The sequence below is a fragment of the Psychroserpens luteus genome (genome assembly GCF_015319355.1).
Classification (GTDB): Bacteria; Bacteroidota; Bacteroidia; order Flavobacteriales; family Flavobacteriaceae; genus Psychroserpens; species Psychroserpens luteus.
The window spans coordinates 346028-403698 of the sequence record NZ_JADILU010000006.1; the positions used below are offsets into that span (position 1 = coordinate 346028).

The 57671-nt window shown below is 32.4% G+C and carries 50 protein-coding genes (1 of these 50 cut by a window edge); 41 read left to right on the forward strand and 9 right to left on the reverse strand.

All coding sequences use genetic code 11. The features are described 5' to 3' along the window. Positions 1 to 190: 190 nt before the first annotated feature. From IM744_RS15615 to IM744_RS15660, 10 genes are all read left to right on the forward strand, one after another. Complete coding sequence (locus tag IM744_RS15615; RefSeq protein ID WP_379660211.1) at positions 191 to 463, forward strand: ArsR/SmtB family transcription factor; 273 nt, start codon at positions 191 to 193, stop codon at positions 461 to 463. An 11-nt stretch (positions 464 to 474) separates the two neighbouring features. After that, positions 475 to 1071, forward strand: coding sequence for a mercuric transport protein MerTP (merTP, locus tag IM744_RS15620; RefSeq protein WP_194509084.1), 597 nt, complete (start codon positions 475 to 477; stop codon positions 1069 to 1071). Positions 1072 to 1082: 11 nt separating this feature from the next. Beyond that, a complete protein-coding gene (locus tag IM744_RS15625) occupies positions 1083 to 2060 on the forward strand; it encodes a YncE family protein (protein ID WP_194509085.1) in 978 nt (325 codons plus the stop codon). Between the two features lie 16 nt (positions 2061 to 2076). Continuing rightward, complete coding sequence (locus IM744_RS15630) at positions 2077 to 2436, forward strand: heavy-metal-associated domain-containing protein (protein ID WP_241738350.1); 360 nt, start codon at positions 2077 to 2079, stop codon at positions 2434 to 2436. A 71-nt stretch (positions 2437 to 2507) separates the two neighbouring features. Then, positions 2508 to 4193 carry a mercury(II) reductase gene (gene merA / locus IM744_RS15635; RefSeq protein ID WP_194509086.1) on the forward strand — a complete coding sequence of 562 codons (1686 nt, stop codon included), beginning with the start codon at positions 2508 to 2510 and terminating at the stop codon, positions 4191 to 4193. 201 nt (positions 4194 to 4394) lie between these two features. Next, a complete protein-coding gene (locus IM744_RS15640) occupies positions 4395 to 6035 on the forward strand; it encodes an acetolactate synthase large subunit (RefSeq protein ID WP_194509087.1) in 1641 nt (546 codons plus the stop codon). Between the two features lie 10 nt (positions 6036 to 6045). Beyond that, a complete protein-coding gene (locus IM744_RS15645) occupies positions 6046 to 7245 on the forward strand; it encodes an NAD(P)-dependent malic enzyme (RefSeq protein ID WP_194509088.1) in 1200 nt (399 codons plus the stop codon). Between the two features lie 3 nt (positions 7246 to 7248). After that, positions 7249 to 8562 carry an NAD(P)/FAD-dependent oxidoreductase gene (locus IM744_RS15650; protein ID WP_194509089.1) on the forward strand — a complete coding sequence of 438 codons (1314 nt, stop codon included), beginning with the start codon at positions 7249 to 7251 and terminating at the stop codon, positions 8560 to 8562. A 12-nt stretch (positions 8563 to 8574) separates the two neighbouring features. After that, complete coding sequence (locus tag IM744_RS15655) at positions 8575 to 9960, forward strand: aldehyde dehydrogenase family protein (RefSeq protein ID WP_194509090.1); 1386 nt, start codon at positions 8575 to 8577, stop codon at positions 9958 to 9960. A gap of 147 nt (positions 9961 to 10107) precedes the next feature. Continuing rightward, positions 10108 to 10683 (forward strand): hypothetical protein, encoded by a 576-nt coding sequence (locus IM744_RS15660; RefSeq protein WP_194509091.1) that lies wholly within the window; start codon positions 10108 to 10110, stop codon positions 10681 to 10683. Between the two features lie 397 nt (positions 10684 to 11080). Here IM744_RS15660 and IM744_RS15665 read toward each other — a convergent pair whose 3' ends face one another. Next, positions 11081 to 12355, reverse strand: coding sequence for a glucose-1-phosphate adenylyltransferase (locus IM744_RS15665; protein WP_194509092.1), 1275 nt, complete (start codon positions 12353 to 12355; stop codon positions 11081 to 11083). A gap of 5 nt (positions 12356 to 12360) precedes the next feature. After that, positions 12361 to 13563, reverse strand: coding sequence for a glycogen synthase (gene glgA, locus IM744_RS15670; RefSeq protein ID WP_194509093.1), 1203 nt, complete (start codon positions 13561 to 13563; stop codon positions 12361 to 12363). A 285-nt stretch (positions 13564 to 13848) separates the two neighbouring features. Between glgA and IM744_RS15675 the strand changes: the two genes are divergently transcribed. From IM744_RS15675 to IM744_RS15755, 17 genes are all read left to right on the forward strand, one after another. Then, entirely contained in the window at positions 13849 to 14787 is a 939-nt protein-coding gene (locus IM744_RS15675; RefSeq protein WP_194509094.1) for a polysaccharide lyase family 7 protein, read from the forward strand. 78 nt (positions 14788 to 14865) lie between these two features. Continuing rightward, positions 14866 to 17172, forward strand: coding sequence for a chondroitinase-B domain-containing protein (locus tag IM744_RS15680; RefSeq protein ID WP_194509095.1), 2307 nt, complete (start codon positions 14866 to 14868; stop codon positions 17170 to 17172). 26 nt (positions 17173 to 17198) lie between these two features. Beyond that, the gene (locus IM744_RS15685) at positions 17199 to 18221 is read left to right on the forward strand and encodes a polysaccharide lyase family 7 protein (protein ID WP_194509096.1); all 1023 of its coding nucleotides are present in this window, start codon (positions 17199 to 17201) and stop codon (positions 18219 to 18221) included. Further along, positions 18214 to 20115 carry an NADP-dependent phosphogluconate dehydrogenase gene (gene gndA / locus IM744_RS15690; RefSeq protein ID WP_241738351.1) on the forward strand — a complete coding sequence of 634 codons (1902 nt, stop codon included), beginning with the start codon at positions 18214 to 18216 and terminating at the stop codon, positions 20113 to 20115. Before IM744_RS15685 ends, gndA begins: the two co-directional genes overlap by 8 nt. Positions 20116 to 20151: 36 nt before the next feature. Further along, positions 20152 to 21426 (forward strand): Nramp family divalent metal transporter, encoded by a 1275-nt coding sequence (locus IM744_RS15695; protein ID WP_194509097.1) that lies wholly within the window; start codon positions 20152 to 20154, stop codon positions 21424 to 21426. Between the two features lie 22 nt (positions 21427 to 21448). Beyond that, positions 21449 to 22576, forward strand: a complete 1128-nt coding sequence (locus tag IM744_RS15700) for a polysaccharide lyase family 7 protein (RefSeq protein WP_241738352.1) — start codon at positions 21449 to 21451, stop codon at positions 22574 to 22576. A 12-nt stretch (positions 22577 to 22588) separates the two neighbouring features. Further along, positions 22589 to 23362: an SDR family NAD(P)-dependent oxidoreductase gene (locus IM744_RS15705; RefSeq protein WP_194509098.1), complete on the forward strand. Its 774-nt coding sequence runs from the start codon at positions 22589 to 22591 to the stop codon at positions 23360 to 23362. Between the two features lie 126 nt (positions 23363 to 23488). Beyond that, a complete protein-coding gene (locus IM744_RS15710) occupies positions 23489 to 25672 on the forward strand; it encodes an alginate lyase family protein (protein ID WP_379660210.1) in 2184 nt (727 codons plus the stop codon). A gap of 127 nt (positions 25673 to 25799) precedes the next feature. Continuing rightward, positions 25800 to 26177 carry a cupin domain-containing protein gene (locus IM744_RS15715; RefSeq protein ID WP_194509099.1) on the forward strand — a complete coding sequence of 126 codons (378 nt, stop codon included), beginning with the start codon at positions 25800 to 25802 and terminating at the stop codon, positions 26175 to 26177. A 374-nt stretch (positions 26178 to 26551) separates the two neighbouring features. Continuing rightward, positions 26552 to 29641, forward strand: coding sequence for a SusC/RagA family TonB-linked outer membrane protein (locus IM744_RS15720; protein WP_194509100.1), 3090 nt, complete (start codon positions 26552 to 26554; stop codon positions 29639 to 29641). Positions 29642 to 29661: 20 nt separating this feature from the next. Further along, positions 29662 to 31119, forward strand: coding sequence for a RagB/SusD family nutrient uptake outer membrane protein (locus tag IM744_RS15725; protein WP_194509101.1), 1458 nt, complete (start codon positions 29662 to 29664; stop codon positions 31117 to 31119). A 19-nt stretch (positions 31120 to 31138) separates the two neighbouring features. Continuing rightward, positions 31139 to 32077: a PKD domain-containing protein gene (locus tag IM744_RS15730; protein WP_194509102.1), complete on the forward strand. Its 939-nt coding sequence runs from the start codon at positions 31139 to 31141 to the stop codon at positions 32075 to 32077. Positions 32078 to 32165: 88 nt separating this feature from the next. Further along, a complete protein-coding gene (locus IM744_RS15735; protein ID WP_379660209.1) occupies positions 32166 to 33014 on the forward strand; it encodes a polysaccharide lyase family 7 protein in 849 nt (282 codons plus the stop codon). A 155-nt stretch (positions 33015 to 33169) separates the two neighbouring features. After that, entirely contained in the window at positions 33170 to 33871 is a 702-nt protein-coding gene (locus tag IM744_RS15740; protein WP_194509104.1) for a FadR/GntR family transcriptional regulator, read from the forward strand. 216 nt (positions 33872 to 34087) lie between these two features. Next, the gene (locus IM744_RS15745; RefSeq protein ID WP_194509105.1) at positions 34088 to 35389 is read left to right on the forward strand and encodes an MFS transporter; all 1302 of its coding nucleotides are present in this window, start codon (positions 34088 to 34090) and stop codon (positions 35387 to 35389) included. 57 nt (positions 35390 to 35446) lie between these two features. Then, positions 35447 to 36211, forward strand: coding sequence for an SDR family NAD(P)-dependent oxidoreductase (locus tag IM744_RS15750; protein ID WP_194509106.1), 765 nt, complete (start codon positions 35447 to 35449; stop codon positions 36209 to 36211). An 80-nt stretch (positions 36212 to 36291) separates the two neighbouring features. Beyond that, on the forward strand, positions 36292 to 37296 hold the full coding sequence (locus IM744_RS15755) for a sugar kinase (RefSeq protein WP_194509107.1): 1005 nt from the start codon (positions 36292 to 36294) through the stop codon (positions 37294 to 37296). Here the strand turns inward: IM744_RS15755 and IM744_RS15760 are convergent. Next, on the reverse strand, positions 37276 to 38316 hold the full coding sequence (locus IM744_RS15760) for a LacI family DNA-binding transcriptional regulator (protein ID WP_194509108.1): 1041 nt from the start codon (positions 38314 to 38316) through the stop codon (positions 37276 to 37278). The two genes, IM744_RS15755 and IM744_RS15760, sit on opposite strands and share 21 nt — an antisense overlap. A gap of 139 nt (positions 38317 to 38455) precedes the next feature. Here IM744_RS15760 and IM744_RS15765 point away from each other — a divergent pair, with 139 nt between their 5' ends. The 9 genes from IM744_RS15765 (at position 38456) to era (ending at position 45765) form a co-directional block, all read left to right on the forward strand. Further along, a complete protein-coding gene (locus IM744_RS15765) occupies positions 38456 to 39502 on the forward strand; it encodes a sugar kinase (protein ID WP_194509109.1) in 1047 nt (348 codons plus the stop codon). A gap of 6 nt (positions 39503 to 39508) precedes the next feature. Continuing rightward, positions 39509 to 39964 carry a YhcH/YjgK/YiaL family protein gene (locus IM744_RS15770; RefSeq protein ID WP_194509110.1) on the forward strand — a complete coding sequence of 152 codons (456 nt, stop codon included), beginning with the start codon at positions 39509 to 39511 and terminating at the stop codon, positions 39962 to 39964. A gap of 27 nt (positions 39965 to 39991) precedes the next feature. Continuing rightward, positions 39992 to 41209 carry a 6-phosphofructokinase gene (locus tag IM744_RS15775; RefSeq protein WP_194509111.1) on the forward strand — a complete coding sequence of 406 codons (1218 nt, stop codon included), beginning with the start codon at positions 39992 to 39994 and terminating at the stop codon, positions 41207 to 41209. Positions 41210 to 41226: 17 nt separating this feature from the next. Further along, the gene (locus tag IM744_RS15780; protein ID WP_194509112.1) at positions 41227 to 41895 is read left to right on the forward strand and encodes a bifunctional 4-hydroxy-2-oxoglutarate aldolase/2-dehydro-3-deoxy-phosphogluconate aldolase; all 669 of its coding nucleotides are present in this window, start codon (positions 41227 to 41229) and stop codon (positions 41893 to 41895) included. A 10-nt stretch (positions 41896 to 41905) separates the two neighbouring features. After that, positions 41906 to 42430, forward strand: a complete 525-nt coding sequence (locus tag IM744_RS15785) for a LacI family DNA-binding transcriptional regulator (RefSeq protein ID WP_194509113.1) — start codon at positions 41906 to 41908, stop codon at positions 42428 to 42430. Between the two features lie 17 nt (positions 42431 to 42447). Beyond that, the gene (locus IM744_RS15790) at positions 42448 to 43278 is read left to right on the forward strand and encodes a DMT family transporter (RefSeq protein ID WP_241738353.1); all 831 of its coding nucleotides are present in this window, start codon (positions 42448 to 42450) and stop codon (positions 43276 to 43278) included. A 23-nt stretch (positions 43279 to 43301) separates the two neighbouring features. After that, positions 43302 to 43760, forward strand: coding sequence for an RNA methyltransferase (locus tag IM744_RS15795; protein WP_194509114.1), 459 nt, complete (start codon positions 43302 to 43304; stop codon positions 43758 to 43760). A 145-nt stretch (positions 43761 to 43905) separates the two neighbouring features. Beyond that, on the forward strand, positions 43906 to 44817 hold the full coding sequence (locus tag IM744_RS15800) for a YihY/virulence factor BrkB family protein (protein ID WP_194509115.1): 912 nt from the start codon (positions 43906 to 43908) through the stop codon (positions 44815 to 44817). 66 nt (positions 44818 to 44883) lie between these two features. Further along, positions 44884 to 45765, forward strand: a complete 882-nt coding sequence (era, locus tag IM744_RS15805; protein ID WP_194509116.1) for a GTPase Era — start codon at positions 44884 to 44886, stop codon at positions 45763 to 45765. Between the two features lies 1 nt (position 45766). Here the strand turns inward: era and IM744_RS15810 are convergent, their stop codons facing one another. Beyond that, positions 45767 to 46282 (reverse strand): GTP-binding protein, encoded by a 516-nt coding sequence (locus tag IM744_RS15810; RefSeq protein WP_194509117.1) that lies wholly within the window; start codon positions 46280 to 46282, stop codon positions 45767 to 45769. Positions 46283 to 46443: 161 nt separating this feature from the next. Between IM744_RS15810 and der the strand changes: the two genes are divergently transcribed. The 4 genes from der (at position 46444) to IM744_RS15830 (ending at position 51469) form a co-directional block, all read left to right on the forward strand. Further along, on the forward strand, positions 46444 to 47751 hold the full coding sequence (der, locus tag IM744_RS15815) for a ribosome biogenesis GTPase Der (RefSeq protein WP_194509118.1): 1308 nt from the start codon (positions 46444 to 46446) through the stop codon (positions 47749 to 47751). A gap of 177 nt (positions 47752 to 47928) precedes the next feature. Next, complete coding sequence (locus tag IM744_RS15820) at positions 47929 to 48387, forward strand: hypothetical protein (protein WP_194509119.1); 459 nt, start codon at positions 47929 to 47931, stop codon at positions 48385 to 48387. 1 nt (position 48388) lies between these two features. Next, positions 48389 to 48589 (forward strand): helix-turn-helix transcriptional regulator, encoded by a 201-nt coding sequence (locus IM744_RS15825; RefSeq protein WP_194509120.1) that lies wholly within the window; start codon positions 48389 to 48391, stop codon positions 48587 to 48589. A gap of 99 nt (positions 48590 to 48688) precedes the next feature. Next, a complete protein-coding gene (locus tag IM744_RS15830; RefSeq protein ID WP_194509121.1) occupies positions 48689 to 51469 on the forward strand; it encodes an outer membrane beta-barrel protein in 2781 nt (926 codons plus the stop codon). Positions 51470 to 52571: 1102 nt separating this feature from the next. Here IM744_RS15830 and IM744_RS15835 read toward each other — a convergent pair. The 5 genes from IM744_RS15835 to IM744_RS15855 are packed head-to-tail and all read right to left on the reverse strand — an operon-like array spanning position 52572 to position 55816. Further along, entirely contained in the window at positions 52572 to 53441 is an 870-nt protein-coding gene (locus IM744_RS15835; RefSeq protein ID WP_194509122.1) for a TPM domain-containing protein, read from the reverse strand. A gap of 13 nt (positions 53442 to 53454) precedes the next feature. Next, positions 53455 to 53892: a TPM domain-containing protein gene (locus tag IM744_RS15840; protein ID WP_194509123.1), complete on the reverse strand. Its 438-nt coding sequence runs from the start codon at positions 53890 to 53892 to the stop codon at positions 53455 to 53457. A gap of 3 nt (positions 53893 to 53895) precedes the next feature. After that, a complete protein-coding gene (locus IM744_RS15845) occupies positions 53896 to 54498 on the reverse strand; it encodes a LemA family protein (protein WP_194509124.1) in 603 nt (200 codons plus the stop codon). 12 nt (positions 54499 to 54510) lie between these two features. Beyond that, entirely contained in the window at positions 54511 to 54840 is a 330-nt protein-coding gene (locus IM744_RS15850) for a MerR family transcriptional regulator (protein WP_194509125.1), read from the reverse strand. A gap of 4 nt (positions 54841 to 54844) precedes the next feature. Continuing rightward, on the reverse strand, positions 54845 to 55816 hold the full coding sequence (locus tag IM744_RS15855; RefSeq protein WP_194509126.1) for a M23 family metallopeptidase: 972 nt from the start codon (positions 55814 to 55816) through the stop codon (positions 54845 to 54847). A 192-nt stretch (positions 55817 to 56008) separates the two neighbouring features. Between IM744_RS15855 and alaS the strand changes: the two genes are divergently transcribed. Continuing rightward, positions 56009 to 57671 carry the 5' portion of an alanine--tRNA ligase gene (gene alaS / locus IM744_RS15860; protein ID WP_194509127.1) on the forward strand. 950 nt of this gene lie beyond the right edge of the window, so only the first 1663 of its 2613 coding nucleotides appear in the window; its start codon is at positions 56009 to 56011; its stop codon lies off the right edge, out of view.

The window sequence follows — 57671 nt, forward strand, 5'->3', positions numbered from 1 at the left end:
AGTTAATATATTTAAGCATTTGCTTAAATACGTAATTAATTATATATTTGTATAACAAATCAAATAGTTTAAATAAAAATAATATAGACTTATGAAATTAGAAATAACCTGTACACGAGCGGAAGCTAACCATAAGCAGTTACATAACTGTATGGAGACATTGGATAACATGGAAGAAAGTTTTCAAAAAATGACAAAACTTTTATCCATCGCTGGGAGTGATGTAAGGTTGAAAATTCTTTATTTATTGAATTTAGAAAATGAATTATGTCCTTGTGATTTAGCAGATATTCTAAAAATGAGTGTGCCTGCAATTTCACAACACATACGTAAAATTAAGGATGCAGGAATTATCTCTTCAAGACGCGATGGTCAAACGCTTTACTATTCATTAAATAGAGATGAAACAGAGATATTTAATAGCATTTTTGAGTCCATAGAATTAATTAGAAAAACAGCGTAATTTATAAAGAAATGAAAACAGAAAAAACATCAAAAAATGCAGCATACACAGGTTTGGTTGCTGCTGTAGCAGCATCATCTTGCTGCATACCACCAGTTATTGCGTTAATTGCTGGAGTTGGTGGAAGCGCTTCTGCCCTATCTTGGATGGAACCTTTTAGACCTTATTTAATTGGGTTGGCCATTGTAGCAATTGGCTATGCTTGGTACAACTATTTAAAACCAGTAAAAGCAGAAGATTGTTGCGAAGTAGATGCAAAACCAAAATGGTTTCAAACTAAAGGGTTTTTAATTGGTATTACATTGTTTGCAGCAGTTTCAATTGCATTTCCATATTACTCTTCAATCTTTTATCCAGATAACAAGAAAGAGGTCGTTGTGGTAAGTCAATCAGATATTCAAACAGTGAATTTTAATGTTAAAGGAATGACTTGTGCCTCTTGTGAAGAACACGTTAAGCACGCTGTTAATGAATTAGAAGGCATTGTAGATGTGAAAGCTTCTTATGAAAAGGCTAATGCTGAAGTGGAGTTTGATAATACAAAAACGACAAAAGAAGATATAATTAAAGCAATAGATGCAACGGGTTATAAAGTAATTAATAAATAAAATTCTTAATTGTGAAAAATTATATAATCATTTTACTTTTTACCATTGTAATGGTTTCTTGTAAAGAGAATAAAAAGGAAACAGATTCAAATCCTGTAGAAAATAAGATAATAACCCAGGATGTAGTTAGTCCAATTATAAACGTTGGAAAAGGACCTGACGCCTTATTTCTAACCCCTAATAAATCATTCTTATATGTTGCCAATGTAGAGGACACATTAATTTCAGTTGTTGATACGCAAACGGAAAAGGTTGTTAAAAATATTAATGGTATTAAATACCCTTGGGGTTTTACTCGATTAGCCAAAAGTAATTTAGTTGCGGTTAGTGGATACGATAAGCAGTTGGTAATTATCGATTTTACAAATCATTCAATTGTTAATCAGAAGGTTTTTAAAACTCACTTGGGAGGCATTGCGTCAGATAAAGAAGGTAAGTATGTTTATGTGATAGCGATAGATGAAAATAAAGTATTGCAGTTAAATTCTAAAACACTTAAAATAATAAATACGTTTTCAACCGGAAAAGGACCAGATGGTATTGGTGTTTCAAAGGATAACAGCACATTATTTGTCACGAATACTGAAGACGGAACAATTTCAGTAATCAACACATTAAGCAATACTCAGAAAATAATTGAAACAGGTGGAAAACCAGAGCTAATTCACTATAACAAAGACCACTCCCTATTATTTATAAGTAATTTCTTAAAAAACAAAATTCATATAATAGATACAGAAAAGACTGCAATTGTAAAGGAAATTGAAAACATAAAAACTCCTGAAGAAGCTGTGCTCTCTGAAGATGAAAAATTGCTATATGTTGTAAGTTTTGATTTCGGTGAGCTAAATGTATATGATGCATCCACATTAGAAAAGCAATCCATTACTTATAAGACTGGCAATAAACCGATAGGTGTGATGCCTTTGGGAAATAAATTATACGTTTCCAATTATGGAGATAATTCCATTTCAGTAATCAAAAAATAAACTTAAAATTAATATCATGAGAAATCTATTTTTAATACCATTTGTAGTTTTAATGTTGCTTTCTATTAACGCAAATGCACAATGTTGCCCTGTTTCAAAAATCGATAAAACAGTAGCAGTAAATAACAATTTACAAACAGCAAAAACAGTGAAGTTAAAAATTACGGGTATTACTTGTGCAGGTTGTTCAAACACTATTTATAAAGCGCTTAAAGAGGTTAATGGCGTAATCGAACATTCGGTAGAATATCCTGGTGACATAGCCATTATTGAGTTTGATGACACAAAAACCAGCATTGAGGCCTTAAAAAAAGTAATCGAAAAGAAAGGTTATAAAGTAGAATTAATAAAAGATAAGATTGAAGGAAAAGTTTAATTTTTTAAAGCCTAAAGGCTTCAAAGAAAACGAATTTAATAATCAAAAATATATTTAAAAATAAACAAGCGATGACAGTAAATAAAGAGACAGTAACATTAAAAATAAACGGAATGACCTGTACTGGATGTTCATCTCATATTGAAAAAGATTTAAATGCAACAGAAGGCATTGTAAGCACTTTTGTAAATCACGAAACAGGAGAAGGGAAATTTATTTTTGATACAAATAAGTTAAGCAATCAAGATGTTATTAATGCTGTAAACAAAGTAGGTCATTATTCAGTTGTTGAAGCTATTGAAAAGGAAGATTGCTGTGTTACAAATGCTAAAGATTATGATGGTAAGAATCAATTCGATTTAATTGTTATTGGTGGTGGTTCAGCAGCATTTTCTGCAGCCATAAAAGCGGAAAGCATTGGTTTAACAACATTAATGGTAAATGGTGGATTAGATTTTGGTGGCACCTGTGTCAATGTTGGCTGTGTACCTTCTAAAAATTTGATTAGAGCTGCAGAAACAGCATATCAGGCAACACATTCCAATTTTAAAGGAATTAAGCCAAAAGGTGTGGAGATTGACTTTACCCAAGTTATAAAAGACAAGAAAACCTTAGTAACTACTTTACAGCAACATAAGTATTTGGATGTAGTGAGCGATTTCAAAAACTTAACAATGCTTAAAGGTTGGGCAGAATTTGTAGATAATAAAACCATTCTTGTAAATGGAAAAGATACCTACATCGCAACTAACATCATTATAGCTACAGGTGCGACAACAAACATTCCTAACATTGAAGGGCTGAATAAAGTAGGCTACTTAACGAATGTATCTTTATTCGATTTAGAAGAAAAACCAAAAAGCTTAACCATAATGGGAGCTGGCTATATTGGATTGGAAATTGCAATGGCATATAACCGTTTGGGAGTAAAGGTTCGTATCATAGAATTTACAGATAGACCATTGCGTAGCCAAACCCAAGATATTACGGATGTTTTAGAAGAGCTAATGAAAAGTGAAGGGATTGAAATCCTTCCTAATTTTAGAGCTATTAAATTTGAAAAAGATGGCAACAACACTATTATTTATTGCAAATGTCCTGATGGTTCTACCACACAAATCATCGAAGAAGGCCATATTGTCGTAGCTACAGGAACAAAACCAAATACTTCTAAATTAGGTCTTGAAAATATTGAATTAAACCTGACAGATAAAGGACATATTTTAGTTAACGAAAAAATGGAAACTAATATTTCCAATATTTATGCAGGAGGTGACGTAACAAACACACCGCCTTTTGTATATACAGCAGCAAAAGAAGGAAGTACAGCAGTAAATAACGCCTTTTCTTTAGCAAAAAATAGGGTGGACTATACCTCTCTACCTTGGGTAGTATTTACAGATCCACAAATTGCAGGAGCAGGTATGGATGAAGTAGAAGCCGAAAAATCAGGCATTCCTTTTGAAGTGTCTAAATTAGATTTAATTCACGTTCCAAGAGCTTTAGCAGCTCAAGATACCAGAGGGTTTATAAAGCTAATTCGCAATACCGAAACAGATAAATTAATAGGCGCAAGAGTTATAGCGCCAGAAGGTGGTGAACTCATCCAACAATTAAGTATGGCTATTAAGTTTGGTATTACAGTAAAAGATTTAGCTGAAAGTTTTTATCCATACTTAACACTAGGAGAAGGAATCAAATTAGCAGCAATTACCTTTGGAAAAGATGTTTCTAAATTGAGTTGTTGTGCGTCTTAATCCTATTTAAATAGGATAAATATGAAAAAATCGCGATTTGAGAATTATAATTGGATTTCAATTGTCAGTTTTTAGGTATTCTCCGTCCATATTAAATATAGAATGTAATTGTACTGCCGTTTTTAGCTTTAATTCCTAAATGTAGCTTGAGTTAAGGTTATAACTTCTATTGGTAATAATTAAAATCACATATACTAAACAATGAAAGCATCAGACTTATTTATTAAAGCCTTAGAAAATGAAGGTGTAGAATACATTTTTGGAATACCAGGAGAAGAGAATTTAGATTTTTTAGATTCTATGAGAACTTCAAAAATTAAATTAGTGTTGACAAGACACGAACAAGGTGCTGGTTTTATGGCTGCAACGTATGGACGATTAACAGGAAAACCAGGAGTTTGTCTATCTACACTTGGACCTGGTGCTACAAATTTCACAACTCCAGCTGCTTATGCACAATTAGGAGCTATGCCAATGCTAATGATTACGGGTCAGAAACCAATTAAAAAGTCGAAACAAGGCAGATTTCAAATTGTTGACATTGTAGAATTAATGAAACCAACAACTAAATATACACGTCAAGTAGTTAATGGCAACAATATATCTGCAATGGTGAGAGAATCTTTTCGCTTAGCAATGGAAGAACGACCAGGAGCTGTTCATATAGAATTACCTGAAGATATAGCAGCAGAAGATTGTGAAGATAGAATTTTTGATGTCGTTGATTTTAGAAGACCAGATGCTGATGAAATGTCCATTAGAGATGCTGCTAAAATGATAGAGTCTGCAAAAATGCCCTTATTATTAATTGGTGCTGGCGCAAATAGAAAACGAACAAGTCAAGCCTTGGCTGCTTTTATTGAAAAAACGGGAATTCCTTTTTTTAATACGCAAATGGGAAAAGGTGTTGTAGATGAACGTCACTCTAAATTTATAGGAACTGCAGCTTTATCAGCTAATGACTTTTTACATTGTGCAATTGGAAGAGCTGATTTAATTATTAATGTAGGACATGATGTGATTGAAAAACCACCATTTTTTATGGAAGAAGGTGGCACAAAAGTGATTCATATTAATTTTTTTCCTGCACAGGTAGATGCCGTTTATTTTCCTCAATTAAATGTGATTGGTGATATTGCTTCTTCGGTAATTCATATAGCAAAACATATAAATACAAAAGCCAATTGGGATTTTTCTTATTATGGCAGAATTAAAAACGAAGTAGAAACCCATTTGTCTAAATATTCTGAAGACAACCGTTTTCCTATTTTACCTCAACGCTTGGTTCATATAGTTAGAGAAGAAATGCCTGAAGATGGTATAGTAACCTTAGATAATGGAGTGTATAAAATATGGTTTGCTCGAAATTATAAATGCTACCAACCTAATACCTTGTTATTAGATAATGCATTAGCAACAATGGGAGCTGGTTTAGCTTCTGCTATGTGTGCTAAACTGATAAACCCTAATAAAAAAGTGATTTCTGTTTGCGGTGATGGTGGTTTTATGATGAACTCTCAAGAATTGGAAACAGCCACACGATTAGGATTAAATATGGTCGTTATTATATTAAATGATAGCTCATACGGAATGATAAAATGGAAACAAGAAGGAATGGGATTTGATAATTTTGGGTTGGATTATAAAAATCCTGATTTTGTAAAATATGCCGAAAGTTATGGAGCTATTGGTCACAGACCAACTTCTGACGACAATTTTAAAGAAATCCTATCAAAATGTTTAAATGTGGATGGCGTTCATGTCATTGATTTGGCTGTTGATTATTCATTAAATCATTCCATATTAAACGTGTTGTTGAAAGAGAAAACCTGTACCCTTTAAAAGATAAAACATGTCAGATTATTATAAAAAGTCAATTGAGCTTCATAAAAAATTACAAGGTAAGATTGAAGTAACAAATAAAACTAAAGTTGCTTCAAAAGAAGACCTAGCAGTTGTTTATTCACCAGGTGTTGCTCAACCATGTTTAGATATTCAAGAAAATCCAGAATTAGCTTATGATTATACTATCAAAGGGAATACTGTTGCAATAGTTTCTGATGGTTCTGCAGTGCTAGGGTTAGGTAATATTGGTCCAAAAGCTGCAATTCCGGTTATGGAAGGTAAGGCCATGTTGTTTAAGCAATTTGCAGGAGTAGATGCGTTTCCAATTTGTCTGGACACTCAAAATTCTCAAGAAATTATCGATACCGTAAAAAGAATTTCCCCTGTTTTTGGTGGTGTAAATTTAGAAGATATTTCTGCACCTCGCTGTTTTGAAATTGAGGCAGCATTGCAAGAGATTGGAATACCCGTTTTTCATGATGATCAGCACGGAACAGCCATTGTAACTTTAGCAGGAATTTTAAATTCTTGTAAAGTATTGAATAAAAAAATTAGTGAACTTAAAGTGGTCATCAATGGAGCAGGTTCTGCTGGTGTAGCCATTGCCAAATTACTCAGATGTATAAGTTTAAATCCTTCACAATGTTTATCTGTTAAAGAGATCATTATTTGTGACAGTAAAGGAATCATTCATAAAAACAGAACAAACTTAAATCCTGTAAAAGAAGAGTTATTAACCTATTCTAACCCTAATAATGTTGAAGGTTATTTACAGGATGCTATAATAGGTGCCGATGTATTTATTGGTGTTAGTAAAGGAAATATTTTATCTGCTGAAGATGTTAAAACTATGAATGTAAATCCAGTAATTTTTGCTTTGGCAAATCCAGAGCCAGAAATTACACCTGAAGAAGCTTATAAAGGAGGTGCCGCTATTGTAGCGACCGGACGAAGCGATTACCCGAACCAAGTAAATAATGTATTGGTGTTTCCAGGTATTTTTAGAGGCGCATTAGACGGTCGAGCAAAAAAAATAACGCCAATTATGAAGTTGGCTGCTGCTTATGCACTGGCCGATTATGTTGAAAATCCAACAAGAGAGCGAATAATTCCTTCTTCATTTGATGAAGGTATTGTTAATAATGTTTCGAGTGCTGTAGCCAATTCATGTTCCATAATATCTGAACATAATCACAATAGAATTTAAAATATGAAAACCGAGAATAGTACCAATAATAGTTTTTGCCTTCCCAAAAATGATTACCCAATAATAGTGGTAATCGGAGCAGGATTTGCTGGTATAAACTTTATAAAGAAATTAGATAATAAACCAGTACAAATAGTTTTAATTGATCAAAACAATTTTCATCAATTTCAACCATTATTGTATCAAGTTGCTATAAGTGGTCTTGAACCAGATGCGATAATATCGCCAGTAAGAAAATTGTTTAAATCATGTATTAATATGATTTACAGAATGGCTAAAGTTGAATATATCGATCATGCAATTAATAGAGTTCAAACAGATATTGGCTATGTAGATTATGATCATTTAGTGATAGCAACTGGGAGTTCAACTAATTATTATGGTTCAAAAAATATTGAAAAATATAGTATCGGTTTAAAAAATATTCATGATGCTTTAAACATTAGAAGCTGGATGCTTCAAAACTTAGAAAAAGCTGTAGATGGTTGTAATGTTTTAAATAAAGAAGAGCTTACAAGGTTTGTAATTGTAGGTGGAGGACCAGCTGGAGTTGAAATGGCAGGTTCTTTGGCAGAGTTTAAAAAGTTTTTACTTAGAAGTGATTACCCTGAAATAAATCCTGATGCTATGAAAATTTATCTGATTCAAGCAGCAGATAAAGTACTGCCAGCTATGTCTGCAAAAGCGTCCAAACACGCTTTAAAAATATTAAAAAATTTAGAGGTTGAAGTGTTGTTAAATAGTAGAGTAAAAGATTATGATGGAGAAAAACTATTAATACTTCGCGAAGAGGGAGAGCAAACCATTAATACCAATACTGTAATATGGACTGCTGGTGTAAAAGGTAATGCATTAGAGGGTATTCCAGAAACCGCATTAGTTCCTGGTAATAGATTAAAAGTAAATGAAAATAGCCAAGTAGAAGGCTTAAAAAATGTTTACGCTATAGGAGATGTTGCCGCTATGATTACAGAAGATAATCCTAGAGGACACCCAATGGTTGCTCAAGTTGCAATTCAACAAGGAAAAGCGTTAGCTAAAAACATTTTAACAAAAATTGAAACGGGAAGTTACTTAAATAAATTTCACTATGTCGATAAAGGGTCTATGGCAACTATAGGTAAAAAAGATGCTGTTGCAGATTTAAAATTTACTTTTTTAGACGGTAGAATTGGTTGGGTACTTTGGTCTATTATTCATCTTGTTTCAATTACTGGTTTTAAAAATCGATTTAGAGTGGCATTTAGTTGGATTATGAAGTACTTTTCTTATGACAAAGCCAACCAACTAATTGTTAGAAAATACGAAAGAAAATAAAACACGAAATTTATGTTACAAATAACATCACCTTACGATTTAAGTCTCATCAAAGAAATTCCTTTAGTTGGAAAAGTTGAAGTGGAAAAAGCACTTTCAACAGCTTATAACTTATTTCAAAATCAATCTAAATGGATCGCTCCACACGAGCGCATTGCAATTTTGAAGCGTACAGCAAATATAATGGAAACTAGAATTGATGAATTAACCAAAACTGCTGCTCAAGAAGGTGGGAAACCTTTAGTAGATTCTAAAATTGAAGTTTTAAGAGCCATTAATGGTGTTCAAATTGCTGCAGAAACTATTGGACAACTAAAAGGAGAACAAATTCCTATGGGATTAACCAAAGCCTCAGAAAATCGCTTGGGTTTTACCACTCGTGAACCTATTGGAGTGGTTAGTTCTATTAGTGCTTTTAATCATCCATTAAATTTAATTGTTCATCAAGTAATAACGGCTGTTGCTGCTGGTTGCCCAGTTATTGTTAAACCTGCACTTACAACGCCTTTATCGTGTTTGGCTTTAGTGGATATTATAAAAGAAGCTGGCTTGCCAGATGGTTGGTGTCAGGCTATAATTTGTAAAAATGAAGATGCTGAGGTTTTAGTTACTGATAAAAGAATTAATTACTTTTCATTTATAGGCTCTTCAAAAGTAGGCTGGTATTTAAAATCAAAATTAGCACCAGGTACAAGGTGCGCTTTAGAACATGGTGGAGCAGCTCCAGTGATTGTTGAAAAGGATGCGGATTTAAGTGAGATGTTACCATCACTTTTAAAAGGTGGTTTTTATCATGCAGGACAAGTTTGTGTTTCGGTGCAACGTGTTTTTGTTCATGAATCAATTTGTGAGGATGTTGCCAATAAATTAGCTGAAATGACAAGTAAATTAGTAGTTGGTAATCAAATGGATCCAGCAACAGAAGTTGGACCACTAATCTTACCTAGAGAAGTAAATCGTGTAGAAGAATGGGTGAATGAAGCTGTAACTAGAGGAGCAAAAGTGTTAGCTGGTGGAAGACGAATTTCTGAAACCTGTTATGAGCCAACTGTTTTATTAAATCCGCCAATGGATGCTAAGGTTTCTACTTCAGAAATATTTGGGCCTGTGGTTTGTGTTTACTCTTATTCAGATAGAGAAAAAGCCATAGAAAAAGCCAATAGTTTGGATGTACATTTTCAAGCTTCTGTATTTACTAAAAATTTAGATATAGCATTAGACTGTGTTAAAAAATTGAACGCTACAGCTGTAATGGTAAACGATCATACCGCATTTCGGGTAGACTGGATGCCTTTTGGTGGTAGAGATGCTTCAGGAATTGGAATGGGAGGTATTCAGTACACAATGCATGAAATGACAAGAGAAAAACTCATGGTTATTAAAAGCAATGTACTATAAAAATTAGAATGTAATTGCTTATAAATAATATAAAGCCACAAAATGCAATGCTTAATGTTTTAAGTAGTTTTCAATTGTCAATTGTCAATTGTCAATTGTCAGTTTTCAGTTATTCTCCGTCTATATTTAATATAAAATATAAATTCAATGTATTATAAAAAGTTGTTAATTATCGTAATACTTTCAATGTCAGGACAGGTGTTTTCACAATCTGAAGGAAATACTTCTAAGAGAAAAATAGAAATAGGAACTGAATTACAGGTCTACCCCGTTGGTTATATGACTATGATAACTTCGAATATTTTTATAAAGGAAGATTTAGCGCTTCGATTTAGGTTAGGTGGTAATTTTGCTAATCGAGAAGATTTTAGCGGGTTTAATGATGACGAAGTTGCTGAGGGTTTTGGTGGAAGTTTTGGATTGGTAAAATATATGCCTTACTGGAAAGGTAATTTCATTTTCGGTGCATCGTTAGACACGTGGAATATGTGGACTAAATGGAAAGATGGTATAAATACATCAAACCCTACATCTGGAACCACGTACAATTTAGTTATACAACCTTGGATAAATGCGGGCTATTTATGTAATCTATCAAATAAATGGAATGCAGGAATTTCATTGGGATTCGGAAGAGAAATAAATGTCATAACTCGTGGCGAAAATGTTGGCGAAGGTTGGATGGGAATTGCAACATTTTCATTGAATTATGTGTTAAATTAAGTTTGAATATATTCATTTTTATAAGTATATACATTGGTTTCATAAAATGATGTTTTTGGCATTATCTTCTACTAGTAAAAAACCTAAGAAAGGATATAAAACATCCATACATTACTTCAAGAATATATGTCAAATTTATATGTTATTTATCTTGTCAAATTTTGCTAATTCTGTTGATAATTGGTTCGACATTTTTTCTGTACGCTCTACTACAAGCCAGATACGAAAGTATTTGGCTTTTTTTTACCCTTATTTTTATAGTTTTATGTTGGTTATGCAATCTTCTTATTATAAACCAATGATTAAGGTGTAAAGGTGTTAATCCAATTCCCATTATTCATAAAAAAACCTTTCAAGAAATTGAAAGGTTTTTGAACTGTTTTTATGTTTAAGGTATTTAAAATTTATCTATTACAAATCCTTTAGGAATGGTAGCGCCTTTTTTAATAACAACAATGCCATCTTTTACTAAGTATGTATCTGTTTCGGTATCTTCTAAATGTTTACCTCCATTTATTCTAACATCATCAGCGATTCTACAATTTTTATCAATAATGGTGTTCTTTATAAAGCAACGTTCTCCAATGCCTAATAAAACGCCAATCTTATTTTTATCAATCTCTTCAAGCGTTTCATAATGATCTGTACCCATCATATATGTATTAGAGACTGTTGTCTCTTTGCCAATTCTTGATCTAATACCTATAACTGATTTTTCAATTTTTGCTGCACTAATGAGGCAACCTTCAGCAATAATAGATCTTACTAACGTTGTGCCTGCAATCTTGCTTGTAGGTAGCATTCTTGCTCTAGTGTAAACGCGTTTCTTTTTATCGTATAAGTCAAATTTTGGAATATCTTCTGTGAGTCCAATATTAGCTTCAAAGAATGAATCTATGTTTCCGATATCTGTCCAATATCCTTCATATTGATAACTCAATGTTTTATGATTTTCAATACTTTGTGGTATAATCTCTTTTCCGAAGTCATTAGTTTCTGGGTTTTCCATCAATTTGGTCAACAAATCTCTATTGAAAATATAAATACCCATTGAAGCTAGGTAATGTCTTCCTTGGTTTTTCATTTCATCACTAACCTCTGAAGTCCATTCTGGTAGAAGCTTTTCATCTGGCTTTTCAATAAATGAGGTCACTACATTTTTGTCATCAGATTTCATAATACCAAAAGATGTTGCTTCTTTTGCATTTACAGGTATAGTTGCAATAGATATTTCTGCATTACTTTTTTCATGAGCCTCAATCATTTTTTTGTAATCCATTTGGTATAATTGATCTCCAGATAGAATTAAAAAATATTTAAAGTCATGTCTTAGAAAATGATGCATACTTTGTCGAACAGCATCTGCTGTACCTTGAAACCATGTTTTATTATTAGGTGTTTGCTCTGCAGCTAATACATCTACAAAAGCAGAACTGAAAAAGCTAAAGTGATAGGTGTTTTTAATATGACGATTTAATGAAGCCGAATTAAATTGCGTCAATACAAACATTCTTTTTATGTCTGAGTTGATGCAATTAGATATAGGAATATCTACCAATCGATACTTTCCTGCAATAGGTACTGCTGGTTTTGAACGTTCGGCAGTTAGAGGGTATAGTCTTGAGCCTTGTCCTCCTCCTAAAATTATTGATAATACATCATTATTAATCATAGTTTTTATATTACAGATTGGTATAGTTCTTTTACTTGAAGAGCGATGGCTTTCCAGTCGAAATGATTTTCAACGCGATTGCGTCCTTTCTTAGACATTGAGTTTCTTATAGCTAAATTACTAATTAATTGATTAACACCTTCGGCTAAATCTTTAGAGAATTTCTCGGGATCTACGGGTTCAAAAGGTGCTTCTTTTTGTTGTTCCACAGGAATAAGTAAGCCTGTTTCATTATGAACAACAACTTCTTTTATGCCACCAACTGCACTAGCAACTACTGCTGTTTCGCAGGCCATGGCTTCGATATTTATAATTCCGAAAGGTTCATAGATTGACGGACAACAAAATACATCTGCATGTGAGTATAACTGAATAATGTCTTTTTTATTTAACATTTCAGAAATCCAGATGACGTTATCTCTTTCTTTTTGAACTTCAGCAACACTTTCTTGCATCTCTTTTTCAATTTCTTTGGTATCTGGAGCACCAGCACATAATACAATTTGAGTGTCTTTATCTATATATTTAATAGCGTTAATTAAGTGAATGATTCCTTTTTGTCGTGTTATTCTTCCAACGAAAAGTACATAGGGTTTAGTGTCGTCAATATTGTAGCGTTCTAAGGCAGATTTGTTTGAAGTGACTTTGTATTCGTCCAGATTAATACCATTATAGATGACTTTAATTTTATCTTCTTGAACATCAAAATGATTGAGAACATCTATTTTTGTTTCTTCGGAAACCGCAATAATCGCATCAGCCATTTCTATTGCAGTTTTTTCTATCCAAGATGATGCATCATAACCTTTGCCTAGTTGTTCTCTTTTCCATGGGCGAAGCGGTTCTAATGAGTGAGTTGTTACTACTAAAGGTGTGCCATAGCAAAGTTTAGAAACAATTCCTGCAAATTGTGCATACCATGTGTGACAATGCACTACATCGGCATCAAAATGTCCTGTATTCATCCTTATACAGGTTTCCATGAATTTAAAAATAGGTTTTAAATTCTCCTTGGTATTAGATACATCTAAAATTTCCGAAGAAAAACCTTTAACACTTAGATTATTTGATTTTACGTCTTGATCTCCAACACATCTAACTTCAACTTCCATTAAGTTGGCTAATTCGTTGGCTAAATATTCTACATGAACTCCTGCGCCTCCATAGACATAAGGAGGGAATTCTCTGGTGTAAAAAACAACTTTCATAATAGGCAATTTTTAGTTAGGTGTAAGTTCGGAATAATTGAAGGATTACTATTTAATTTAGAATTAAATGTAGGTTAAAGTTAACTTTTTTTATAAAGTTTGCAATATCTAGGTAGAATTAATAAAAAATTTTTAAAGGACTCTCATGAAATTTAAATTTTGCATCATTATTAAACTCACTAATTTGAGGTATAATAAATATGAATTATTTAATATATGGTTTGAATATTTGCATATTTCTTAATTATACATATATTTGGTAAACCAATCTGGTAAACCAATTATATGATTCATCTGAAAACGATAATAAAAAATACTAGTTTAGGTTTTATATTTACATTAGGATTGATAATTTTTATTGGATGTTCTGGTGATGAATCATCTATTAGTAATGGGGTAATTGACGAAGTTATTGATAATGAGGAAACTGAAGAGAACAATAGTTCTTATGCCAATATCAATTTTGCCAACTGGAAAGTCACACTGCCTGTAGACGAAAGCAATAATGGCAGTCCAGATGAATATCAACCGTCTCAATTAATTAACTTAGGATATCAGACTTTAGAACCTGTAATGCCTTATATGTATGACGACGTATCTGACGTCTCATTAATATTTTATGCATTTCCAGATATATCTACAACAAACAGCTCTTATTCTAGAACCGAATTAAGAGAACTGATAAACACAAATAACTCTAGTGAAAATTGGACTTTATTAGAAGGTGGTGAAATGATTGGAAGACTAAAAGTGGATGCTGTTTCAGAAAATATAGAATCTAGCGATGATTATCATAAAGTAATTATCATGCAAATTCACGGAATCATATCGGAAGAAGACATGGATACCCATGGTTTTTCATCTAATAACGGTCCACCATTAATAAAAATTTATTGGAAAGATGGTTACGTATGGTCACATAAAAAATCGTTAATAGACGAAACTACAAATGGTGACGATTTATTAGACACATCAAGTAACACATGGGCAGATATTAAAGTTAATCTTGGTTATGTTGGGAATAATCCTTTTTATTTCAGGATTACAGCAAGTGATGCTAAAATAGAACTTCAGCTTAACACAGATATGCCTTATATTTATGAAGATATTAGTCTAGACAAATGGCCATACGAAAACTACTTTAAAGCAGGTAATTATTTAACAACGACTGATGTAGGTGGATTTTCTTATGTTAAGTATTACAGCTTAAGTGTCACACATTAAACTATAAAATTTTAGAGCTTTTTAAAACGAAAAACTTTTTGTATTAAAAAAAAATAACAGCACATTAATAATTCTTTTATGAAAAAAATAGTATCCATTTTAATCTTATCCATATTACTTGCAGCTTGTGGAAATACTGAAACTACTAACCTAAAGACAGTGTCTAGTATTGAGGAGTTAAATACTGCTGTAAAAGATGCTAAACCAGGAGATGAAATTGTATTAGCAAACGGAATATATAAAGACTTAGAAATTAAGTTTACTGGAGAAGGAACAGCAGATAATCCAATTATCTTAAAAGCAGAAACTGCTGGAAAAGTATTTATAGAAGGCGTTTCTAGTTTAGAAATTAGCGGTAATTATTTAGAGGTTAGCGGTTTGTTTTTTAGAAATGGTCATTCGCCTAAAACTAATGTAATTGCATTTAGAACTAGTGAAAAACAAGTTGCAAATCATTCTAAAGTTACAAATTGTGTGGTTTTAGATTTTAATAATTTAGAAAGAGATCAAGATAATCTTTGGGTGCAATTTTACGGAAAACACAACGAATTAAGCAACTGTTACATTGCTGGGAAAACAAATGGAGGACCAACAGTTAGAGTCGATTTAAAAGGAAACCAAAGTATTAGAAACTATCACAATATTATAAATAATCATTTTGGACCAAGACCTAGAAAAGGTGGAGCTAGAGGAGAGACTATTCAATTAGGAAGTAGCTTTACATCTATGTCACCAAGTAACACCACTATTGCAAATAACTTATTTGAAGAATGTAATGGAGAGGTAGAAATAATTTCTAGTAAGACAAATTTTAATTTAATTAAAAACAATGTTTTCTATAAAAGTGAAGGATCTGTAGTAACACGTCATGGAAACTACGTTACTATTGATGGAAACTATTTTATTGGAGATGGCGTAAATGAACAATATGGTGGAATTAGAATTATTAACACAGGTCATTGGGTTATAAATAATCTTTTTTACAAATTAAAAGGGAAAAATTTTAGAAGCCCATTAGCTGTTATGAATGGTATTCCTAAATCGCCTTTAAATAGATACAACCAAGTTACAGATATTGTGGTTGCTTATAATACATATGTAGATTCTAGTTCGCCTTGGCAATTTGGAGTAGGTACAAATATTGCACAAGCAGATGTGTTGCCTAAGTCAGAAATTAGATCTGCAAGACCTTTAAGAACAGAGGTTGTAAACAATGTAATATATAATTCTGTTGGTGATGCAAACCCAATTATAGAATACGATAAAGCCGATGGAGTAACCTTTGCTAGTAACATTATTCATAATAATGGAGTTGAAATTGCAAATAGTCATGGTTTAATTTCTAAAGAATTAAACTTAACAGATATTGGAACAAATTTAAGTGTGCCAATTTCTGGTTTTAGTGATTTAGAAGTTTATAAAGGTTTTGATTTTGAAACTATAACGGAAGATTTATTAGGAAATTCAAGAAGTAAATCAGATCAAATTGGAGCTATCTTAAATTCTGAAAACATTAAATTAGATATATTAGATAAGACCAAATATGGTGCAGATTGGTATTCAAATGAAGTTGAAACTAAAGAAGCTAAAACCCATACGGTTTCCAATGCTTCGGAATTAATTACGAAACTTCAAGAAGCTGAGAGTGGAGATGTTATAGATGTAAATGATGGGATTTTCAAGATTTCAGAATCTTTAATTATTGACAAAACAATTACAATTCAATCTAAAGGAAATTCAGAAATTATATATGAAGGCGTTGCTAACACACCAGCATTCTCTTTAAATCCTTACGGGAAATTAACAGTAAAAAATATCAAGTTAAAAGGTAATGGGTCTAATTATGCGTTTGCAAGTTTAAAAGAAAACATGTCTAATCATTTTGGTTTAGAAGTTTTAGATTCTGAAATAAGCAATTTTAATTATGCTTTAAGGGTTTATAAGCAAGCCTATTCAGAAGAAATCACATTCAAAAATACATCTATTTCAAACTGTGAAAATGGTATCGAATTATCTGAAGAAACAAACGATAGAGGAGATTACAATACAGAGTATTTAACTATTAACAACTGTTATTTTGATAACGTAAAACAAAATGTTGTTGATTATTATAGAGGGGGTTACGACGAGTCTACAATTGGAGGGAATCTTTTAGTAACCAACAGTACATTTATTAATTGTGGTGCAAAAGAACAAAACAAAAGACTATTAAATCATAATGGTATTGTAAATGTAAATATTACCAAAAACACATTTAAAAACAATCCAGTACAGTTTGTTTCTATTTTATGGGGAGCAAAAAATAATGTGGAATCAGAAAACACAGTAACTAATTCAGGACAAATTAAGACTGAAGAAAACTTAGTGATGACATTGATGTACTAATACAAACGCAATAAATTAATCATTAAATGAAAAAAACGCTATTTATATTTTTCACTCTTTTACTAATAGTTGGGTGTAAAGACAAGACTAAAACTACTCTAGAGGCGACTGTTGAAAATGACACAGAAAGTGTAACAAAGTATCCAAGCGATGTTATCCCTTTTATGGACAAATGGAAAATTCTTTTAGGTGACGGAACATACGAAGACAACCTAGTAAACTACCAAAAAGAGGATTTCTTTTATGTTGGAAATGATGGTAAATCGGATTGGGTAGTCTATAAAACACCAAATTCAGGTATTACTTCAAGAACTTCCAGTAATACAAGAACAGAGCTAGGTGAAAAAGCACATTGGATTCCAGAAACTGGAGGAAAACTAACAGGAACGCTTAAAGTACAACACGTTTCAACGACTGGAAATGCAGATATTTCATCGTCTTATTCCGTTGTAGTAGGTCAAATTCATAGTGATGAAGGACATGAAAACGAACCACTTAAAATTTTCTATAAAAAATTCCCAGGTCACACAAAAGGGTCCGTTTTTTGGAATTATGAAATTAATACCGAAGGCGACAACTCTGGAAGATGGGATTATTCTACAGCAGTTTGGGGTTATGATTTTTCTGTTGTTGGAGAGAATGTAACTACTAGTCCCGCAGAACCAGAAGATGGTATTGCACTAAGCGAAGAATTTAGCTACGAGGTAAATATTTATGAAGGCATTATGTATCTTACTTTTACAAGTGAAGGCCATGAAACTATAAAATTTACAAAAAACTTATTGAAATCAGATTTTGCTACAAAAGCACAAATTCCACAACAGATTATTGATGTGTATTCTTCAAGAAGAACGGTTGGTGTAGAAAGAGAAATTGCATATGCTGGAGAAATAAACTATTTTAAACAAGGCGCTTATAATCAAGCTAATATTAAAACAGGATCTGAAACGTACGATGGTGATATCGTAAAACAATACGCTAACGGAAGTTACACTGAAGTTTGGTTTAAAAATGCCACTGTAGGAGAGCCAACAAAGCCTAATGAATAATACAAGAACATTGAAAAAAGTAATATTCATAATGGGAGTTTCGGGTTGTGGAAAAAGCACAATCGGTAAATTACTATCAGAAGGTTTAAAAATTCCTTTTTTTGATGGTGATGATTTTCATCCAGAAAGTAACGTTGCAAAAATGTCTAGCGGACAAGCCTTAAATGATGATGACAGACAAGGCTGGTTAGAAACTTTAAATGATTTGGGAAAAAAGCAATTAACTAAAGATAGTTGCGTCATTGTCTGTTCTGCATTAAAGCAAAAGTACCGTGATATTTTAAGTCGAAATATTCAAAGTGAAACAAAATGGGTTCATTTATCTGGATCTTTTGAGCAGATTTTTGAAAGAGTAAACAGCAGGCCAAATCACTTTATGCCTTCAGAATTACTAAAATCGCAATTTGATATTTTAGAAAATCCTGAAGATGCATTACAAATTGATATTAGTTTAACACCCGAACATATTATTAAAACGATAAAACAAAAATTAATGAACACTTCAGAGTTTGGATTATTTGGTTTAGGAGTTATGGGCAAAAGTCTATGTAGAAATTTAGCCAATAATGGTTTCAAAATTTCCATGTTTAATAGACATGTGGATGGTGTTGAAGAAGATGTAGCTAAAAATTTTAAAGCAGAATATTCTGAATTATCGCAAGCGGAAGCTTTTGATGATATTTCAACATTTGTAAATTCTTTACAACAACCAAGACGAATCATGTTGATGGTTAACGCAGGAAAAACAATAGATTATGTCATTGAAGATTTGCTGCCACATTTATCTGAAAAAGATATTTTAATAGATGGCGGAAACTCTAACTATGTAAAAACAAAAGAGCGTTGTGATTATTTAAAGACTAAAGGCATTCACTTTATAGGCGCAGGAGTTTCAGGTGGTGAAGAAGGAGCATTAAAAGGGCCATCCATTATGCCAAGTGGAGATTTTGAAGCTTATAATAATGTGAAGGTTTTTCTTGAAAAAATTTCGGCTAAAGACCAAAATGGCTTACCATGTTGTACTTATGTTGGTCCAGAAGGGAGTGGTCATTTTATTAAAATGGTTCATAATGGTATAGAGTATGTAGAAATGCAATTGTTAGCTGAGGTGTCTACAATTCTAGAAAATTTAGGTCAAAATCCAGACGACATTGCCAATACTTTAGAAAACTGGAAAGACACAGCAAGTAGTTATTTGTTAGAAATAACAACAGCTATTTTCAGAAAAAAAGAAGGTGATGATTGGTTAGTTAATAAGATATTAGACAAAGCTGGTAATAAAGGTACAGGGAATTGGACAACCATTGCATCAGCACAACTTGGAGTTCCTAGTACATTAATAGCATCGGCTTTATTTTCACGATATATTTCCTTTTATAAGGAAGAACGTATTCATTTAAATAAGAATTTTAAAACAATTATTTCTTCGGAAATGAATGTAACTACAAATGATGTGTTAGAAGCATATCAATTTGCTAGAATTATAAATCATTATCAAGGTTTCAAACTCATAGCAGAAGCTTCAAATAAATTCTCATGGAATTTAAATCTAAGTGAGATTTCTAGAATCTGGACAAATGGTTGCATTATTAGATCTACTTTAATGGAAGATTTGGTAGAAGTCTTTAAAAACACAACTAATATTCTAACCAATCCACAGTTAATAGATCTTGTTAATCAATATAAACCTTCAGCAAAAAAAGTGGTTTCTCAATGTATACTTAACGATATTACAACACCTGCTTTAGGAGAGGCTGTTCAGTTTTTCAACGGAATTACAACAAAATACACCTCAGCAAATATCATTCAAGCTCAACGTGATTATTTTGGAGCGCATACGTATCAAAGACTAGATGATACTTCTGGAAAAAGTCATCATACGAATTGGAATTAATATCTAACAAACCAACAAAATAAGCTAACTCATATTATGGAAGCAACAACGCCAAAAAAATCATTTTTTAAAAAAATCATTGCTATCATATTGGGATTTGGTCCAGGTATTTTTGCTATTGGGTATACCATTGGAACAGGAAGTGTAACATCAATGATTGTTGCAGGTAGTAAATTTAATATGCAATTATTATGGGTGCTTTTAATTAGTTGCCTTTTTTCAGGAGTTTTAATGTTCGCTTACGGAAATTACGCTTTAATTACTGGAGAAACAGCGCTTTTTGGTTTTAAAAAACATTTCAAATACGGTAAAATTTTAGCCATATTAATTATTGTGGGTATTACGTTTGGACAATGGAATTCATTAATGGGAATCTTAGGAATTTCATCTAATATTATTTTTGAAATATTAGCGATAAATTTTGAAGGATTAGGTGCCTATAAGTATGAAACCGTTTTAATAATTGCAATTGTAATTATTGTTATTTTTTATCTATTAATGTTGGTTGGTAAGTACACATTTTTTGAAAAAATACTAGTCATATTTGTAACTTTAATGGGACTGTCATTTGTGTTGTCATTATGTTTTGTGCAGCCACTTTCTATAGATGTTGTTAAAGGATTAATACCAACTATTCCAGATGTTCCAGGTGGTAAAATGTTAGTTGCAGCTTTTGTAGGTACTACGATGGCTTCTGCTACATTTTTATCTCGACCATTATTTGTTAAAGGAAAAGGTTGGACAATTAAAAATCTTAATCAGCAAAAGAGAGATGCAATTACAGCAGCTATTTTAATATTCATTATTAGTGGAGTTATTATGGCAGTAGCTGCAGGAGCTTTGTATTACCAAGGTAAAGAGGTGACACAGGTGTTAGATATGGCAAATACTTTAGAGCCAGTTGCTGGTAAATGGGCAGTTTCTATTTTCTTTTTTGGAGCACTAAGTGCAGGTTTATCTTCTATTTTTCCTTGCCTTTTAATAGCACCATTATTGATAGCAGATTATCAATCAGGAGAATTAGATACCAATTCTAAACAGTTTAGAATAATAACTGCTGTTGCTTGTTTAGTCGCTTTAATAGGTCCTACTTTTGGAGCAAATCCTATTGAGATTCAAATTCTATCTCAAGTCTTTAATGTGTTTGTTTTACCGTTAGTAATTTTAGGTATCATAATGATTGTGAACAACAAGAAGATAATGAAAGGGTATAAAACAGGTCTTTTTGTAAACATTGGTTTGTTTGCAGCTTTACTTTTTTCTTTAGTGATTTCGTACAACGGAATTATAGCATTAACAGAATATTTCTAATCGGTATTTAAAACAAAATAAAATGAAACTAAAAAATATAAAAATGAATAAAAAAACAACAACCACAATAGCACTTTGTATTTTATGTGCAATTTTCACACTGAATAGCTGTAAGAACTCAGATAAAAAAGTAGATGAAAAAACCGGAGAAAAAGAGATTGAAAAAACCGTATACGCAAGTGATGTCATTCCGTTTTTCGATGATTGGAAATTAGTTTTAGGAAATGGCGCTAATGTTGGAATTGCAAATAATTTTGAAGATAAAGACTTCTTTTACACTGCAAATGATAGTGATGGTGATTGGGTAGTTTTCAAAGCACCAAATGCAGGAAGCACTCACGGAACTTCAAACAATACAAGAACCGAATTGGCACAAACCAAAAAATGGTATCCAAAAACAGCAAACGATAAATTAACTGCAACACTTAAAGTTATGAATGTGTCTTCTACAGGAGACGCACGAGTAGCTGCTTCGCATGCAGTCGTTGTGGGTCAAATTCATAGTGCAGATAAACATGAAAATGAACCTCTAAAAATATTTTATAAGAAATTCCCAGGGCATACAAAAGGTTCTGTTTTTTGGCATTATGAAATTAATACGGAAGGTGAAGACAATTCTGGAAGATGGGATTATTCTTCAGCAGTTTGGGGTAATGATTTTTCTGTAGTTGGTGAAACCGCAGATACGTATCCTGAAGAGCCTAAAGATGGTATTGCTCTTGGTGAAGCGTTTAGCTATGAAGTAGAAGTTAAAGATGGTATTATGACCTTGAACTTCACAAGTGAAGGACATGAAACAAAAACGTTTACAAAAAACTTATTAGTATCTGAATATACAACAAAAGCAGATATCCCAGAACAAACACAAAAATTATTTGTACCAATTGGTCAGGATGGTGTGGAGCGCAAAGATGCTTACGCTGGCGAAGGTTGTTTTTTCAAATTAGGTGCTTATAATCAAACGAATGGAAAATCTCCAGAAGTAAATAAAAACTGGTGTTCTGGTGCAGAAACGCATGGTGGCGATATTGAAAAACAATATGCAGATGGAAACTATGCAGAAGTATGGTTTAAAACAGGAAGTATTTCGGTAAGTGAAAACGCGGTATCTAACGATGGCTATTTCAATAAAAACGACAATGTAAAATAAATCATTACAATTATGAATAATTATAATAATAAATTAGCGGGCAAAAACATACTTATAACTGCAGGTGCTCAGGGAATTGGAGAATCAATCACTAGGCATTTTATAGATAGTGGATCTAATGTTGCTATCCACTATTTTTCTAGTGCAGATACTGCGAATGAATTAGTAGCGTACGCACATAGTAAAGGTGTAAAAGCAGTTGCTATATCTGGTGACTTAACAAAAGAAGCCGATGCAAATGCAATGGTAGAAAAGACAGTAGAAGCATTTGGAGGTTTAGACATCCTTATCAATAACGCAGGTTCATTGGTTGCAAGAAAAATGCTGAATGAAATGGAAACGGAGTTCTGGCATAAGGTAATGGACATCAACCTTACTTCTATGATGTTTGTTACACGAGCAGCAGCGCCATATTTAGCAAAACAGGACAACAGTAGTATTGTTAATTTAGCATCCCTTGCAGGACGTAAAGGTGGTCATCCAGGATCTTTAGTATACTCCACAAGTAAAGGTGCTATCTTAACATTTACACGTGCATTGTCTACAGAATTAGGTGCCCAAGGTACTCGAGTGAACGCGGTTTCTCCAGGTCTTATTCTGGGTACCTCATTTCACAATACGCATACCACAAAAGAGTCTGCAGCTGCAACAACTGCAGGTATACCAATACAACGAGCAGGTAATGCTGCCGATGTAGCTCGAGCGGTTTTATATTTGGCTTCAGAGTACGATGGTTTTATCACAGGAGCTACACTTGATATTAATGGAGGTGTATATAATATGTAATTTCATTATGTTACCAATACAATAGATTCTTTTTTTATGAAAAATCAATTCTCTTTTCGCTTTATTTTAGTCTTTGTTCTATGCTCGATGTTTTCCTGTAAAAAAGAGGACACGTCTGTATCTAATATGGAAACAACAATATCTAGCTCGCAAGCGCATCCGAATCTAATTTTAACTGCACAAGGCGTTACAGATATTAGAGCACAACTGGGTAATATTCCAATTTTTGATAATACGTTAAAAGCAGTTCAAGAGGAAATAGATGCAGAGATTGCATTAGGAATAGACACGCCAATACCATTAGATTATTCTGGTGGTTATACACATGTACGTCATAAACGCAACATGATCGTCTTGCAAAAAGCTGGTGTTTTATATCAAATTTTAGAGGACGAAAAATATGCGAAGTATGTAAAAGACATGTTAATGCAATATGAGGCGATGTATAAAACATTACCATTACATCCAAAAACAAGATCGTATGCAAGAGGTAAATTATTTTGGCAATGTTTAAACGATTCTAATTGGTTGGTTTACGTGAGCCAAGCTTATGATTGTGTTTATAATTATTTATCTGAAGAAGAACGCAACAAACTAGAAACTAACTTATTTAAACCATTTGCAGATCATATTTCTATAAACAGTCCGCAATTTTACCAAAGAGTACACAACCATAGTACTTGGGGAAATGCAGCAGTTGGAATGATTGGTTTAGTAATGAACGATCAAGAATTAATTGATCGTGCTTTGTACGGAATTAAAGATTTAAAATTAGACACTACAAAAAAAGATGATGATGGTGGCTTTTTAAATAAAGATGGAAAAGCAGGTTTTTTAGCAAATATAGAAGAGCCTTTTTCTCCAGATGGTTATTATAACGAAGGACCATATTACCAACGTTACGCGATGTATCCTTTTTTAATTTTTGCAGAAGGATTACACAACGTCAAACCAGAATTAAAAATATTTGAATACAAAGAAGGTGTATTATTAAAATCCATAAATGCTTTATTGAATCTATCAGATGCGGATGGCGATTTTTTTCCACTTAACGATGGTCAAAAAGGAATGTCCTATTATAACGATGCTTTGGTTACTGCTGTAGATATTTCTTATCATTTCGGAACACAAGATCCAGGATTATTAAGTATCGCAACAGAGCAAAACAAAGTATTATTAGACGATTCTGGTTTGGCAGTAGCACTTGGTATAAAAAATGGCAAAGCAAAACCTTTCGATAAAAAATCAATTAATCTTTCGGATGGACCAAACGGAACACAAGGTGGAGTTGCTATTTTAAGAAATGAAGACATTGAGCTTGTTTTTAAATATGCAGCACAAGGATCTAGTCATGGTCATTATGATAAGTTGTCGTATTCGTTATATGAAAAAGGTGAAGAAATCCTTCAAGATTATGGTTTAGCACGTTTTGTAAATATTGAACAAAAAGGTGGTGGTAATTATCTAAAGGAAAACAAGACTTGGGCAAAACAAACCATTGCTCATAATACAGTAACACAAAATGAAACCTCTCATTTTAATGCGAAGTATGAAATAGGAAGTCAGCATCATTCAGTACTTAATTATTTTTCTTCGGAAAATGAAAATGTTCAAATAGCTAGTGCTAGAGAAACGAATGCCTATCCTGGAAGTGAAATGCTTCGTACTATGGCAATCATTAAAGACAAGGATTTTGAAAAGCCATATGTGTTAGATATAATGAAGGTAGTTTCTAATAAAGATAATCAATATGACTTTCCATATTACTTCTTAGGACAAGTATTGAGTACAAATTTCGAATATAAAGTACCAGAAACTTTAAAAGCTTTAGGAAGCAAAAACGGATATCAACATTTATATTTAGAAGGTACTGCAAAAGCTAAAAATGATAACACTAAGTTTTCTTGGTTAAATAAAGGTAAATTTTACAGCTTAACTTCTGTAACTAATACTAATGACGAAATCCTTTTTACAAGAATTGGAGCAAACGATCCAGAATTTAATTTGCGTAGAGAAGCAGCATTAATGCTAAGACGAAAAAATAGTAAAAACACACTTTTTGTTTCAGTCATTGAAGCGCATGGAAGTTATAGTCCAGTTTCAGAATCTGCAGTAAATTCAAACAGTAGTATAAAAGAGTTAAAAGTGGTTTTGGATACAGAACCATACACAGCAATACAAATCACTAATGTAAATGGAAATGTAAAACTGTTTATAACAGCTAACACAAATGCTTCAAAAGAAGCAAAACATAAATTAAAAATTAACGATAAGAATTATGAGTGGTCAGGTTCTTATTATTTCAATTAAAACAAAACAAAACAAAACAAAACAAAACAATTAAGATTATGAACCTTCCATATCGGTAACTTAATACTCAAGAGAACGATTATATGGAAGCAACATATGACCTTTTAAAAACAATAAAAATAAACATATGAAAAGATTTAGCGAAAAGTACGTCATCACAAAAGACATGAAATGGGAAGTTCTTGGAGGAGGAGTATCCAGAAAATTCTTAGGTTACGATAATCAAATCATGATGGTAAGAGTGAAGTTTGATAAAGGAGCATTAGGTGCGCCACATCAACATTTTCACACACAAGCTACCTATTGTGTTTCAGGTAAATTTGAATTTGAAATTGATGGGGAAAAGCAAATTATTGAAGCAGGAGATGGCGTTTATATTGAACCTAATTTATTGCACAGTGCAGTTTGTTTAGAGGAAGGAGAACTAATTGACACATTTAGTCCTGTAAGAGAAGATTTTTTAAGTGGTGATGCAGTATCTTATTTTGGAGATAAACAGTCATAAGAAACAAATGCTACTCCTATACGTTAGGACTTTATGGAATAGTACTCTAATTCCTACAGATAAGATTTATGTTTGCTATTTTAACTCAAACATTTACTATTTTGATATATAAAAATTACGAAAACGTTGTATTTAACAAAATTTTATATATATTTGGTAAACCAATCTGGTAAACCAATTAATTTTATAATAAAAAAAGGATAGTTTGGACCTATCCTTTTTGTAAAAATACTTCTATAGATGGAAGTAAAAAATCAGTAATTACTTAAAAAGTAAATACATTAGCAAAGTTACAAAAACAAATTATTTTGCGTGTATTGTATTTGAGTAATTGTAATTATTAACTAATTCAATTCAATTCAAAACAATTAACTATGAATTTAAAAAACAAACTACCGCTATTAGTTGCATTGCTAATTAGCGTAACAATGTTTGCTCAAGAGAGCTTATTGCTCAAAGGGACCGTTGTTTCTGAAGTAGATCAACAACCTATTCCAGGTGTTAATGTTGTGGTTTTAAACACGACAAGAGGTGCTTCTACAGATTTTGATGGAAATTTTCAAATCCAAGTAACACCAGGAGAAGTACTTCAATTCTCTTATTTGGGATTTGTAACAAAAACAGTAATTATTAATAATCAAAAGACATTAAGTGTTTCTTTAGCAGAAGACTCTGCTAAATTAGATGAAGTTGTTGTAATTGGTTATGGAACACAAAAGAAAAGCCATTTAACTGGTGCAATATCTAAAGTTAAGAATGAAAATCTAGATCAAATTGCTGTGGCAAGGGTAGATGATGCTTTAGTTGGTCAAGTATCTGGTGTTAATATTCAAGCGACTTCAGCTGAAGCTGGTGCTGCTCCAACAATTACTATTAGAGGTTTTGGATCTGTAACTGCAGACTCTGGTCCTGCTGTTATAGTAGATGGGATAGTTGTAAATTCTGATTTTCTTGGAACCTTGAATATGAATGACGTAGAATCTTTTGAGGTATTAAAAGATGCTGCATCTGCAGCTATTTATGGTAGTGAAGGGTCTAATGGTGTTATTATGATTACTACAAAGAGTGGTAAGGAAGGAAAAACTAAATTTAGTTACGATACTTATACTGGATATAAACAAGCATTTGAAAGTGAGGATTATAAGAAAAGTGTTGCTGATTGGGCTGCTAAAGAATTAGCAGCAACTGGTGAACTTTCAAATAATACCCAATATGCTCAATTGTTAGTTGCTACAACTGGTATTGATAGAGATTGGCAAGAAGTATTTTTTGATGGAGGAACTATTACAAGTCATGCCTTTTCTGCAAGAGGAGGTACTAAAGATACAAAATTTAGTGCATCACTTAGTTACCTTAGAGATGAGGGTGTTGTGATAACAGATGACTATAAGTTGTTTACTGGAAGATTGAAAATGGACACTAAATTAACAGATAAACTTAAATTTGGAATAAGTGCTACGCCCTCATATTCAAAACAAAGAGCTTTACCAACTTCTATTCATAATCCTATAAGACAATCACCTTGGTTGCCTATATACCATACTGCAGAGACATTACAGTTTGTTGATACTGGTGCTTATCCAAACGTAGGAGTAGGAGATTATTTTTTAGAAAATCATTTACTTAGTATAGATATAGATCCTAATGATAACTTTGGTTCAAGTAGACCACGTACTTCAGGAGATGCTAACCCTTATGCGCAATTTGTTGAAAGAGAGCATTATGAGTATAAAACCAATATGCTAGGTTCAACATATTTGCAATATGATATTTTAGATGGACTTACAGCAAAAACATCTCTTGGTGTAACATTAGAACATAGAAAAAGAACAAGATGGGACGGTACAAAACACCACTCAGCTGGTGCGAGTAGAGCTGCTTATTATTTACAAAACAGGTTTAGAACTAGAGTAATTTCAGATAACACTTTGAATTATAGTAAAGCAATTGGCAATCATGAGTTTGATGTGTTAGCAGGTGTTACTATCCAAACTAGAAAAGCTGAAATTAGTTCTGTTGAAGGTGGTGGATATTCTAATGATTTACTTAAAAACTTGGCTGGAGCAACTACAATTTCTGAATATACAGAAACAAACACTATTCAAAAGAAGATAGGTTATTTTGCTAGAGTTAATTACGCTTATGATAATAAGTATTTATTATCGGCTTCGTACAGAAGAGATGGTAGTTCTGTTTTTGGTGTAAACTCAAAATGGGGTAATTTCCCAGCAATATCTTTAGGATGGAATGCTTCTAAAGAAAGCTTCTTAATGGATAGTGAGGTTTTAAATAATTTAAAATTTAGAGTTAGTTACGGTCTTACAGGTAATGAAAATTTTAATGTTGGTGACGATCTTATTAATGTGTGGCCTTATTTGGCTTTATTAGATAATACAAATGCCATTACTGATGGAGGTATTACTCCGGGTGTTTCTGCTCTTAATATAGCAAATACATTGTTACAATGGGAAGCTTCAGAAGAATTTAATCCAGGTGTAGATTTTGGGTTTTTAAACAATAGAATATCAGGATCAGTAGATTATTATAGAAGAACTAGTGATAAATTACTTTTAGAAAATCCTGTTTCTTACGTTACTGGTTTTAATGCAGGAATTGTAAATTTAGGTAAAGTTGCAAATAGTGGTTGGGAGTTTGAATTAAGAACTAAAAATATTGTTAAAGAGAATTTTTCTTGGAGTACAACAGTTATTGCATCAACAAATAAAAATGAACTACTTAGTTTTGGTGATTCAAATGGAGCACTAACCGAAGATGGATTTGGTAGAAATTCACAATGGATTAATTTAGTAGGAAACCCAATATCTTCTTTTTATGGTTATGTTGTAGATGCTGAATTAGCAACTGAATATTATGATTCACCTTGGATTCCAATTAATGGTCGATCAGAAGATGTTATAGTTAGAGATTTAAATGGTGATGGGATAATTACAGATGAGGATAAAACAATTCTTGGAGATCCTTACCCTGAAATTGTTTGGAGTCTTACCAACGAATTTAAATTAGGTGATTTTGATTTTTCTTTTATGGTGCAAGGAAGTCAAGGGGCTGAAGTGAAAAATATTGGAGATCAATATTTTGGTACAGATTGGCAAGGTGCTACTACTAGCCCTCAGGCAGTTGTTGATGCTGGAGTTATACCTCATGCTTCTTTTCTTCAACAAAGAATTCATACAAACGATGTTGTTCAAAGTGCAGGTTATTTTTCATTAAGGAATGTAAACCTTGGGTATAATCTACCAAATGATTTAACAACCAAATTAGGTTTAGAGAGTTTAAGAATTTATGCTACAGGCCAAAATTTAATATACATTACTTCTGATGATTATAGTGGTTTTAACCCTGAGTATATTGATAGTAATAATACGCCTACATCTTATGGAGCTCAAAGAGGTGGTTCACCTTTATTTAGAACCATGTCAATTGGTATGAATATTAATTTTTAATTAAAAAAAAACACCAAATTATGAAACATATAAAATATTTAATTTTTGCAATAACGGGATTCGTCTTTATTTCCTGTGATACAGAAGAGTTTTTAAATCCATTACCAGATTCTGCTATTGTTGTAGAAGGTTTTTATCAATCTGACGAAGATGTCTTAGCTGGTATTATTGGAATTTATGACGCCATACAAGGGGTTAATGAAAATACAGATACAAGTTATGAGAGATCAAACAGAGGAGTACAAGTAGAATACCTTTTGACAGAACACCGTACTGACAATACTAGAGGTCAAACATCTGAAGGTTCTAAAGCCGATTTTCATAGATACTTAATTGATGCTACTAATGCGCAATCAGAAGATTATTATCAATCTATGTATCAAATTATTTTTAGAGCAAACAATATTTTGACTTATATAGATGCTGCAGACGAAGGTAATAGATCTAAATATGTGGCTGAAGCTAAATTTTTAAGAGCTTATGCATATTTTAATTTAGTTAGACTTTTTAGTGACGTGCCTATGGTAACTTCTGTAGTAGGACCTACAGATGCAGGAGCATTATTTACTAGAGTTGATGAAGCACAAATTTATGAGCAAATTATTTTAGATTTAGTAGAAGCTAAAGATGTTTTGGACAATGCATTTAAATCTAGAGCATCAAAAGCTGCTGCACAAGGACTCTTAGCGAAAGTGTACTTAACGCAAGGTGTTAATTATGGAGAAGCTGCGCAGTTATGTTTGGACATTATGAATAGTGGTTTTAATTTACAGAATAATTTTAATGATGTCTTTTATAATGAATTAAACAGTGAAATTATTTTTGCTATTCAGTATGAAACTGGAAATTCTTTAGAAAGTCAAGGGTTTTCTGCGGAATTTACATCAGGAGCACGTCGTCAAGGTAGAGAAGATGGTCTTAATATGGTAGAAGATAATCTTATAGCAGATTTTGCTACTTATGGCGGAAATAGAACTGCTGTATCGTATAAAACATATAGTGATGGAGCATCAGAAGTAACAAAGTTTTTACCTGATGGATCTAATGTTAATACATCTCCTGCAACATACGGATCATTTCCACAGCAAGCTGGAAACGATTGGATAATTTTACGCTATTCTGATGTATTATTAATGCATGCAGAAGCTGTTTTAGCAGGTGGAGGTGAAACTACAAACAGTACAGCAATAGATTCTTATATGGAAGTTAGAGTACGAGCAGGCTTTGATGCTATAACAGACCGCCCTTCAGTACTTACTAAAGAAGCATTACTTGTAGAAAGACGTGTGGAATTAGCTTTTGAAAACCAACGTTTCTTTGATTTAGTGAGATTTGGAGTTGCCGATGATGTAATAGGTGATTATGCTATTTCTCAAGGATTTGTTGATTATGATGTTAGACAATTATTATTACCAATTCCATCAAGAGAAATTAATTTAAGTGGAGGTCTTTTAGGTCAAAACCCAGGATATAATTAAAAACAAAATTTTAAAAAATATGAAAAATAAAATAAATATTTTCCGCAGAGTAGCAATATTGAGTCTATGCCTAATTTCAGGTATAGTATTTAATAGCTGTGAAAGTGCCTACGAGTTTGATTTACCGGAGTCTAATTCTCAAATAGATACTGTTTTACCAACAGCAGACTTCTCTTATATTCCAGATGCAAATGATTTTACTACAATTGAGTTTACTGATTTGTCATTTCAATCTACAACCTACCTTTGGGATTTTGGTGGAGGTGTAACATCATCTTTACAAGATCCAACGCATACATTTGCAGGAGAAGGTACGTATCCCGTTTCATTAACTGCTAGTGATGCAAATGGAGCTTCAGATACAGTAACCATTGATGTTATTGTTGTAGATGTATTTGTAGCTATTACACCAGATGTTTTAAATGGAGATTTCACAGGTGGTCAAAGTGATTGGGGTTTTTCTAGTTTTACAGGAGGAACAACAAGTCCTTATAACTCTAGTAGTGATGGATCATGGATAAATTATGATGGATCAGATAATGGGTCTAAGACACCTGGTGCAAAATGGACGATGAGTACTTCTGGTGGAGTTTATCTAAGTTCTAATACAAGATATGCTTATCAAGAAATAATAGTATCTCCTAACACTGATTATGTTTTAGAATATGTATACGCTATTAAGACTGAAGAAGAACAATCTGGTGTTGCTGATGGTGGTAATAGAATAATAGGTGGAATTATTGATGGTCATTTTGATGATGGTGCAGATGGTATTGCAAGTTATAATTCAGGCGCTTTGGTAAGTTTTGCTGGTGATATGAATCTTGGAAAAACGGTATTTACTACAGTTGAGCTTCCATTTACTTCAAATGCTTCTGGTGAAGTTGCTATACTTATTTATGGAGTGACCGATGTAGATGCTTATGTTGATAATGTTAAAGTATATCCAGTTGAATAATTTTAGTATCAATATGAATAATTTCCGACAAAAAATATTGTTTTTTTTACTAATAGCATTTTTATCTGTTAACGCTACTTCACAGAATATGGAAAGTAGCGTTACAGAATCGGATAAAAAGATTGAAAAGAAAAAGAAAAAGAAAAAGAAAAAAAGAAAAAAAGTTAAATTGCCTAATATTGATTTAAGCCATTGGAAAGTAACTGTTCCGGTAGCAAATGAAAAAGGGAAACCTTATGAAGTTGAAGCTCCTGAAATATTAGATTATGCAAATAATGAGAAGTTGAAACCATATATGTACAATGACTCAACTAAAGGAGCATTAGTCTTTTATGCTCATCCAACAATCTCAACCACAAAAAACACAAAGTATTCAAGGTCTGAGTTGAGAGAACAAATGTTACCTGGTGATAACAACACCAATTGGACTTTTAAACAAGGAGGAACCATGAAAGGTAAACTTGCAATGGATGACGTTACTAGAGATTCGAATGGTAAATATCATCGGGTAATTATTATGCAAATCCACGGAAGGTTAACTAATGAACAACGTGATTTAATAGGAGAGGATGATAATAATGCACCTCCAATGTTGAAAATTTATTGGGATAATGGCAAAATACGTGTAAAAACTAAAGTGTTGAAAAACTTAAATGCTTCAAATACTGAAATATTAAATGATGATGCTTGGGATGATGATGATGGATTTAATTTTGAACAAAAAGTTGATTTCAGAAAGTTTAAATTAGAGGTTCAAGTTACAGATGGAAAAATGCTAATAATTCTAAATGATACTGAGTTTAAATCTTACGAAAGTATTCACATTAAAAAATGGGGCATATTTGAAAATTATTTTAAAGCAGGAAACTACTTTCAGTCTAGAGATGAAGGGTCATTTGCTAAAGTAAGATTCTATGAATTAGAAATTAGTCATTAAAAAGTTTATTTGAGTTAGTCGCTTATTGAATTCTACAGTTTTAATAATTATATGTAGAATTCTTTAAGCACTATTAAAAAGTCAGTTTGTTTCAATATTTTTTGCATATAATTTAGCAGAATTAATCAGGGTAACCAATTTTAAAAGTTTAGGATATGAAATTAGAAATATTAGCTAAAATCGATAGTTTAGATTCGCAAAACGCTATCATTTCTAAAATTAGAGACTTAATAAATTTTAAAAATCTTGAGCCTGGAGATAAATTGCCTTCTGAAAGAACCTTATCAGAAAAATTTGGTGTAACAAGAAGCAATGTTAGAGATGCAATTCAAAAATTGGAATTTTACGGGTTATTAAAATCAATTCCTCAAAGCGGGACTTTTGTTGCAAATATTGGAGTCATTGCGATGAATGGAATGATTGACGATATTTTGAGACTAGAGAGTCCAGATTTTAAATCTTTGGTTGAAACAAGGATCTTATTAGAGCTCAAAACAGTTAGACTAGCTTCTCTTAGAAGAACAGATCAAGATTTAGAAAAAATAAGAGCAGCATTAGATGCTTATGTAGAAAAAGTATTGGAAGGAAAGGATGCAGTACAAGAAGATTTGCTATTTCACTTAGCTATAGCTAAAGCTAGTGGGAATAGTTCAATGAATACTTTTATGTTAAAAATCACTCCAGAGATTATTACGAATTTTGAAAAATATCATGTTTGTGATAAAAGCTTAGCTAATAAAGGTATAGAGGAGCATGAAGCTATTTTTAACGCAATTAAGAATCAAAATCCCAAATTGGCAAAACAAAAAATGAAAGAGCACTTTAATGTGTTGTATCAGTATTGTTATAATATCTAATTATAGAAATTACAACAAATAATATAAACAGTTTATTTGTTGAATTTTATTAAAAAAGAATATAGGGAAAGAAGCTATGTTATTAGTAAGTAAAACTTGATTTTTTCCCTATGTTATTTTATCATAAATGATTTAGTTGCACCAAAGCTGAAGCGAATAGGCTCTATTAAAAAAAACGTCTATTAAATAATACTAATAAATTAACTAACTAAAAGTATGAAATTAAAAGGACTAAGATGGTGGGTAGTAGGTCTTGTGGCTTTGGCTGCAGTTATAAATTATATAGATAGACAAGCTTTTGGAGCTCTATGGCCAGACATTGCTAAAGATTTATTCCCAGAAATGGATAAGGATGGACACAAAGCTATTTACGGTACCATATCAACAGTATTCATACTTTCATATGCTGGAGGTCAAGCCCTGTTTGGTAAAATTTTCGATTGGATAGGAACTAGACTTGGTTTTGCACTTTCAATTGGTGTGTGGTCTATTGCCACTTTGTTACATGCATTTGCTCAAGGAATGCTAAGTTTTTCAATCTTTAGATCTATATTAGGGATTGCTGAAGCTGGAAACTGGCCTGGTGCTGCTAAAGCTAATGCAGAATGGTTTCCAACTAAAGAGAGAGCACTTGCTCAAGGAATCTTTAATTCTGGAGCTGCTATAGGTGGTATAGTAGCTTATCCAATTATCGGGTTGTTATCTGTTTATTTCGATTGGAAGGCAATATTTATAGTTGTAGCTGTACTTGGATTCTTATGGTTGTTACCTTGGTTATACGTAGTAAAGGGAGCGCCTAAGTCTCACCCTTGGTTGACAGATGATGAAAAAAAATATATTCTCTCTGGACAAAAAAATCAGGATATTGATGAAGATGGGAATTATGATGAAGGTTATACACCTACTACTGGTCAACTATTTAAACATAAAGAGAGTTGGGGAGTGATAATTGCCTCTGCAGCCATTGATCCTATCTGGTGGCTTTTTATAGTTTGGATACCAATCTACTTATCAGAAGTTTTTGGAATGGATGTCAAACAAATAGCATTCTCGGCATGGGTACCTTATGTTGGAGCTATGATTGGAGCTATATTTGGTGGTTTACTTGCTAAAAACAGACTTACAGCAGGATGGTCTGTAGATAAGACACGAAAGATGACTATCACTTTAGGCTGTTTAATTATGATTCCTTGTTTCTTCTTATTGAAAGCACCTGGATCTGCTATGAATGCAGTAATTATTATGGCAGTTTTACTTTTTGGATTTCAAGTAGCAATCGGAAATATACAGACTATGCCAAGTGATCTTTTTAGCGGAAAAATCGTTGGTACACTTTCAGGATTTGCAGGTATGGCAGCTAAACTTGGCGCAGCTGGACTTACTATTTTAGTTACATTCATAACTACAGGAGGAAATTATACACCTGCTTTTATAATAGGTGGAGCTTTAGCAATAATAGCACTTTTAGCGGTTTGGGTCTTATGTCCTAAAATTGAACCTCTAAAACCTAAATTATAATTATTACACGTTAAAATTTAAAAACAAGAATAAAAATAGATTTAAATAAAATATATTATGAGTAAAAATAAAGGAAAAGTAGCTGTAGTAACAGGAGCAACAGGAGGAATCGGATTTGCAGTAGCAGAACGATTAGGTAAAGATGGATATACTGTTATTTTAAACGGTATAGATGATAAAGCTGGAGCTGAAAAATTAAAGCAACTTACAGATGAAGGTATTACTGCTGAATATTACGGTTTTGATGTAACAAGTGATGAAGCTGTAACAGCTAACATCAAAAAAATTGGTGATAAATACGGTAGAATAGATGTACTAGTAAACAATGCTGGTGGATTAGGTGGAAGATCTCGTTTTGAAGAAATGACAACTGACTTTTACAGATTTGTTATGGCTCTAAACCTTGATTCAGTGTTTTTTGCATCAAGAGCTGCAATACCTTACTTAAAAAATGGAGAACATCCTTCAATTATTAACTATACATCTAACGCAGGATGGACTGCAGGTGGACCAGGAGCAGGAATCTATGGAACGTCTAAAGCAGGAGTTCATGCTATAACTAGAGCATTAGCAAAAGATTTAGCAGAATATGGCATTAGAGTAAATGCAGTATCACCTGGTACAATTGACACACCATTTCATGCGCAAATTAAAGCAACAAAGCCAGAAGTTTTTGCTTCATGGGCAAATAACATTATGTTAGGTCGTTTAGGGCAACCTGAAGATGTAGCTGGTGTGATTTCTTTCTTAGCGAGCAAAGATGCATCATTTATTACTGCTGAAACTATCCAAATTGGTGGAGGGCAAGCTTTAGGTATCTAAAAAAAGTTTTTATAAAAGAAAAAATGCCTTTCAAAATTGAAAGGCATTTTTTTTGTAAATTAATTAAAAAATAATCAACTATGAATCAAACTGTAACATTTGGAGAGGTTTTAATGCGTCTTTCACCTGAAGGAAATAAAAAATTTATACAGTCTAATCGTTTAGAGTTTTATTTTGGAGGCACAGAGGTTAATGTTGCTATTTCAATTGCTAATTTTGGTGGTAAAGTAAGACATGTTTCGTCTATATCTAATGATTTTATAGGTGATACAGCAATTTCCTATTTAAGAAAATTTGGAGTGAGTACATCATCAATAGTGCGCTCTAAACGACCTTTAGGAATCTATTTTCTAGAAGTTGGTGCTGTTATGCGTCCTAGTTCAATTTCTTATAATAGGTCACATTCATCTTTTTCCGAAATAAAACCAGAAATGGTAGATTGGGATAAATCACTTAAACATTGTACATGGTTTCATTGGACAGGTATCACACCAGCATTGTGTGAAGGAGGTTATCTTACGTTAAAAGAAGGCTTAAAATTAGCTCAAAAAATGGGTGTTGAAGTTTCTGTTGATCCAACATATAGAAGTGGTTTATGGAAGTATGGTACAGATGCAAGAGAAACACTATCAGACCTATTAAACTATTCAACTATTTTTATTGGAGGTATCAATGAGATGAATGAAATTTTAGGAACGGATTACAATTATTCTAACGAAGATTTTATTGAAGCAAGCAAACAGTTGTTAAAAGAATTTCCTACCATAAAAAAAACGTTTGATAAAATTAGAACGCCTATCAATGCGTCTTGGCATAAAATACGTTCTAGAATGTGGAATGGTAATGAGTTTAGAGAAACTAAAGATTTAGATATTACTCATATTGTTGACAGAATTGGTACTGGAGATGCTTTTGCTGGAGGATTAATTTATGGTTTACAAAATTTTGATGATTATAAAGCTATGGAGTTTGGTGCAGCAGCATGTGCTTTAAAACATACTTATGAGGGTGATGTCAATTTTTCAAATGTAGATGAGGTTATGAATATTTTAGGTGGTAATACCTCAGGTAGATTTAATAGATAAATCTCTATTGGAAGAATTTCTTACTATCAATTCAGATTTTAAAATATTTTTTTCCAGTTTTGGTTTCCAATTTTTGGCTTTTATTCTTTTAATAAATGTTTCTGCTGCAATTTTTCCTATTTGCTTACTGTGTTGCTTTACAGTAGTAATGGTAGGACTAACTAGAGATGTAAATGGCTCATTTCCGAAGCCAACTAAACACATCTCTTCAGGAACTTTTATGTTTTGTTCGTTTAAAACTTGGAGTGCTCCTAAAGCAGCATAATCACTAGCTACATAAACAGCATCTGGTGGATTATCTAACGCAAGTAGTTCTTGCATTTTTATTCTACCATCTTCAAGGGTTAAACTGCTTTCCACTATAAGATCATCATCGTGTGGTAAATTATGTTTATGAATCGCATCTATAAAACCGCGTATTCTATTATTAAAAATTCTAGTACGTCTAAAACCACCAATATGAGCAATACGTTTGCAACCTTTAGAAATTAAATGTTCTATGATCATATGACTACTGTCATAGTCATCTATACCAATATAATCTACATTTAAGTCGTTTTCACCTCTATCAAATAAAATTAATGGAATGCCTTTAGATTTTATTTTTTCATAATGAGATAAATCTACAGTTTCATTTGCCATAGAAGCAATTATTCCGTCAACTTGAGTAAATAAAAGGGTGTCAATATTTTTACATTCTTTTTCAAAAGACTCGTTAGATTGAGTAATAATAATATTGTAGCCAGCTTTATTAAGCACACCTTCCATGTTTTCTATTACAGAAGAAAAGAAATTACTATTAGTTCTAGGCACAATGACACCAACCAAATTACTTTTTCCGCTTCTTAATGCACTAGCTAGATGATTAGGTTGATAATTTAACTCTTTAGCAACGCGTTTTACAGCTTTCTTAGTTTTTTCACTAATCCTAGAGTCATCGTGCATCGCTTTTGAAACAGCAGCAGGTGAAATATTTAAAACATTTGCGATGTCTTTTATTGTGGTTCTTTTTTTATTCACTTAGTTTTTATATATTTGCTTAATCGTTTAAGCAAAAGTATTGTTTTAACTTGATAAAATCAAAATATCACTGTTTTGATTTTATTTTTGCTAATCTGCTTAAACGTTTAACCAAACAATAACTAATTAAAAATATACAATGAAAAAAGTAGTCACTTTTGGAGAAATCATGTTAAGATTAGCTCCACAACAATTTTTGAGATTCTCACAAGCATCAACGTTTGATGTCGTTTATGGAGGAGGAGAATCTAACGTAGCAGTATCACTAGCTAATTATGGTGTGCCTGTAGATTTTGTAACGCGTTTACCAAAAAATGATATTGGTGAATGTGCCATGATGGAAATGCGTAAAAGAGGTGTTGGTGTAGATAAAATCATATATGGTGGAGACCGTTTAGGGATTTACTTTTTAGAAACTGGTGCAGTTAGTAGAGGAAGTAAAGTGGTTTACGATAGAGCACACTCTGCAATTTCTGAAATTAAACCAGGAATGGTAGATTGGAAAGCTGCTTTTAAAGATGTGGCTTGGTTTCACTGGACAGGTATTACGCCTGCAATTTCTCAAGGTGCAGCAGATGCTTGTTTAGAAGCTGTAAAAGTAGCTAGCGAAATGGGAGTTACTATTTCAACAGATTTAAATTATAGAGCTAAACTTTGGACATTTTGTGATGATGCGCATAGAGAAAAAATAATGACTGAATTAACATCATATTGCGATGTTGTATTAGGAAATGAAGAAGATGCTGAAAAACATTTTGGTATTCATCCAGAAGGTTTAGATGTACATAAACATGGACACGATGTAAAAGCAGAAGCTTTCTTATCTGTTTGTAAGCAAATGATGGAAAAATTTCCAAGAGCTAAAAAAGTAATTACAACATTAAGAGGTTCAATTTCTGCATCTCATAATACTTGGGCTGGAGTTTTATACGATGGTAAAAAAATGTACGAAACACGTCAGTATCAAATCACTGATATTGTAGATAGAGTAGGTGGTGGAGATTCATTTATGGGTGGATTAATTTACGGATTATTAAAATATCCTGAAGACGATCAAAATGCATTAGACTTTGCTGTTGCAGCTTCTTGTTTAAAACACACTATTAAAGGTGATGCCAATTTAGTAACTGTTGCTGAAGTAGAAAAATTAATGGGTGGTGATGCCTCTGGACGTGTAGCTAGATAATTAGTTATGATTATAGATACTCTTAATAACGCTAGTAAGTATAACAGTTTACATCCATTATTTGCAAAAGCATTCGATTTTATTAGCCAAAAAGATTTGATAAGTCTTGAGGATGGAAAATTTGAAATAGCCGAAGGTTTATTGCTTATTGTAAATAATGGCACTGCTATGACTAAAGAAGCTAGTTTAGAAAAATTTGAGTGTCATGATAAGCATATTGATATTCAAATTTGCGCCAACGGTATAGAAACCATAGGTTGGAAACCAAGGGAGAAATGTAAAACTCCAAATGGTGACTATAATCCAGATAGAGATAGGCGGTTTTTCAATGATGAACCAGATATGTTTTTTCAATTGACAAATAATCAATTTGCAATATTTTATCCTGAAGATGTTCATGCACCTATGATTGGAAATGGTGAAATAAAAAAATTAGTATTTAAAATTAAAATTAAAATTTAATTTTTATAGCTAATAGATATTTTATAAATGAAAAAATCAATAGCAATAATTTGTGGAGGTGGTCCTGCTCCAGGAATTAATACAGTTATAAGTACTTTAGCCAAAACTTTTATAAAAGATGGCTATGAAGTTATAGGTGTTCATCATGGATATCAAGGTTTATGTTCAGTTAATCCAGAAGTGAAAATTTTTGATTTTCATCATGCAGATCGTATTTTTAGTCGTGGAGGCTCTACGCTCATTATGAGTAGATTTAAACCTAAAGACAGTGATTTTAAAGCCGATTTTTTTAAAAATAATAATGTAAAATTATTGGTGACTATAGGTGGAGATGATACAGCATCTACTGCGAATAGACTAACCAAATATCTTCAAACTCAAAGTTTTGATGTTGCACATATTCATGTTCCTAAAACAATAGATAACGATTTGCCTTTACCTGATAGGAATCCTACGTTTGGATTTCATACAGCAAAAGATGAAGGTGTTAGAATTGGAAATACAGTTTATGAAGATGCGAGAACCAGTGAAAATTGGTTTGTTATGTCTGCAATGGGACGTTCTGCAGGTCATTTAGCATTTGGTATTGCTTCGGCATGTCATTTTCAAATGATGATAATACCAGAAATGTTTGACAAAACAAACATCACGTTTGAAAAGATAATTAATATGATTATCTCTTCCATTGTAAAATGTAAGATTGAAGGTGTTGAATATGGAGTTGCATTGGTTAGTGAAGGTGTCTTTCATTTTATGGAAGAAGATGAAATTATAAATTCAGGAATCAACTTTACGTATGACGATCATGGTCATCCAGAATTAGGAAACGTAAGTAAATCGCACATATTTAATTATTTATTACAAGTAAAATTGAAAGAAATTGGTTTGGAAATAAAATCTAGACCAGTAGAACTTGGTTACGAATTAAGATGCTGTAATCCAATTGCATTCGATTTAACTTTATGTACCTTATTAGGTATTGGAGTTAAAAAATTATTTGATCAAGGGATTACAGGTTGCATAGTAAGTGCTAATTCGAGTGGAGATATTAAGCCTTTATTTTTAAAAGATTTTGAAGATAAAAATGGTAAAATCCCACCAAGATTGGTAGATATTAATTCAGATATGGCGCAACTGTTTATAGATAATTTATTCTTTTTAAAAGAAAAAGATTATGATAAAGCGAAAGCATATTTGCCTAATCCAGAGGCATATGATTTCAAAAAAATATTAAACTGGAATTAAAAAACAAAAACAATATTATGGCAAATTATACAAGAATAGAAGTTGCAAATGTTATGAAACAAACAGGAATGGTTCCATTGTTTTATAATGCAGATTTAGAAATAGGTAAAAAAGTAATTAAAGCGACTTATGATGGTGGTGCACGTTTGCTAGAATTTACAGCAAGAGGTGATTTTGCTCACGAAGTTTTTGGTGAGCTTAATAAATGGGTACTTAAAGAATTACCAGGAATGATAATGGGAGTTGGTTCTGTAACAGATGCAGCATCTGCCTCACGTTATATGGCATTAGGTGCAAACTTTATTGTGACTCCAGTGTTAAGAGAAGATATTGCAATAGTTTGTAATAGACGTAAAGTAGCTTGGTCTCCAGGTTGTGGTTCTTTAACCGAAATTTGCAGAGCAGAAGAACTAGGTTGCGAAGTTGTAAAGTTATTTCCAGGTGGTATTTACGGTCCTGATTTTGTTAAAGCAATCAAAGGCCCTCAACCATGGACAAGCATTATGCCAACAGGTGGAGTTTCTCCAACGAGAGAGAACCTTGAAGGTTGGTTTAAAGCTGGTGTGACCTGTGTTGGTATGGGTTCTAAGCTTATAGCAAAAGGTGCAGACGGTACTTATGATTTAGCTAAAATTGAAACAGATACTAGAAATGCTTTGGCTATAATAACTGAGCTTAATAAATAAAATAACTAATGTGCCATCTTCTATAACTCTTAAAAGTATATCTGTAATCTCAGGATACTCTGTTTCTACAGTGTCTAAGGCTCTAAACGACAAAAGTGATATTAGCTCTCATACCAGAGAGCTAATAAAAACTATTGCCAACAAGTATAATTACATCCCAAATAATTTTGCAGTAGCTTTAAGAAAACAAAGAGCTAAAGCAATTTCTGTAATTATACCTCAGGTTAACAAATCGTTTTATAGTTGTTTTTTATTCAATATCGAAAAAGTAGCCTACGATTATGGTTATAGAATTATTTTATTTCAGTCTTTAAAAGAGTTATCTAAAGAAAAAGAATTTATAAGCAAGAGTAGTGATGGTAGTGTTGACGGAGTTATTATAATTTCAAATAACAATGGTCTTCTTGATGCTTATCAAGGAGAAAATAGTAATTTGCCTATTGAGTATGTTAAAATTGATGATAGTTTATCTAAGGAGCTATTAAAAGAAATAAGTTTAATGAGTTTTAGCAGTTTACTAAACCGAATCAATTAATAATCAAAGCTGGCTGAATGTTTAAAAAAGCAATTATTTTAATGATTATTAGCGCTTTAGCTTTTGCTCTTCTAAATGTATTTGTTAAAAGCTTAACTCAATTTAATGTGTATCAAATTGTGTTTTTTAGATCTATTGGGTCTTTAATTTTTACAATTCCGTTTTTGTTACATTATAAAATTCCCATACTAGGTAAGAAAAGATTTTTATTAATATCAAGAGGTGTTGTTGGCTTTATTGCAATGACACTTTTTTTTGCGTCTTTAAAATATTTATCAATGGGGCCTGCGGTTTCAATTCGTTATATCTCACCAATTTTTGCGGCTATTTTCGCATTGCTATTGCTTAAAGAAAATATTAAATACCTGCAATGGTTGTGCTTTGCATTAGCCTTTTCTGGCGTGGTCATACTTAAAGGGTTTGATGCAAATATTAATGGAATAGGATTGTTGTTTGCATTGCTATCTGCTTTTTTTACAGGACTCGTGTTTATCATCATTAGAAAAATAGGAAACAGTGATCATCCAATGGTTGTTGTGAATTATTTCATGATTATTGCTGCACTTTTTGGAGGTGTTTTATCATTTAATGAATGGACGACTCCTATAGGAATTGAATGGGTTATGCTATTAAGTTTAGGTGTTTTTGGATACTTTGGTCAATACTATATGACAAAAGCAATTCAATTGGCAGAGGTTAATCAAGTTGCTCCATTAAAATATATTGAAGTGATTTTTACAATGATAATAGGAGCTATTTGGTTAGATGAAACATACACGCTAATTAGTTTGTTAGGGATTCTATTAATTCTTATAGGACTAATTTTAAATTTTGTTGTAAAACGTTAAACACTATTACTATTTTTGATGTTATGATTAATAACTTCGAAAATGAGTTCTTCGGAATAGGAATTCAAAATGGAAAAACACCTGAAAATCTTGGTGTACTCTGGCGCTCTGCACAAAACTTGGGTGCAAGTTTTATTTTTACCATCGGAAATCGATACGCTAAACAAGCTAGTGATACTCATAATGCAGTGAAGTCTATGCCTTATTTTCATTATGATACTTTTGAGGATTTTTTTAAAAACCTTCCAAAAGGCGCAAGAATTGTTGGTGTAGAACTAACCGATGAAGCCGAAGATTTAGAAACCTTTCATCATCCAAGACGTTGCGTTTATTTGTTAGGTGCAGAAGATCATGGACTCACTTCGCAAGCTATTGAAAAGAGCCATTTCTTGATTAAATTTAAATCGGAATTGAGTCTTAATGTTTCCGTAGCAGGAAGTATTGTGATGTATGATAGAGGGATTGATAAACCGAGATCATAATTTGGAGTTCTAAAATTTCCGAAGATATTCCTGCTAAAATAGAGATGTTCACTAAGATTAATTCTCAAATGGATTAAAAACAAATGTCTAAGAGCAAAACGAATTATTCACTTTTTTGTAAACTTGACCTTTCAATACAATTGATATGGCAACTACAAAATTTAAGATTAAAGATCTTCCCAAATTATTAACGAATACCTATAAGTCATGGGATTCTAACGATCCTTGGAGAATGAGTGCAGTCGTAGCCTACTATGCTGTGTTGTCATTACCAGGTTTGTTGATTATTATCATAAATGTTGTTGGTAGTATTTGGGGAAGAGACATTGTACAAGGACGATTAACAGGAAAAATTGCATCTGTTTTAGGTACAGAATCTGCAGAAACAATTAAAACCATAATTTCCCAGACGTTAAATACCGAAAGTAACATCATTTCAACAATTATCGGTATTGCAACCATATTGTTTGGTGCAACAGGTGTATTTTATCAATTGCAGATTTCGCTAAATAAAATATGGAAAGTAGAAACCATATCTAAATTCAGTTTTAAAAAAATAATTACAGATCGTGCTAGAAGCTTTGCATTTATATTAGCTGTAGGTTTTTTATTATTAATTAGTTTTGTGTTGACCACAATAATTTCTGCATTGACAGATGTAATAAAAAACTCGTTTCCAGATGTGGTATTGTATGTGGTTTACATCATTAATTTTATCCTATCAATTTCAATAATATCTACGCTTTTCGCGTTGATGTTTCGTTATATGCCTGATACAAAAGTGAGTTGGAAAACCGTATGGATTGGTGCCATCTTAACCGCAGTTTTGTTTGTTTTGGGAGAATTTCTTTTAGGACTTTACTTCGGAAAATCTAATCCAGCATCAACCTATGGCGCAGCAGGAAGCATCGTACTCGTATTACTTTGGGTGTCTTATTCTTGTTTAATATTCTTTTTTGGAGCAGAATTTACGAGACAGTATTCCATAAAATATGGACACGATTCTCACTCCTATAAAAACAAGATTGCAGACCTTGTAGAAAAAGGAGAACATTAGGTTTATGATTATAAACTAAACTCTAAAAATTTAGGTTTATCTTTGTAGCCAATTAATGAGATTAAAATGAGTCATAAAGCAGGTTTTGTAAATATTATTGGTAACCCAAACGTTGGGAAGTCTACCTTAATGAATGCGTTCGTTGGTGAGAAATTATCTATTATCACGTCTAAAGCACAAACGACGAGGCATCGTATTTTGGGTATCGTTAATGGTGAGGATTTTCAAATGATTTTAAGTGATACACCAGGAATTATCAAACCAGCTTATGAGCTTCAGGAATCAATGATGGATTTCGTAAAATCTGCTTTTGATGATGCAGATGTTTTAATCTACATGGTAGAGATTGGTGAGCAGGAATTAAAAGACGAAGCGTTCTTTAATAAAATTACGAATTCTAAAATCCCAGTATTACTACTTTTAAATAAGATTGATAAATCAGATCAAGCACAATTAGAATCTCAAGTTGCACTATGGTCAAGCAAAGTGCCAAATGCTGAAATATTTCCAATTTCTGCACTAGAAGGCTTCAATGTTAAAGAAGTATTTGGCAGAATTATAGAGTTGCTTCCAATGTCTCCTGCATTTTATCCAAAAGATCAATTAACAGATAAGCCTGAGCGTTTTTTCGTTAACGAAACGATTAGAGAGAAAATCTTAATGCATTACAAAAAGGAAATTCCGTATGCAGTAGAAATTGATACCGAAGAGTTTTTCGAGGAAGAGAAAATTATTAGAATGCGTTCTGTAATTATGGTAGAACGTGAAACTCAAAAAGGAATTATTATTGGTCATAAAGGAAGTGCGTTAAAACGTGTTGGTATAGAATCTAGAAAAGATTTAGAAAAATTTTTCGGGAAGCAAGTGCATTTAGAATTGTATGTAAAGGTCAATAAGAATTGGAGAAGTAACCAACGTCAATTGAAACGTTTTGGGTATAACCAGTAATTTAATCTTCAGCATGAATCCCATTACTCCTCAAAGTATCACGCATAAAATGATGCAATTCATGCATTTGTGACATTCCTGTTTTTTTACCTAATCGTCCTCCAAAATAAAGGACAAACCATATGATTATCGTAAAAAGTGTAGCAGATAATTGAATCGCGTAGTGATCACCTAAAGACCAATTCACATAAGCCCAAATTGCAAATCCAATAAATAGTCCAGCTACGATAAAATGTAAGAACATAAATAGTGTCCAAACCGTTGGGCTTGGTCCAAAAAGCCCATAAATAATACTCCCCTTATTTTCATTTTCATTAACCTCTAAGTGTAATTGAGGCGACCAAAGATGTTGTTTTGCTTTTGGGATTTTAATAAAGATGTGATCGTCAATTCGGGAAACTATAAATTCATTTTGTGAGTTTTTCGTACCCTCAAAAACCTCTAAAATAGACGTGTTATCTTGAGTTACATTAAACTTAAATCTTGGTCTTAAAACAATATCGTTGTTGTCAGGCATTTCAATTTTTTAATAGGAGTTTAAAGTACAGTTTTTTATTGAAAAAAGTTTAATTGAGTTTATTAGAATACTATTTCAGTTAAAAATAATAGCGCATCCAACATATTGACTATCTTTGCACCCGCTTACAGGATATGTAATGCAAATAAAATAAACAAGTTATGGGAAGTATAGTTGCAATAGTCGGTCGTCCAAATGTAGGTAAGTCGACTTTTTTTAATCGCTTAATTCAACGTAGAGAAGCTATTGTTGATGCAGTAAGTGGTGTTACAAGAGATAGACATTACGGTAAAAGTGATTGGAACGGGAAAGAATTTTCTCTAATTGATACAGGAGGATACGTCAAAGGAAGTGACGATGTTTTTGAAGCTGAAATTGATAAACAAGTAGAATTGGCTATTGATGAGGCAGATGCTATCATATTTATGGTAGATGTTGAGACTGGTGTTACAGGAATGGATGAAGATGTAGCCCGATTACTTCGTAAAGTTAATAAGCCTATATTTTTAGTAGTAAATAAAGTTGATAACGGTAAACGTAATGAAGATGCAGTAGAATTCTATTCATTAGGTCTTGGAGAGTATTATACTATCGCAAGTATCAATGGTAGTGGAACAGGAGATTTGTTAGATGCTTTAGTTGAGGCTTTACCAGAAATAGAAGAGGAAGAAGAAAGAGATGAACTCCCAAGATTTGCGGTAGTTGGTCGTCCAAATGCTGGAAAATCATCATTTATCAATACACTAATTGGTGAAGATCGTTACATCGTTACAGATGTTGCAGGTACAACAAGAGACTCAATAGATACAAAGTATAACCGTTTTGGTTTTGAATTTAATCTAGTAGATACTGCAGGAATTAGACGTAAATCTAAAGTAAGGGAAGATTTAGAATTCTATTCTGTGATGAGAAGTGTACGAGCTATTGAGCATTGTGACGTTTGTCTAGTAGTATTAGATGCAACTCGTGGTTTTGATGGTCAAGTGCAAAACATATTTTGGTTAGCACAACGTAACCGTAAGGGTATCGTGATACTTGTCAATAAATGGGATTTGATTGAAAAAGAAACCCAGACGATGAAAGAATACGAAAAAGTCATCAGAAAAGAAATGGAACCTTTTACAGATGTGCCAATTGTATTCATTTCAGTATTGACAAAACAACGTATTTTTAAAGCGATTGAAACTGCTGTTGAAGTTTATCAAAATAGAACTAAAAAAATCAAAACGAGCAAGCTTAATGAAGTCTTGTTGCCAGTTATTGAGAATTATCCACCACCAGCATACAAAGGTAAATTCGTGAAGATTAAATACATCATGCAATTGCCTACACCTCAACCTCAGTTTGCATTTTTCTGTAATTTACCGCAATATGTGAGAGAACCTTATAAGCGTTTTTTAGAGAATAATCTAAGAGAGCTTTTTGATTTTAAAGGTGTGCCTATTAGTATTTACATGCGTAAAAAATAATTAGATAATATATATTCTATTTTCTTCGGAAATATCTCACATCCAATAGTTCAACTATTGGATGTTTGCTTTTGTAACACTATTTAAAATCCATAATATTTTACAAAATGTAAAGTTTAGTTTACTTTTTGTAAATTTTTGTTTACTTTTGGATTGAAATAATTAAAAGGCATTGATATGAAATCAAATTATCTATTATCAAACAAGTTTAAAGTACCAGGTTGGATATTATTAAGTTTAGGAATAATATCAGGAATATTTTTAAGTATAACAGGGTTTGAATCTGATTTATTGGAAATGAATGTTTTTTCAATATATAGTGATAATGACGCATTTTCAAGTAGTGGAGGTTTTTTTAAGATTATAGAAAACAGTATCGTAGATGAAATTATTGCATTAGCCATTATTATTGGAGGTCTGTTGGTTGGTTTTTCAAAAGAGAAGATAGAAGACGAATTTATTTATAAAATAAGAACAGATTCTTTAGTTTGGGCGATTGTCTTTAATTATATCATATTGATGTTTGCAATAGTTTTTATTTATGAATTTACATTTTTTGATGTGTTAGTTTATAATATGTTCACGCCATTGTTATTTTTTATTATCAGATTCAATTTTTTAAAAGCAAGATCCTAGAATGAAAAACAATATTAAAATTGAACGTGCAAGACATAACCTTACCCAAGGAGATTTAGCCGAAAAAATAGGAGTGAGCAGACAATCCATTAATGCTATCGAAAAAGGAAAATATGTGCCATCAGCATTACTCGCTATTAAAATTGCTAAGCTTTTTAAGCTCCCAGTAGAAGATCTCTTTTTTTTAGAAGAAGGCGAGTAATAAAGAGTTTTATAAAAAAATTAAGAAAATTCATACGAAACTAAAACTATATTCGTTTTTTTAAAAACGCTATTAATCATCAGTCAATCAACCAATCACATGAAAAAATTATTCTTTTTTGTAGCACTCTTTAGTGTTGCTATTTCATTCTCTCAATCCAAATCATTTAAAATCTCAGGAAAGATACTTTCCGAAGATAACAAAGAGCCTTTAGAAGCTGCAACCATATATCTGGAGCGTGTAAAAGACAGTAGTCTTGTAACCTATACAATTTCTGATAAAGAAGGAATATTTGAAATCACAGATGAAACTTATGATGAGAAACTTAATCTATATATAGATTATGTAGGCTATCAAACTTATTTCAAGCAGATTATAATTAACAAAGAAGTCATAGATATTGGTACTATTGAGTTAGGAATTAGTAATGCTTTAGATGAAGTTATTATTAAATCAAGGTCACCAATTACGATTAAAAAAGATACGCTAGAGTTTAATGTAAAATCCTTTAAAACTAAAAAGGATGCTAACGTTGAAGATTTATTAAAGCAATTACCAGGTGTTGAGGTTGACGAAGCAGGAAAAATAACTGTAAACGGTAAAGATGTAAGCAAAATTTTAGTTAATGGAAAACCCTTTTTTGGAGATGATCCAACAATTACTACACGTAATTTAACCAAAGAGATTATTGAGAAAGTTCAAATTACAGATACCAAATCTAAGTCAGAGGCTTTTGCAGGAGAAGAAGGTGATAAAGAAAATAAAACCATCAATCTTACCATAAAAGAAGAAAATAATAAAGGTGTTTTCGGTAGAGTTTCTGGTGGTGCTGGAACAGATGAACGTTACGAGCTCGCTGGTATGATCAACTTTTTTGATAATGACAGACGTGTAAGTGTGCTCGCTGGAGGAAATAATACCAACTCACCAGGATTTAGTTTTGGCGAGATTCAAAAAATGTTTGGAGGAGGTTATAGTATGTCCATGAACAGTAATGGAACATTTACAATTGATGGTCGTTCATTTGGAAACGGAGAAGGCATAACCACCTCACAAAATGTTGGAGCAAACTATGCAGACGTGTTAAGTGATAAAGTAGAAATCAATGCAGATTATTTTTACTCAGGTAGTAACTCAGACAATGAAACAATTACAGAGCGTGAAAATATATTACCAGACTCTAGGTTCTTTTCAGATTCGCGATCAAAATCTGTGAGTGATGGACAAAACCATAGCGCTAATCTAGGTTTTGATATTGAAATAGACTCCACATTTTTAATTAATATCAATCCGTCATTTAAATGGTCGAAGTCTAACAGATCATTTTCTGAAGATGAAAGCACACGAAATGAAGATCAAGAATTGACTAACCAGTCTACAGCAACATCGTTTTCTGAAAATAATGCTAAGAATTTTGGTAATGAATTAGAAATCACAAAACGATTTGGTAATAGAGGTGCGTTTTTTAAATTCGAGATAGATTCCGAATACAATACCAATGAATCTGATGATTTTTTAACTTCAGAAACCAACTTTTTAAATTCCGAAGAAGATGATATTATTCGAGACCAGTTCACAAATTCTGAAAATAAGAATCGAAGTTTTAGTGCTTCTGCAACTTATAGATTGCCCCTAATTGCTAAAGAATTATTCTTAGATTTTGAATATCGATTTCAAGATGATAAACGTACCAATGTGAGAAGTACGTTTGATCGTGATGGTGTGACTAATCAATATGATGATTTTAATCTCGATTTGAGCACAGATTTTGAATATCTAAACCAAGAGAACACACCAACGTTAAAGTTGACGTATCGTAAAGAGAAATGGTCTACTAGTTTTACAACACGTTATGTGTTTAGAACTTTAGAAAATAAAGATTTTTTAAGACCAGAACTAGACATCAAACGAAACTTTCAAGCGCTTGAATTACGATCATATTTTAATTATCGTTTTAGCGAGAAATCGTCAATGTACACAGGTTATTCATTAAATAATAGACCTCCAGGTTTAACACAATTGCAACCTTTTCAAAACGTGACTAATCCATTAAATACCATTACAGGTAATCCAAATTTAGAACCTACAAATAGCCATCGATTGTATATGGGTTATAATGCGTTTGACTTTCAGAAAAAAACAGGAGTATACAGCTATGCAAGTGTGAATTTTAATAATAATGCAGTGGTTTCTAGAACGACTGTTGATCCAGAAACTTTAAAGAGAACAACAACATATGCCAATGTAAATGGTAATTATAATATCTACGGAAACATCAACTACAGCAAAACCGTGAAAGCAGATTCTATCAGGTCTATCAAGTTTGATGTTGGGATGTCTGTAGGCTTAAATCAAAATGTGAATTTTAATAACGAAGTACAATATAAAAGTAATGTAACTTCCTTAACCCCAAGTTTGGGTTTGAGGTTTACATGGAATAAAGTTCTAGAATTAAGACCACGTTACAGATTAACATTTAGCAAAAATACATATGATATTGATACATTTGAAGATGTGAATTTTGCTAGACATGATTTAGATTTAAACTTCACAACCTATTTGCCCAAAGATTTTGAGTGGACCAATAATATAGACTTTTCATATAATCCCAATGTTGCAGCAGGTTTTCAAAAAAGCGCATGGTTTTGGAACTCTACTTTAGCCTATTCGTTCTTAAAAGATAAAGCAGTCATGACTTTAAAGGTGTATGATTTACTCAATCAAAACACAAATGCAAGACGTCGTGCAACAAACAACTATATTGAAGACAGACAAAGTACCGTTTTAGAGCAGTACTTCATGTTGAGTTTTAGTTGGAAATTTAATAGCCTTGGATCAAAAGGCGATACAAGTAGTAATGATATGTTTTTTATAGATTAATTGTCAGTATCCAATTACTGATATATAAATAAGACTTATTTAATTCTCCTCCTTTTTTCAAGGAGGAGTGAATTCATTCTCAGAAAAGAGAATGAAGAAGAGGTGGTTTTTTTAACTCAGATCTTGTAAAACACCGTCCTTCTTTCAGAGTATAATTTCCATATAAAATAAGCTAGTCCTAAAAATCTAACCAAATAATTTAATTCGTTAGTCCAATTAAATTGTGTAACGAAATTATATTTTACAAATTCTGATTCAGGTTTATAAACTATATATTCAAAAATTAAAAAAGTATTTCCAAAAACTAAAAATGTCAATAAAATTCCAATTGATAATAGCATATAAATGTCCTTTTTAGAAGGGATTTATTCTTTATTATTTGGTTGTAAATTGATATTAAAATTAAAATAGACAAAAAACCAAACAGAACATTAATACTTAATATTATAAAATCGCTTTCTATTTCCAATAGTGTATATATCCAAGTAAGTATTGAAGTTAAAATTACATATACCTTTTCAAATACTAAATAGCATAATACACTAGACATACCGATTTTTAAAATTCCAGATTGTTTTTCTAAGCTCTGCTTTTCTAAAGAGACTATCTTAATTATATAGAATATTAGAATTGTAACTGATACAAATATGAATAAAACAAATGACCAATATAATTGATTGTAATATGTTTCTTTAAATGAGTCAAGTTTTATGTCTGGTATATATTGATTTCTATAAATATCTATTCCCTCTTTAATAAAAGTCATAATTATTAATATTATAAACAGGGAAAATATGGTTTTGAAAGTAGGGAGAAATGATTTAAATATACCTTTTTTGATGGAAATCACGAAAATAATAATTGGTATAACACCAGTGATAATTCCAGATATAGTCAAAAGAATTATTTCATTCGTAATCTGAAATTTTAAATTAAGTAGTAGTAATAATTTTATTAAAATGAAATGACTTACTCTTAAAATCAAATAGCATAAGATACTAAATGTTCCAATTTTTAGAATGTCATTTTGTTTCATTTATATGCTGATTTCAGAATGTGGCTAACTATAAAATTACATAGGTATTAGTATAAAGACTAAAACCTACCAACTACCACCAGCACCACCTCCAGAGAATCCGCCTCCACCGAAGCCTCCTCCAAAACCACCACCAAAGCCACCTCCAGAAGAGCTTCCGCCTCCAAAAAGTCCTCCACTGCTGTTGCCTCTGCCATAACTTCCGCGACCCATGTTGCTTAAAATGATAGCATCTAAAATACTTGTACCATTGGTTCTGTTTCCTCCACTTCCATTATTTCCTCCACCTTTTCGGTTTTTGGAAATGATGATGATAAAAATAATGAAGATGATAAACATGATTACAAAAGCACCAATAGGGAAGTCGCCTCCAGAATCAGATTGTCTTGTACCTTGATAAGTGCCATTTAATGTTTGAAAAATAGCATCTGAGCCTTTGTTGAGTCCTTGATAGTAATCTCCTCTTTTAAATTCTGGGATAATGACGTTTCTTGTAATTTCTCCAACGATACCTGCAGTTAATTTGTCTTCAACGCCATAGCCAGGAGAAATCCAAATCTTCCTATCATCACGAGCTAAAAGAATAAAAACACCATTGTCTTCTTTGGCTTGGCCAATTCCCCATTCCTGAGCCCATTTAGGAGTTAATAATCCAATATTTTCACCTTTAAGAGATGCTATTATGACAACTACAATTTGAGTTGATGTGGTGTCAGAATATCTAACAAGCTTTTGTTCAAGACTATTTTTTTCTGAAGAAGATAATAATCCTGCATAGTCATAAACACTCGTTTGTACCTTTGGAATTGCAGGAATGTCAAATTGAGCAGAGGCTGTTTGAGTAAATAACAAAAACACCAAAGACAAAATGAAACTACTCTTAATTGAGTTAATTAAGTTAAATGTGTTTTTATTACTATTTACTGAATATTGCATACTGCTCACTATTTTAACCTTTAGAAATCTCGTTCGATAATTCGTTAGTATTTCCATGAAGCCATGGGAAATGTGTCTCTAATTCAGTTCCTGCTTTTAAGATCCCTTCAATGAGACCTTGTTTAAATCTGTTCGCTTTAAAGTGAGCTTGCATGATGTCTTTTGTACTGTCCCAAAAATTAGCAGGTACAACATCGTTAATGCCTTTGTCTCCATAAATCACAAAGGTTTTCGCATTAACAGCAACATAGATAAGAACACCATTTTGTTGTTTAGTGTTGTCCATTTTTAGATAGTGAAACACTTCCATTGCGCGATCAAAAGCATCAATCTCATTATCTCGTTCTATATGAACTCGAATCTCACCAGAGGTGTTTTTCTCAGCATCACGAATGGCATTAATAATGTCTTGTTCTTCTGCTGCTGTTAGAAAGTCTTCAACTTTAGACATGATTTAGTTATTAAAATCAAATTCTACATCAACAGGTTTTTCTGCGCCAGCTTCACTGTCAAAATAAGGCTTATCATCAAAATTCAAGAAACCTGCAAGAATAGAATTTGGAAATTCTTTTACATGAATGTTATAAGGTTTGATAGCTTCGTTGTAACGTGTACGAGCTGTTTGTATGGTGTTCTCAGTACTAACCAACTCATCTTGAAGTTTCAAAAAGTTTTGGTTTGATTTTAAATCAGGATAACGTTCAACAGTGACCAGTAAGCTTTTAAGCGCACCACTAAGTCCGCCTTGAACTTCATTAAACTTTGCCAATTGCTCTGGTGTCACGTTTGATGGGTCAATAGTAATTGAAGTTGCCTTAGCTCTCGCCTCAATAACATCTGTAAGTGTACCACGCTCAAAATCTGCAGCACCTTTTACAGTGTTTACTAAATTTCCAATAAGGTCATTACGTCGTTGGTAAGATGTTTGAACATTTCCCCATGCTTCGCTGACGTTTTCGTTGAGTTGCACTGCTGTATTGTTAAATCCTTTTCCCCAAGAATAAATTGCAAATGCTAAAAGAGCAATGATAATAACAGGAACGAGCCATTTTTTCATAATGATAGAGTTTTAAAGTTGTGATTTTATTTTGTTTAGTTGTGCTTTGATGCCTTCTAGCTTTTCTATAATTTCAAAGGTATCTAGCGATTGTTTTTTACCTTCTTTAAGATGTATTTTTGCACCTTCTAATGTAAATCCGCGTTCTTTTACCAAATGATAAATGAACTTTAGATTCTTGATGTCTTCTGGAGTAAACTTACGGTTACCTTTAGCATTTTTTTTAGGTTTTAGAACATCAAATTCTTTTTCCCAAAACCGGATTAAAGAGGTGTTTACGTCAAAAGCTTTAGCGACTTCGCCAATGCCATAATATCGTTTTTCTGGAAGATTTATGTGCATAGCTTTAGTCTAAAGATTGATTTTCTAATGATGCTTTTTCTAATAAACGTGCATATTCTTCAGCAGTTAAATTTCCGTAGTAAAAATTAATAGGGTTGATGCGCTCTTCATCTTTAAAAACTTCATAGTGTAAATGAGGAGCTTCAGATCGTCCAGTGCTTCCAACATAACCAATAAGATCTCCACGTTTTACTTTTTGATTTGCACGTACTTTATATTGATATAAATGTGCATAAAGAGATACATAACCGTAACCATGATCTATTCTAATGTGGTTACCATAACCTGTAGAATTATTATCTGCACGAATAACAATACCGTCACCAGTAGCATAAATTGGTGTGCCTCTTGGTGCAGTGAAATCCATACCAAAATGAAATTTACGTACTTTAGTAAATGGGTCTGTTCTATAACCATAACCAGAAGCCATTCTTTTAAGATCTTTATTTCTTACGGGTTGTATTGCTGGTATTGATGATAAGAATTTTTCTTTGTCTTTAGCTAGTTTCTCAATCTCATCTAATGAACGTGATTGCACGACTACTGCTTTTTCAAGCATTTCTAATCGTTTGTTACTTTCTATGATAAGCTTTGAATTGTCATAGCCTTCGTATTTCTTGTAACGATTTACACCTCCAAATCCAGCGCGACGTTGCTCTTCTGGGATTGGGTTGGCTTCAAAGTAGAGTCTGTAAATTGAATTGTCACGTTCTTCAACACTTTCTAAAGCAGCAAATGCATTTTCAACACGTTTATTAAGTATGTCATATTGCAATTCCATATTAGAAAGCTCATGTTTTAAAGCACGCTCTCTGGGAGATTCAATATATTGACTTGAAATAAAAACGAGTAATAATGCAAAAAGTGCAGAGGCTAATAAAAATATGAATCCAAACTTAATAGTATTACCTTTCTTACGCTCAATTTTGCGGTAAGAAAGTGTTTCTGGATCGTAATGATATTTTACTTTAGACATATCTTAAAAAATTCTATTTTTGCAAGACGAATAGAACGTTACACAAATATATAAATTGTTTCTCATTAATCGAATATAATAGAAATAGCTTTTAACTATAGTACATGAAACATCACGCGATAATTGTAATCAAAATGGTTACTGTTTGTGAGATGTTCTATGTGGTAAATGAAAAAAAATAACAATCAGCACATGAAGTCTCAAGACATCCGTAATACATTTTTAAACTTCTTTGAAGAAAAAAAGCATAGCATAGTGCAATCTGCACCAATGGTTTTAAAAGATGATCCAACCTTAATGTTTGTCAATTCTGGGATGGCACCTTTTAAAGAGTATTTCCTCGGAAATGCGCAACCTAAGAACAATCGTCTTACTGATTCTCAAAAGTGTCTTCGTGTTTCTGGGAAGCATAACGATTTAGAAGAAGTAGGTTACGATACCTATCACCACACACTTTTTGAAATGCTAGGCAACTGGAGTTTTGGTGATTACTTCAGGAAAGAAGCCATTGCTTGGGCTTGGGAGTTATTGACTGAAAGATTCGGAATAGATAAAGATATTCTTTACGTTTCTGTTTTTGAAGGTGATGAAGAAGATGGTATCCCAATGGATCAAGAGGCTTACGATTTTTGGAAAGGTTACATTTCCGAAGATAGAATCCTTATGGGAAACAAGAAGGATAATTTCTGGGAAATGGGAGATCAAGGACCTTGTGGACCTTGTAGTGAAATTCATGTAGATATACGTTCTGCGGAAGAAAAAGCTAAAGTGGATGGAAAAACATTAGTCAATATGGATCATCCTCAGGTTGTAGAAATCTGGAATTTAGTATTCATGCAATACAACCGTAAGGCAAATGGTTCTCTAGAGAATTTACCAGCAAAACATATTGATACAGGAATGGGATTTGAGCGTTTGTGTATGGTGATGCAAGGTGTACAATCTAATTATGATACAGATGTCTTTACTCCAATTATTCGTGAGATTGAAACGATTACAGATAAGGAATATGGTAAAAATGAAAAGGTAGATGTTGCGATTCGTGTGATTTCAGATCACGTTCGTGCAGTCGCTTTTTCTATTGCTGATGGACAATTACCAAGCAATACAGGAGCTGGTTACGTGATTCGTAGAATTTTACGTCGTGCAGTACGTTACGGATTCACATTTTTAGATAAAAAAGAACCATTCATTTATAGACTAGTAGAAGTACTCGTGAAACAAATGGGAAAAGCATTCCCTGAGTTGAAAGTGCAACGTCAATTGATTGAGAATGTAATTAAGGAAGAAGAAACTTCTTTTTTGAGAACTTTAGATCAAGGTTTGGTTTTACTAGATCGTATTATTGAGAATTCAAAAACGAAAGAAATTTCGGGAGCAAAAGTATTTGAACTAAAAGATACTTACGGGTTTCCTGAAGATTTAACAGGTTTGATTCTCCGAGAAAACGGATTCACTTATAATCATAGTGATTTTGAAAAGAAATTAAAAGAGCAACAACAAAGAGGAAAGGAGGCGTCTCAATTAAAATCTGATGATTGGACAGTCCTTGTTGAAGATGAAGAGCAAGAGTTTATCGGTTATGATACTTTAGAAGCTCAGGTGAAAATTGTTAAATACAGAAAAGTGACCTCTAAAAAAGATGGTGAGTTATATCAACTCGTATTTAATATGACACCTTTTTATGCTGAAGGTGGAGGACAAGTGGGAGATAAAGGGTATTTAGAAGATGCGCAAGGAAATATCGTTTATATCATTGATACAAAACGAGAAAATAACGTTGCAGTTCATTTTGCTAAAAACTTACCAAAAAATGTCAATGAAACTTTTAAGGCTTCGGTAGATGCCAAACAGC

Coding starts and splice junctions, on each gene's coding strand:
- IM744_RS15825 (WP_194509120.1), top strand. CDS start 48,389: ATGAAAAACAATATTAAAATTGAACGTGCAAGACATAACCTTACCCAA.
- IM744_RS15645 (WP_194509088.1), top strand. CDS start 6,046: ATGTCAGATTATTATAAAAAGTCAATTGAGCTTCATAAAAAATTACAA.
- IM744_RS15770 (WP_194509110.1), top strand. CDS start 39,509: ATGATTATAGATACTCTTAATAACGCTAGTAAGTATAACAGTTTACAT.
- IM744_RS15700 (WP_241738352.1), top strand. CDS start 21,449: ATGAAACTAAAAAATATAAAAATGAATAAAAAAACAACAACCACAATA.
- IM744_RS15850 (WP_194509125.1), bottom strand. CDS start 54,840: ATGCACATAAATCTTCCAGAAAAACGATATTATGGCATTGGCGAAGTC.
- IM744_RS15630 (WP_241738350.1), top strand. CDS start 2,077: ATGAGAAATCTATTTTTAATACCATTTGTAGTTTTAATGTTGCTTTCT.
- era (WP_194509116.1), top strand. CDS start 44,884: ATGAGTCATAAAGCAGGTTTTGTAAATATTATTGGTAACCCAAACGTT.
- IM744_RS15775 (WP_194509111.1), top strand. CDS start 39,992: ATGAAAAAATCAATAGCAATAATTTGTGGAGGTGGTCCTGCTCCAGGA.
- glgA (WP_194509093.1), bottom strand. CDS start 13,563: ATGAAAGTTGTTTTTTACACCAGAGAATTCCCTCCTTATGTCTATGGA.
- IM744_RS15810 (WP_194509117.1), bottom strand. CDS start 46,282: ATGCCTGACAACAACGATATTGTTTTAAGACCAAGATTTAAGTTTAAT.
- IM744_RS15695 (WP_194509097.1), top strand. CDS start 20,152: ATGGAAGCAACAACGCCAAAAAAATCATTTTTTAAAAAAATCATTGCT.
- IM744_RS15830 (WP_194509121.1), top strand. CDS start 48,689: ATGAAAAAATTATTCTTTTTTGTAGCACTCTTTAGTGTTGCTATTTCA.
- IM744_RS15745 (WP_194509105.1), top strand. CDS start 34,088: ATGAAATTAAAAGGACTAAGATGGTGGGTAGTAGGTCTTGTGGCTTTG.
- IM744_RS15660 (WP_194509091.1), top strand. CDS start 10,108: ATGTATTATAAAAAGTTGTTAATTATCGTAATACTTTCAATGTCAGGA.
- IM744_RS15640 (WP_194509087.1), top strand. CDS start 4,395: ATGAAAGCATCAGACTTATTTATTAAAGCCTTAGAAAATGAAGGTGTA.
- IM744_RS15710 (WP_379660210.1), top strand. CDS start 23,489: ATGGAAACAACAATATCTAGCTCGCAAGCGCATCCGAATCTAATTTTA.
- IM744_RS15725 (WP_194509101.1), top strand. CDS start 29,662: ATGAAACATATAAAATATTTAATTTTTGCAATAACGGGATTCGTCTTT.
- IM744_RS15615 (WP_379660211.1), top strand. CDS start 191: ATGACAAAACTTTTATCCATCGCTGGGAGTGATGTAAGGTTGAAAATT.
- IM744_RS15750 (WP_194509106.1), top strand. CDS start 35,447: ATGAGTAAAAATAAAGGAAAAGTAGCTGTAGTAACAGGAGCAACAGGA.
- IM744_RS15675 (WP_194509094.1), top strand. CDS start 13,849: ATGATTCATCTGAAAACGATAATAAAAAATACTAGTTTAGGTTTTATA.
- IM744_RS15790 (WP_241738353.1), top strand. CDS start 42,448: ATGTTTAAAAAAGCAATTATTTTAATGATTATTAGCGCTTTAGCTTTT.
- IM744_RS15765 (WP_194509109.1), top strand. CDS start 38,456: ATGAAAAAAGTAGTCACTTTTGGAGAAATCATGTTAAGATTAGCTCCA.
- IM744_RS15795 (WP_194509114.1), top strand. CDS start 43,302: ATGATTAATAACTTCGAAAATGAGTTCTTCGGAATAGGAATTCAAAAT.
- IM744_RS15780 (WP_194509112.1), top strand. CDS start 41,227: ATGGCAAATTATACAAGAATAGAAGTTGCAAATGTTATGAAACAAACA.
- IM744_RS15685 (WP_194509096.1), top strand. CDS start 17,199: ATGAAAAAAACGCTATTTATATTTTTCACTCTTTTACTAATAGTTGGG.
- IM744_RS15665 (WP_194509092.1), bottom strand. CDS start 12,355: ATGATTAATAATGATGTATTATCAATAATTTTAGGAGGAGGACAAGGC.
- IM744_RS15655 (WP_194509090.1), top strand. CDS start 8,575: ATGTTACAAATAACATCACCTTACGATTTAAGTCTCATCAAAGAAATT.
- merTP (WP_194509084.1), top strand. CDS start 475: ATGAAAACAGAAAAAACATCAAAAAATGCAGCATACACAGGTTTGGTT.
- IM744_RS15735 (WP_379660209.1), top strand. CDS start 32,166: ATGGAAAGTAGCGTTACAGAATCGGATAAAAAGATTGAAAAGAAAAAG.
- gndA (WP_241738351.1), top strand. CDS start 18,214: ATGAATAATACAAGAACATTGAAAAAAGTAATATTCATAATGGGAGTT.
- IM744_RS15680 (WP_194509095.1), top strand. CDS start 14,866: ATGAAAAAAATAGTATCCATTTTAATCTTATCCATATTACTTGCAGCT.
- IM744_RS15715 (WP_194509099.1), top strand. CDS start 25,800: ATGAAAAGATTTAGCGAAAAGTACGTCATCACAAAAGACATGAAATGG.
- IM744_RS15855 (WP_194509126.1), bottom strand. CDS start 55,816: ATGTCTAAAGTAAAATATCATTACGATCCAGAAACACTTTCTTACCGC.
- der (WP_194509118.1), top strand. CDS start 46,444: ATGGGAAGTATAGTTGCAATAGTCGGTCGTCCAAATGTAGGTAAGTCG.
- merA (WP_194509086.1), top strand. CDS start 2,508: ATGACAGTAAATAAAGAGACAGTAACATTAAAAATAAACGGAATGACC.
- IM744_RS15705 (WP_194509098.1), top strand. CDS start 22,589: ATGAATAATTATAATAATAAATTAGCGGGCAAAAACATACTTATAACT.
- IM744_RS15845 (WP_194509124.1), bottom strand. CDS start 54,498: ATGAAAAAATGGCTCGTTCCTGTTATTATCATTGCTCTTTTAGCATTT.
- IM744_RS15755 (WP_194509107.1), top strand. CDS start 36,292: ATGAATCAAACTGTAACATTTGGAGAGGTTTTAATGCGTCTTTCACCT.
- IM744_RS15800 (WP_194509115.1), top strand. CDS start 43,906: ATGGCAACTACAAAATTTAAGATTAAAGATCTTCCCAAATTATTAACG.
- IM744_RS15835 (WP_194509122.1), bottom strand. CDS start 53,441: ATGCAATATTCAGTAAATAGTAATAAAAACACATTTAACTTAATTAAC.
- IM744_RS15840 (WP_194509123.1), bottom strand. CDS start 53,892: ATGTCTAAAGTTGAAGACTTTCTAACAGCAGCAGAAGAACAAGACATT.
- IM744_RS15730 (WP_194509102.1), top strand. CDS start 31,139: ATGAAAAATAAAATAAATATTTTCCGCAGAGTAGCAATATTGAGTCTA.
- IM744_RS15720 (WP_194509100.1), top strand. CDS start 26,552: ATGAATTTAAAAAACAAACTACCGCTATTAGTTGCATTGCTAATTAGC.
- IM744_RS15820 (WP_194509119.1), top strand. CDS start 47,929: ATGAAATCAAATTATCTATTATCAAACAAGTTTAAAGTACCAGGTTGG.
- IM744_RS15650 (WP_194509089.1), top strand. CDS start 7,249: ATGAAAACCGAGAATAGTACCAATAATAGTTTTTGCCTTCCCAAAAAT.
- IM744_RS15740 (WP_194509104.1), top strand. CDS start 33,170: ATGAAATTAGAAATATTAGCTAAAATCGATAGTTTAGATTCGCAAAAC.